Annotated in this window: 48 protein-coding genes and 2 pseudogenes (2 of these 50 only partly in view); 24 read left to right on the top strand and 26 right to left on the bottom strand. The window is 55.4% G+C overall.

Going from position 1 to position 57,671, the window contains the following annotated elements:
- Positions 1 to 46 carry the 3' portion of a helix-turn-helix domain-containing protein gene (locus AC27VU_RS01250; protein ID WP_488723206.1) on the top strand. Its footprint begins 422 nt before the window's first position, so 46 of the gene's 468 nt are visible here — the last part of the coding sequence; its start codon lies off the left edge, out of view; it ends in the stop codon at positions 44 to 46.
- An 85-nt stretch (positions 47 to 131) separates the two neighbouring features.
- On the opposite strand, the gene AC27VU_RS01245 is transcribed toward AC27VU_RS01250, so the two are convergent.
- Both AC27VU_RS01245 and AC27VU_RS01240 read right to left on the bottom strand, forming a co-directional pair.
- Positions 132 to 293: a hypothetical protein gene (locus AC27VU_RS01245; RefSeq protein WP_488723205.1), complete on the bottom strand. Its 162-nt coding sequence runs from the start codon at positions 291 to 293 to the stop codon at positions 132 to 134.
- 58 nt (positions 294 to 351) lie between these two features.
- Positions 352 to 585: a hypothetical protein gene (locus AC27VU_RS01240; RefSeq protein WP_488723204.1), complete on the bottom strand. Its 234-nt coding sequence runs from the start codon at positions 583 to 585 to the stop codon at positions 352 to 354.
- A gap of 3 nt (positions 586 to 588) precedes the next feature.
- On the opposite strand from AC27VU_RS01240, the gene AC27VU_RS01235 reads away from it, so the two are divergent.
- A complete protein-coding gene (locus AC27VU_RS01235) occupies positions 589 to 843 on the top strand; it encodes a hypothetical protein (RefSeq protein ID WP_488723203.1) in 255 nt (84 codons plus the stop codon).
- A 959-nt stretch (positions 844 to 1,802) separates the two neighbouring features.
- Here the strand turns inward: AC27VU_RS01235 and AC27VU_RS01230 are convergent.
- The 5 genes from AC27VU_RS01230 to AC27VU_RS01210 all read right to left on the bottom strand — a co-directional run bounded on the left by AC27VU_RS01230 (position 1,803) and on the right by AC27VU_RS01210 (position 7,770).
- Complete coding sequence (locus AC27VU_RS01230; RefSeq protein ID WP_488723202.1) at positions 1,803 to 2,810, bottom strand: hypothetical protein; 1,008 nt, start codon at positions 2,808 to 2,810, stop codon at positions 1,803 to 1,805.
- Positions 2,782 to 3,582, bottom strand: coding sequence for a hypothetical protein (locus tag AC27VU_RS01225; protein ID WP_488723201.1), 801 nt, complete (start codon positions 3,580 to 3,582; stop codon positions 2,782 to 2,784). Before AC27VU_RS01225 ends, AC27VU_RS01230 begins: the two co-directional genes overlap by 29 nt.
- Before the next feature lie 16 nt (positions 3,583 to 3,598).
- Positions 3,599 to 4,498: a TniB family NTP-binding protein gene (locus AC27VU_RS01220; RefSeq protein ID WP_488723200.1), complete on the bottom strand. Its 900-nt coding sequence runs from the start codon at positions 4,496 to 4,498 to the stop codon at positions 3,599 to 3,601.
- Between the two features lie 100 nt (positions 4,499 to 4,598).
- A complete protein-coding gene (locus tag AC27VU_RS01215) occupies positions 4,599 to 6,359 on the bottom strand; it encodes a Mu transposase C-terminal domain-containing protein (RefSeq protein ID WP_488723199.1) in 1,761 nt (586 codons plus the stop codon).
- Positions 6,360 to 7,227: 868 nt separating this feature from the next.
- Positions 7,228 to 7,770 carry a hypothetical protein gene (locus tag AC27VU_RS01210; RefSeq protein ID WP_488723198.1) on the bottom strand — a complete coding sequence of 181 codons (543 nt, stop codon included), beginning with the start codon at positions 7,768 to 7,770 and terminating at the stop codon, positions 7,228 to 7,230.
- A gap of 244 nt (positions 7,771 to 8,014) precedes the next feature.
- On the opposite strand from AC27VU_RS01210, the gene AC27VU_RS01205 reads away from it, so the two are divergent.
- Positions 8,015 to 8,287: a methyltransferase domain-containing protein gene (locus tag AC27VU_RS01205; RefSeq protein WP_262141212.1), complete on the top strand. Its 273-nt coding sequence runs from the start codon at positions 8,015 to 8,017 to the stop codon at positions 8,285 to 8,287.
- Between the two features lie 273 nt (positions 8,288 to 8,560).
- Here the strand turns inward: AC27VU_RS01205 and AC27VU_RS01200 are convergent, their stop codons facing one another.
- The 5 genes from AC27VU_RS01200 to AC27VU_RS01180 form a co-directional block, all read right to left on the bottom strand.
- Positions 8,561 to 10,930, bottom strand: a complete 2,370-nt coding sequence (locus AC27VU_RS01200) for an efflux RND transporter permease subunit (RefSeq protein ID WP_262133879.1) — start codon at positions 10,928 to 10,930, stop codon at positions 8,561 to 8,563.
- The gene (locus AC27VU_RS01195) at positions 10,927 to 12,048 is read right to left on the bottom strand and encodes a WD40/YVTN/BNR-like repeat-containing protein (RefSeq protein ID WP_488723197.1); all 1,122 of its coding nucleotides are present in this window, start codon (positions 12,046 to 12,048) and stop codon (positions 10,927 to 10,929) included. The genes AC27VU_RS01200 and AC27VU_RS01195 overlap by 4 nt, the downstream gene beginning before the upstream one ends.
- 79 nt (positions 12,049 to 12,127) lie before the next feature.
- Positions 12,128 to 13,480 carry a DUF1329 domain-containing protein gene (locus tag AC27VU_RS01190; RefSeq protein WP_488723196.1) on the bottom strand — a complete coding sequence of 451 codons (1,353 nt, stop codon included), beginning with the start codon at positions 13,478 to 13,480 and terminating at the stop codon, positions 12,128 to 12,130.
- Positions 13,481 to 13,506: 26 nt separating this feature from the next.
- The gene (locus AC27VU_RS01185; protein WP_262133883.1) at positions 13,507 to 15,405 is read right to left on the bottom strand and encodes a DUF1302 domain-containing protein; all 1,899 of its coding nucleotides are present in this window, start codon (positions 15,403 to 15,405) and stop codon (positions 13,507 to 13,509) included.
- 240 nt (positions 15,406 to 15,645) lie between these two features.
- Complete coding sequence (locus AC27VU_RS01180; protein WP_488723195.1) at positions 15,646 to 16,839, bottom strand: citrate/2-methylcitrate synthase; 1,194 nt, start codon at positions 16,837 to 16,839, stop codon at positions 15,646 to 15,648.
- 123 nt (positions 16,840 to 16,962) lie between these two features.
- Here AC27VU_RS01180 and AC27VU_RS01175 point away from each other — a divergent pair, with 123 nt between their 5' ends.
- The 5 genes from AC27VU_RS01175 to mdtD are packed head-to-tail and all read left to right on the top strand — an operon-like array spanning position 16,963 to position 22,640.
- Positions 16,963 to 18,327 (top strand): DUF1446 domain-containing protein, encoded by a 1,365-nt coding sequence (locus tag AC27VU_RS01175; protein WP_262141218.1) that lies wholly within the window; start codon positions 16,963 to 16,965, stop codon positions 18,325 to 18,327.
- 3 nt (positions 18,328 to 18,330) lie between these two features.
- Positions 18,331 to 18,642, top strand: a complete 312-nt coding sequence (locus tag AC27VU_RS01170) for a DUF4387 domain-containing protein (RefSeq protein WP_249674067.1) — start codon at positions 18,331 to 18,333, stop codon at positions 18,640 to 18,642.
- Positions 18,643 to 18,682: 40 nt separating this feature from the next.
- On the top strand, positions 18,683 to 20,104 hold the full coding sequence (locus AC27VU_RS01165) for an MFS transporter (RefSeq protein ID WP_262141219.1): 1,422 nt from the start codon (positions 18,683 to 18,685) through the stop codon (positions 20,102 to 20,104).
- Between the two features lie 39 nt (positions 20,105 to 20,143).
- A complete protein-coding gene (locus AC27VU_RS01160; RefSeq protein WP_262133891.1) occupies positions 20,144 to 21,214 on the top strand; it encodes an alpha/beta hydrolase in 1,071 nt (356 codons plus the stop codon).
- Positions 21,215 to 21,242: 28 nt separating this feature from the next.
- Positions 21,243 to 22,640, top strand: coding sequence for a multidrug transporter subunit MdtD (gene mdtD / locus AC27VU_RS01155; protein WP_488723194.1), 1,398 nt, complete (start codon positions 21,243 to 21,245; stop codon positions 22,638 to 22,640).
- Positions 22,641 to 22,718: 78 nt separating this feature from the next.
- On the opposite strand, the pseudogene AC27VU_RS01150 reads toward mdtD, so the two are convergent.
- The 4 genes and pseudogenes from AC27VU_RS01150 to AC27VU_RS01135 all read right to left on the bottom strand — a co-directional run.
- Positions 22,719 to 23,278, bottom strand: a pseudogene (locus tag AC27VU_RS01150) (DUF2252 family protein); the annotation flags it as partial.
- Positions 23,279 to 23,412: 134 nt separating this feature from the next.
- Positions 23,413 to 23,778: a histone-like nucleoid-structuring protein, MvaT/MvaU family gene (locus AC27VU_RS01145; RefSeq protein ID WP_488723193.1), complete on the bottom strand. Its 366-nt coding sequence runs from the start codon at positions 23,776 to 23,778 to the stop codon at positions 23,413 to 23,415.
- A 479-nt stretch (positions 23,779 to 24,257) separates the two neighbouring features.
- Positions 24,258 to 25,595, bottom strand: a complete 1,338-nt coding sequence (locus AC27VU_RS01140) for a hypothetical protein (RefSeq protein ID WP_488723192.1) — start codon at positions 25,593 to 25,595, stop codon at positions 24,258 to 24,260.
- A complete protein-coding gene (locus tag AC27VU_RS01135; RefSeq protein ID WP_488723191.1) occupies positions 25,529 to 27,118 on the bottom strand; it encodes an NACHT domain-containing protein in 1,590 nt (529 codons plus the stop codon). Before AC27VU_RS01135 ends, AC27VU_RS01140 begins: the two co-directional genes overlap by 67 nt.
- Positions 27,119 to 27,531: 413 nt before the next feature.
- Here AC27VU_RS01135 and AC27VU_RS01130 point away from each other — a divergent pair, with 413 nt between their 5' ends.
- Together AC27VU_RS01130 and AC27VU_RS01125 are read left to right on the top strand one after the other, a co-directional pair.
- Positions 27,532 to 28,401 carry a hypothetical protein gene (locus tag AC27VU_RS01130; protein ID WP_400505257.1) on the top strand — a complete coding sequence of 290 codons (870 nt, stop codon included), beginning with the start codon at positions 27,532 to 27,534 and terminating at the stop codon, positions 28,399 to 28,401.
- 259 nt (positions 28,402 to 28,660) lie between these two features.
- Positions 28,661 to 29,071 (top strand): annotated as a pseudogene (locus AC27VU_RS01125) (DDE-type integrase/transposase/recombinase); the annotation flags it as partial.
- On the opposite strand, the gene AC27VU_RS01120 reads toward AC27VU_RS01125, so the two are convergent.
- From AC27VU_RS01120 to AC27VU_RS01105, 4 genes are all read right to left on the bottom strand, one after another.
- A complete protein-coding gene (locus AC27VU_RS01120) occupies positions 29,046 to 29,249 on the bottom strand; it encodes a transposase (protein ID WP_400505258.1) in 204 nt (67 codons plus the stop codon). The pseudogene AC27VU_RS01125 and the gene AC27VU_RS01120 sit on opposite strands and share 26 nt — an antisense overlap.
- Positions 29,250 to 29,432: 183 nt before the next feature.
- Entirely contained in the window at positions 29,433 to 32,528 is a 3,096-nt protein-coding gene (locus AC27VU_RS01115; RefSeq protein ID WP_488723190.1) for an efflux RND transporter permease subunit, read from the bottom strand.
- A complete protein-coding gene (locus AC27VU_RS01110) occupies positions 32,515 to 33,618 on the bottom strand; it encodes an efflux RND transporter periplasmic adaptor subunit (RefSeq protein ID WP_400505260.1) in 1,104 nt (367 codons plus the stop codon). The genes AC27VU_RS01115 and AC27VU_RS01110 overlap by 14 nt, the downstream gene beginning before the upstream one ends.
- Before the next feature lie 66 nt (positions 33,619 to 33,684).
- Entirely contained in the window at positions 33,685 to 34,323 is a 639-nt protein-coding gene (locus AC27VU_RS01105; protein ID WP_488723189.1) for a TetR/AcrR family transcriptional regulator, read from the bottom strand.
- Between the two features lie 79 nt (positions 34,324 to 34,402).
- Between AC27VU_RS01105 and AC27VU_RS01100 the strand changes: the two genes are divergently transcribed.
- The 3 genes from AC27VU_RS01100 (at position 34,403) to AC27VU_RS01090 (ending at position 38,073) form a co-directional block, all read left to right on the top strand.
- On the top strand, positions 34,403 to 35,866 hold the full coding sequence (locus AC27VU_RS01100; protein WP_400505262.1) for an efflux transporter outer membrane subunit: 1,464 nt from the start codon (positions 34,403 to 34,405) through the stop codon (positions 35,864 to 35,866).
- A gap of 222 nt (positions 35,867 to 36,088) precedes the next feature.
- Positions 36,089 to 37,357: a beta-ketoacyl-ACP synthase II gene (fabF, locus tag AC27VU_RS01095; RefSeq protein ID WP_400505263.1), complete on the top strand. Its 1,269-nt coding sequence runs from the start codon at positions 36,089 to 36,091 to the stop codon at positions 37,355 to 37,357.
- A 134-nt stretch (positions 37,358 to 37,491) separates the two neighbouring features.
- A complete protein-coding gene (locus AC27VU_RS01090; protein WP_400505264.1) occupies positions 37,492 to 38,073 on the top strand; it encodes a TetR/AcrR family transcriptional regulator in 582 nt (193 codons plus the stop codon).
- 26 nt (positions 38,074 to 38,099) lie between these two features.
- On the opposite strand, the gene AC27VU_RS01085 is transcribed toward AC27VU_RS01090, so the two are convergent.
- Complete coding sequence (locus AC27VU_RS01085; protein ID WP_400505265.1) at positions 38,100 to 39,050, bottom strand: GlxA family transcriptional regulator; 951 nt, start codon at positions 39,048 to 39,050, stop codon at positions 38,100 to 38,102.
- A 108-nt stretch (positions 39,051 to 39,158) separates the two neighbouring features.
- On the opposite strand from AC27VU_RS01085, the gene AC27VU_RS01080 reads away from it, so the two are divergent.
- Positions 39,159 to 39,953, top strand: coding sequence for an SDR family NAD(P)-dependent oxidoreductase (locus AC27VU_RS01080; RefSeq protein WP_400505266.1), 795 nt, complete (start codon positions 39,159 to 39,161; stop codon positions 39,951 to 39,953).
- A gap of 52 nt (positions 39,954 to 40,005) precedes the next feature.
- Positions 40,006 to 40,440 carry an aldo/keto reductase gene (locus AC27VU_RS01075; RefSeq protein WP_400505267.1) on the top strand — a complete coding sequence of 145 codons (435 nt, stop codon included), beginning with the start codon at positions 40,006 to 40,008 and terminating at the stop codon, positions 40,438 to 40,440.
- Between the two features lie 318 nt (positions 40,441 to 40,758).
- On the opposite strand, the gene AC27VU_RS01070 is transcribed toward AC27VU_RS01075, so the two are convergent.
- Positions 40,759 to 42,345 (bottom strand): MAC/perforin domain-containing protein, encoded by a 1,587-nt coding sequence (locus AC27VU_RS01070; RefSeq protein WP_400505268.1) that lies wholly within the window; start codon positions 42,343 to 42,345, stop codon positions 40,759 to 40,761.
- Positions 42,346 to 42,761: 416 nt separating this feature from the next.
- On the opposite strand from AC27VU_RS01070, the gene AC27VU_RS01065 reads away from it, so the two are divergent.
- Both AC27VU_RS01065 and AC27VU_RS01060 read left to right on the top strand, forming a co-directional pair.
- Positions 42,762 to 43,079 (top strand): hypothetical protein, encoded by a 318-nt coding sequence (locus AC27VU_RS01065; protein WP_400505269.1) that lies wholly within the window; start codon positions 42,762 to 42,764, stop codon positions 43,077 to 43,079.
- 583 nt (positions 43,080 to 43,662) lie between these two features.
- Complete coding sequence (locus AC27VU_RS01060; protein WP_003224876.1) at positions 43,663 to 44,322, top strand: carbonic anhydrase; 660 nt, start codon at positions 43,663 to 43,665, stop codon at positions 44,320 to 44,322.
- 32 nt (positions 44,323 to 44,354) lie between these two features.
- Here AC27VU_RS01060 and AC27VU_RS01055 read toward each other — a convergent pair whose 3' ends face one another.
- The gene (locus AC27VU_RS01055; protein ID WP_488723277.1) at positions 44,355 to 45,482 is read right to left on the bottom strand and encodes a GGDEF domain-containing protein; all 1,128 of its coding nucleotides are present in this window, start codon (positions 45,480 to 45,482) and stop codon (positions 44,355 to 44,357) included.
- Between the two features lie 432 nt (positions 45,483 to 45,914).
- Here AC27VU_RS01055 and kdpF point away from each other — a divergent pair, with 432 nt between their 5' ends.
- The 6 genes from kdpF to AC27VU_RS01025 are packed head-to-tail and all read left to right on the top strand — an operon-like array spanning position 45,915 to position 53,861.
- The gene (gene kdpF, locus AC27VU_RS01050; RefSeq protein ID WP_003224886.1) at positions 45,915 to 46,007 is read left to right on the top strand and encodes a K(+)-transporting ATPase subunit F; all 93 of its coding nucleotides are present in this window, start codon (positions 45,915 to 45,917) and stop codon (positions 46,005 to 46,007) included.
- On the top strand, positions 46,004 to 47,776 hold the full coding sequence (kdpA, locus tag AC27VU_RS01045; RefSeq protein WP_103483403.1) for a potassium-transporting ATPase subunit KdpA: 1,773 nt from the start codon (positions 46,004 to 46,006) through the stop codon (positions 47,774 to 47,776). The genes kdpF and kdpA overlap by 4 nt, the downstream gene beginning before the upstream one ends.
- Before the next feature lie 10 nt (positions 47,777 to 47,786).
- Positions 47,787 to 49,865, top strand: a complete 2,079-nt coding sequence (kdpB, locus tag AC27VU_RS01040) for a potassium-transporting ATPase subunit KdpB (RefSeq protein WP_488723188.1) — start codon at positions 47,787 to 47,789, stop codon at positions 49,863 to 49,865.
- Positions 49,866 to 49,880: 15 nt separating this feature from the next.
- On the top strand, positions 49,881 to 50,453 hold the full coding sequence (gene kdpC, locus AC27VU_RS01035; protein WP_201137694.1) for a potassium-transporting ATPase subunit KdpC: 573 nt from the start codon (positions 49,881 to 49,883) through the stop codon (positions 50,451 to 50,453).
- A gap of 22 nt (positions 50,454 to 50,475) precedes the next feature.
- Positions 50,476 to 53,175 (top strand): two-component system sensor histidine kinase KdpD, encoded by a 2,700-nt coding sequence (gene kdpD / locus AC27VU_RS01030; RefSeq protein WP_488723187.1) that lies wholly within the window; start codon positions 50,476 to 50,478, stop codon positions 53,173 to 53,175.
- Positions 53,172 to 53,861 carry a response regulator gene (locus AC27VU_RS01025; protein WP_103519821.1) on the top strand — a complete coding sequence of 230 codons (690 nt, stop codon included), beginning with the start codon at positions 53,172 to 53,174 and terminating at the stop codon, positions 53,859 to 53,861. The genes kdpD and AC27VU_RS01025 overlap by 4 nt, the downstream gene beginning before the upstream one ends.
- Before the next feature lie 50 nt (positions 53,862 to 53,911).
- On the opposite strand, the gene AC27VU_RS01020 is transcribed toward AC27VU_RS01025, so the two are convergent.
- Together AC27VU_RS01020 and AC27VU_RS01015 are read right to left on the bottom strand one after the other, a co-directional pair.
- The gene (locus AC27VU_RS01020) at positions 53,912 to 55,057 is read right to left on the bottom strand and encodes a serine hydrolase domain-containing protein (RefSeq protein WP_338802839.1); all 1,146 of its coding nucleotides are present in this window, start codon (positions 55,055 to 55,057) and stop codon (positions 53,912 to 53,914) included.
- Between the two features lie 53 nt (positions 55,058 to 55,110).
- On the bottom strand, positions 55,111 to 56,178 hold the full coding sequence (locus tag AC27VU_RS01015; protein WP_488723186.1) for a fatty acid desaturase: 1,068 nt from the start codon (positions 56,176 to 56,178) through the stop codon (positions 55,111 to 55,113).
- Between the two features lie 318 nt (positions 56,179 to 56,496).
- On the opposite strand from AC27VU_RS01015, the gene AC27VU_RS01010 reads away from it, so the two are divergent.
- Positions 56,497 to 57,138: a recombinase family protein gene (locus tag AC27VU_RS01010; RefSeq protein WP_488723185.1), complete on the top strand. Its 642-nt coding sequence runs from the start codon at positions 56,497 to 56,499 to the stop codon at positions 57,136 to 57,138.
- Between the two features lie 47 nt (positions 57,139 to 57,185).
- Here AC27VU_RS01010 and AC27VU_RS01005 read toward each other — a convergent pair whose 3' ends face one another.
- Positions 57,186 to 57,671, bottom strand: the 3' portion of a protein-coding gene (locus tag AC27VU_RS01005) for a TetR/AcrR family transcriptional regulator (protein ID WP_103483554.1). It continues 99 nt past the right edge of the window; 486 of the gene's 585 nt are visible here — the last part of the coding sequence; its start codon lies beyond the right edge, outside the window — the gene reads right to left on this strand; it ends in the stop codon at positions 57,186 to 57,188.

Genomic DNA, 57,671 nt, shown 5'->3' with positions numbered 1-57,671 from the left:
GCTCGGCCTTTCCAGGTCTACGGTGTATGGACATTGGAAGTCATAGCGTAGGCAGCACATATTTGCCTTTTCGACACGCCAAAATGCAATGGCATTCATCGTCCACAGCCGCGAACTTATCGTGCTCTCTGCTAAGAAATTGCGGTTTTTTTCGTGTTGTTCTGTTCACCAACTGCTGAAGCAATCCCCCCAACATCAACTGAAGTGAGCAATTCATTCAGACGTTCATGGGCGTGCTTTAAGCTCGGTTGACCAGAATGTGAAATACGTCTAGCCGTGTCTGCATTTTTCATTAGACCTCCCTTTTAATGTTAGCTGTAGCTTGGGCCCGTTTCGGGCTGACGGTGGAAACTACGCACTGCCATGATGATTCATCTTCTGCCGTAACTGCGCGACCTCTACTGAGAACTCTGTAAGTTGCCTCTTAGCCCGAGCCACCTCCTCAGCTGCCAGCGCTAACTCCTCTTCAAGCCGTTGGGCTTCATCACCTGATTCATCGAGTTGCTCCTTCAACATGTCCTTTGCCCCGTCCGCCTTGGCAACAGCTGTTATCATTGACGTGATTTCGCCTGTCAGGCGCTGCATAGAATGCTGCTGCTCCGACATGACTATATTCTGCTGGAGGGCCTCGCTCAGCATCCGCTCGTTATCCCGATTCAACCGAGTAAAGTCATCCTGCTTGATGATGAGGGGCCGCTGAAGTTGACGCAGTTCAACCTGGGCTTACTGCAGTCGACGTTTGTAGCAGCGCTGCTATTAATTACGCTGTTCCTTTACCTCGTTGCGGTAAAGGAACAGCGCATCCAGCGGAGGACGCATCAAGCCTCTACACGAAGACAATGAAACCGATGTACTTGCGCTCAACGCAGATTTGCAATACACCAGCAGTTCCGGCGCGATTGGGCATGGCTATGTCATCAGAGTGGAAGCTGTACCGTGTGTAACCTAGGTCACGATGATACGTGAGAGCATTGGTCACCTGGGCGCTAAAAATCGGCAAAATCTTCAAAGAACCGTGTTCGCCCCTCACTAACCCCTTGCTAGAGACATTCAGCCAAAGGCCCAAGGTATTTGCTGGTAATAATGTACGCCGAGGGCACTTTGGGCTTCGTTGCGAACGCGCTTCAAAGCTTCTTGAGCAAGAGCGCTACGTCCGTAAAATGCGATTTCCGACCGCACAACGTGAAGCACAAAAAGAAGCCCGCGAAGCACTTGGTTTCTCCATAACACTGTTAGTAGAACATGGAATAAATATAACTAACTACGGCTGCACGAAGATTCTAACTGCAAGGAGTCAGCAACAATTCATACCCAAGACGGATCATAAAATTTTCTAAGACTCGCAAAAAAACATTGTAGGAAAGCCTGTAAGGGTCAACAATTGAAACTACATGACTTGGAGGCCAGTCATACAAGCAATCAAAAATCGAGACTTCAAACTCTGTCTTGTTTGAAATACTTGGGCGCCGAGTCATCCGATAGTCAAGAAAAAAATGCAATACATGAGGCTCTAAGCGCTTTTTGCAAGGCGCGTGCGCGGTAGACGCCTGTTTGAAACTCCCAGTCATGTTTAGTAAATTTGCACTTGTTTTTTTAGCACCCCTAACTATTTCATAAAGGGAAAGCGTAGCCCGCTGATAAATCTGCGAATGATAGCCCTCATACGAGAAAGAGCAAGTGAGGATTCGCCTACTCCCCGAGTCGAATAAAAAACAGATGACTATATTTCTGAGCGTGCCATCCCCAGGGCAGCGCACTTGAAAGTAGGGATTAATGAATACTGGAAAAATATATCTGTACAATTAGTCTCCTGCGATACTTGAAAAATCTATAGATATGTAATCATTTTGGTGAATGTTAAGCTTTTGACATAACAGCCTTGTAAGAGCTTTAGATTTTCTGAGGTGGTTGAAAATCTCATCAGAACACGTAGCAATAAAGTAATTATCACCTTGCGATTTTCTTGCTTGCTTCTCATCAATCCAACCGAGCAATATTCCCATCAAGTACAAGGCCCTGGCGCGAGCGGCAGATGTGACGCGGTATATTTCGTAATAATATTGAATGTAAAGGCTATGGCCATCGCGAGGAAAACAATCAGGCCCCAACACGCCATTTAAATCTATATCATCAAACGATGATCGCATGCACGGCATCAGCATACTCCGCACGATACTCAACACATACTCATCCAGATTTTTAGATACACCCTGTTTAGCAGCAAGCTTTCTCAGCTTCTCATAGCGAACTTGCACAAACCATGACAAATTAAAAATATCCGCGCTTTTGATGCACATTGCGTCATGTCGAGCTTGATGCCTCCCTCCTCCATGATGACTTTCAAATGCTCTTTGTCCAAAGCCATAAGAAAGGGCCGAATCTAACGGTGCCTCTCGCAACAGCGAATTATGCACCGAGCAAAAGGGATTCAATATGTATCTCCACTCTAGCTTCCAGGCAAAACTTTGCGTCAACTGAAGTGAACTTTCGAAACATTCATAGCAGTAAGACCGCCTATAGTGAAATGGCACCATTGGTCTTTCCTCTGGATCACCAACGGTACCAAGTGAGGTGACATCAACGCCATGACAAATAAGAAACTCGGGTAGAATGTCATTTGAATCTTTAAAATCTCGATCATTACTAATAACATGACTTCCCACTGCCATGAATTTTTTGTAACAACTCGAAGCTGAAGCGCTGATGTGAGCATCAGACCTTATTCTACTATTCCTGTCATGACGGTGCATCCACGATGACAGACTCTCACCTAACACTTCTTTATGAGTATATTTTCTTCTGGATTTCATAGGTAAGCACTTCAAGGTTTGCTTTTTCCCCATCAATAAGAGCCGACAAACCAAGCATCGTGGCGAGATAAGTCAACTCCACATGCCTTATCAGAAAATGAATCTCCAAAATATACGCACTTGAAATTTTATATACCATCTCAACGCCTCTATACCTTAAACCATATTTTTGGTTAAGATAACTCCAAAATTTATTGATTAGGTCATCAGCTTGAAAGCGAGTAAGTTCTCCATCCAGCCAGACCGCCATTAATCTTGGCACATATCTATCAAGAAGCCTCCTCAGTTTGTATGATCTAGTTGAGCATACAAGCGACATTCCCGAACTAGTCTCAGTGAGCTTTGCAACCTGTTTAGCAAGAGATTCAAGCTCACTATCATTGGAACAAAAAGCCTCGAGGTCATCTGCTACCAGCATTCGCTCACCGGTCAATTCAAAATACTTTTTTAGTGTCTCTGGCAAATTAGTGTGAGGCCTTGCAGACATCTCAAAACAGTATGCATCGCAGATTCTATCGATCAGACTGTATGCGGTCTTGAAAAAGTCAGCATGCAGAGTGACCCCTTTAAATTGAGGATGACTGGCTACATTGTTCAAGAACGTCGTAACTCCACTCCCAGACGGGCCTTCTAACAATATCAACTGCCCACTTCCTTTGGATACAGCATTACACACACCAGTGAATATGCTGTCTCGCTGATAATCGCTATACTGGAAACCATGGAATCCTTCCAGTATTGCCATTGCAATCCCTCTTTTTTTTGAGTTCATTTTTAGCTCTTAGACCCTACTCCGAGTCGTAACTATCGTCCTCATCAAGATCGCGAAGTGACAGATTGACGACTTCCATAAGCGCCTCGATATTGTCAATATGGAAATGAGTAATGCACTCACATCCATCAACAACTGCAGCCGCAGCAGAGGCTTGGAGAATTTTCACAATATTGTCAGTGATTCCAAGACTTTTTTCAAAAATTTTTATAAACAACGCCTGATCTTTGAAATTAGTCGGCTTTTTCAGGGGAAGGCGATTAATATAACTAGCTACAAAATTACGATATTCGTCCCCATTTTCCCAACGCGCTAGAGATCTTACTGCATAACGGCGACGCACTTGGGCGTCGTGTCTCAGCACACGGGCAGCTTTGGGAATTCCAAAAGCAAATACAGACAGACCATAAATTTGACTCGAGAGATTTTTCAAAAGCGAAAGATTTTGACTTTGTTGAGTCGATGTCAAATGAAGAGCATCATGTACCTCATCGATCACGATCCCTCTGATTTTCTGAAACTTAATCAGGTTTTGCATTTCGGGAGTGAGATTCTCTCCCTGACGAGCTCTACGCCCCACGCCTAGCCCCATCTCCACCAAAATCAAGTCCCGCAGACTATAGTTGTTTGGGTTAATATGCATGGTCACAAAAAGCATTTTGTATTCAGAAAAAATATTCCTAGTTTTTAGCTCTGTGATTACTGCTGTTTTCCCCGCCCCTCCTGGTGCAACGCAAAGCATACATGGTGAAGTAATCCGATTTGTCATTTTGAGCGAAAAGTGTATTGAGTTTATTAAACGCTCCGCATTTGGATGTTTGATCCAGATATCATGCAGGCATACATACATTCTATCATGATCGCTCAGTTCAAAATGCTTTCTTGACTCTTCATGCACATGAAAATAATTAGACATTTCCTTCTCGCCCCACGCCGGTTCCTGTAGGAATACCGACGTCTTTGATTGTTGAATAATTTAACTATAGGTAATCCAACGGTACCGCTGCTACGGAGCGCTACTTATTGTGCAGACTAGAGTCGTAGATTACCGGCTCTTGGTCATAATCGACATTTTTCTTATCATTAAAGAAGGCTGCTGCGTTTATGACATTGGAGATAGGCTTTGATTTAGACTTAGTGCCATTACTTGCTTGATGATGCTTCCCTGATGGTCGAGATTGCTGGGTTACACTTTCGTTATAATTACCTGAACTCGCATTACCAAGTTGCGACATCTTGTTTTCTGCCTTATAAGTTTTTTCACCTGCATCTCGCTTTCTTTGACGTTTTTCGCTAGGACTCAGTTTCGCATTAATTTCCTGATGAAATTTTCTAGCAGAGGCAGCCCCTTCAGCACTCATCGTTCCATCTCTTAGCCCTTTTTGTTGCCGCTCCCAACGATAGATTTCATAATCGTCGCTTCTTTTGAAATTATTCCGAACACAAGGAACTCGCACCCATGCATCTCTTAATTTAACCATAATATAGCTGATGTCGTAGGGATCATACTTAACATCGAACTTCTCTCTAGTATGATCTTCAATATCCTTACTAAAATAAAACCTACGAAATAGTTCAATACCCTCGGGTTGAACTAGCTTTCGTGGTTTTTCTGGATAAAATATGTACTTAAAGGTTTCATGGCGCTCGTCGGCGAGAACGCGATGATTCGGATGCTTTATGAAGTACTCATCCCATGCCTCTGCGGGTAACCGGCCGAGCTCAGAATGTTTAGTTTGATGGTAAGAATGTATGTTCCACACCAGCGCTCGTCTCAGTTTAGGCAAAGTTAAGCGAGCCGTTTTCTCGCTATTTCTCGACTTTCGCTGTACAACATTTGAACCCGTGCTGCCGGGGAGTTGGTGAATAGTATGGAGCATCTGCTTCCCTATGAGGCTCTCAATATGTCCACCCTGATGTTTCTCGGGTATATCTCGATGCTGGACTTTTATATCAAAGTCCTCCGCATTCAGTACAAATACATCCGAAATAAACTCCTTCGCATTATCGGTGTGTATCACAATTGGTAGCCCGGACATAGGCCATAGGTGCAATGGCAGCCCCCATCTAGTCAGCATCTCGTCCTTTGGAAGCACACAGATCTCGAGTAACATTGCTACCGTGACAGCACTGGGTCGGAGGAAAGAAATATAGAAACCTAGAATCACACGAGTATGAATACAGATCGCGTAACTTATCCATGGGCGGCCGATTATTATTTTTGGATCGCTTTCGTCCACCAACAAAATATCGCATTCCGTGTGATCAATTTGAACCCATTCCAAAGGCGAGTTGGTTTCCTTATATCCTGGGCGCGATTCAAAGTGCTGCTTTGCCGCGTCCTTTCCGAACTTCATCTCAAACAACAACCGTTCATCTTGTCGTTTTATCCATGAAGAGACGACATGATAACTTGGCCTCGGTAACAAGCGAACATCTGCCTCTGACTGACAGGCTTTCCATACTGCTGAATAAGTTCTAGCTGTTGGATAATGCTCCAGGAACAGCTCTCTAATTAGTTTTTCGACATCACTTCTAATTTGCGCTAATCCAGCCTTCCGGCCTACGCGACCTGGAACTAATGCTTGGTAGGTTACAGCACCTACCGCACGACTTCTTATTCTATAAAACTGAGATAATGAGACACCAAGTATTTCACATGCTTCGCTAACGCTAAGTTCATCTTTGGCAACGCTTTGAAGGATGGTAAAACGCTTCACACCTACCTTATAACGTTCTATTTCTTCTGCTTCGGCGTTTTCACTTAGGTAAGCCATAAAACTTCCTATTTGACATAAGAGCAAATTTCTGACGTGCCGCTATCGAGCGGAAGCTTTTTTCAGCTTGCTTTGTTAAAGAGAAATATTTTTCTGCAACGACCGCAAAGTCGTGCCAATTAAACTTCCGACAATCTTACCTGTCAATCGGCCAAACTCGACGAACAGCCATGCAATTAATAAGCATAAACCACCCGGCAATATTTAATATATATTAACTAAGATCACCGGGAACCTTGCGACAAAAGGCCCCTTTCAGAACTAACTCAGTGAAATCCGCACAAGCCATACAAAAAACATACCATCGAATATCCAGATCCTTGCAGGATGCACACCGAGGCGACTGATCGAAAACTTGACAAATAAACTTGGATTGCTGCAGTGCGCTTTCTTTTTTGCCATTAATTGCCTATTGAATCAGCTGTACAGCCAAGTGAAGTTACTAAAAAAGCTTTGAATATTAATGGACTGCGCATGACCCGATGGTTTTTTTGGAGCTGAGTGAACCGCTGGCAATATTGATCATTCATTTCCGATGTTTTGATGCGAAAACCTTGTAGTTCAGCTCAAAATAATGATGCGAAAACCCCTAAAATTTGAGTTTACTACGCGAAAAGCCTGCCAATTTTCGCAAAAATTTTGAAAGAATCTTGAAAACTGTTTTAAAATCAAAAGCTTGTGAGATTCGCAACATTTCGCGATTCTCGCAATAACTCGGACTTTGTCCTTAATTACCAGAATCCAACGAAATCAATGGCATCTACTCCTTAACTCACAAGCTTTCGAGCCCTCCCTGGGATCCGAGTGTCGATTGTACAGAGTTGAAAACCAGAAACCCTATCACCGCTGAGATCATCAGCTTCACCGTTTAAGACGCTGAAATTGGAAGGCGTGATCTTTGCTGTCGGTATTGCATCAGTCGTGGCTTCGATTGTCGCACGACGCGTCGAGGCGGGCTTAAGCCCGAAGGTGCGATAGGCGTAGTAGCTTTAGCTCTACAGCCTAACAAGTCACCTAGCAGAGCGTCATCCGCGATGGGTTCAAGCAGCGCCTCGGCAATCTCGCCAAGCTTGCCCAACGGGTGATCACAATTGCCCAGCAGTTCTGCTGTAGCAGTCTTGTCGGCATGTCCTCGCTCGAGGGTGATGATCAGCCAGCCCAGCGCCGAGGTATGTACCTCGTCATCGGCAAGACGGTTGTTCACGTACTCATCCACTGCCAGGACGAACTCTTCAGCAGTCACACCTTGCTGAGTATGCATGCGACGTTGGAACGACACGCTGTTGCCGCGCAGAAGTTCTTCCGCTGAGTTGTAGAGCCAGTCCGCTCGAGCGGCATCCTGCGGGCTTTCGCTCACTAGAGGGGGATGATGACGAACATGTTTTAACGGGAAAATATGTGTTGTGTTCATGATCGTATCCAGAGTGAACACGAAGGTCTGTCGCGCGTGGATGACTGCTGAAGAATTAAATACCTTATATCCATATTGACCGCAGACGTTGCGGCAGAGTCCATCGGCGATACGTCCTTACGTCAGGCCAATCGGGCTGCCAAAACGATGCATACACACTATCCAAACCGAGCCACTGTTCCAATAGTCGATACTTCGGGCCAGCAGGGCCCGGCTAAATTAGATTTTTCTGATGGAGGTACTGATGCTGCCAGCGACCCTAATGCCAGAAGTTTCTCCTTTGCATAAAAGAGCGCAATCTTGGGTTCAAGAAATGATTGCTCGTGAAGGGGCCGATCTACACATCAGCTTTAATCTGCACGGCATTTTTACCCAAGCAGGCTTGACCGTTGAAAGCGTGCGGGCAGAATGCCTGATACAAACATCTGATACTCCTTACGGTCTTGGTAACGTTGCTCAAGCCTGCTTGCCGCGAATCATCACATTAGGGGGGCAGTGCAGAAGAAGTCGAAATTAAAACGCTGCAAGAGCGTCTGGATCAGGAGCGTTCAGCCTCATCAGGCCTCTACATCGGCGATATGATGTTCGGAAGCTGGGCACGAAAGGTTTGACTCTTTCAAATGTCGATGCCGCCCACGCGCATTTACGAATGTCCGCCCTTGGGCCGATAGCAACCGAGTACCGTTTCAAAAAATGCATGCTTCTAAACCGCCCAGCAGCGGCTCATAGCCCAGGATTTTAGCGTTTCAAATTTTTATAAACGACCTACTTCCCAACGTATCACCCCCGCTTATCCATTCCCCCTTTTCCCAGCCTTGCCGAAAACCAACACCGAAGCCAACGCTGGCGTCAGCACCAACGTCCCTATCATGTTCCAGATAAACAGCAGCATCAGCAGCATGCCCATGTCCGCCTGAAACTTAAGCGCCGAGAACATCCACGTTGCGACACCCGCCGCCAGCGTCAGCGCGGTGAATACAATCGAAGTACCAGTCGTTTTCAGCGACTCCAGAAAAGCCTCCTGCGGCGCCAGCCCCTGACGCAGAAACCTTTCAATCTTGCTATACAGATAAATCCCGTAATCCACACCAATCCCCACGCCCAGCGCGATCACCGGCAGCGTTGCGATCTTTACCCCCAGCCCCATTTTCGCCATCACCGCTTCGCACAGGACTGTCGACAGATACAGCGGCGCCATCAACGCAAACGCCACTTTCAGCGAGCGGAATTCCCACCACACGACCGCAGTAATAATGATGAACACCAAGATCAGCATCAGCGTTTCCGCGCGCTCGATGACGATGTTGGTAGCAGCCTCGATGCCTGCGCTGCCAGCGGCTTGTAACAGTTTCAGCTCACCGGTGTTGTTCTCGGCGGCGAAAGCGTTGACGGCGTTGACCACGCCGGTCAGGGTTTTTGCCTTGTGATCGGCGAGGTACAGGCTGATCGGTGCGGCACTACAATCGCTGTTGATGAACTCGCTGGCGGCACCGGAGCGCGCGGTGTTCATCACGTAGGGATCACGCGACAGTTCGGCCCATTTCGGGTTGCCTTCGTTGGTCGCCATGATCTTGAAACGCATCGCGTCGTACAGCGATTGCACCGATTCCACTCCCGGCACTTGGCGCATGGTGCGAGCAAAGCGGTTGGCCAGATCGGCGGCGGCGAACCGTGCGCATTGTTCTTGCGGGGTTTTGAAAATCACCACGTACACGTCAGTGCTGGTGGTGTAGTGATCGAGCAGATAAGCGTTGTCGAGATTGTAGCGCGCTTGCGCGCGAAACTCCGGCGCGCCCTTGTCGAGGTCGCCGACCTGCAAGGTCTGACGCGCGTGGTAGCCGTAACCGAGCAACACTAGGCAGGCGAGAATCAGTGGCCAGGCGAAGCGTGGTTCGCACACGCGCGACAGTCGGGTGAACAGCGGCCAAGTGTAGTTCATCCGCCGTTGTTGTTTGCGCAACCCGGCCGGGCTGACACCGACGTACGACATCAACACCGGCAGCAGGAACATCTTGGTAAACAGCGCGACAAATACGCCGATGCTCGCGGTGATCGCCAATTGTTGGATCACGCCGATGTCGACCACCATCAAGGTAATGAAGCCCACGACGTCCGCCAACAACGCCGTCGAACCCGGCAGGAACAACGCTCTGAAAGTGCGGCGTGAAGCCTGCAACGAGGTCACGCCCTTATCCACTTCCACCACCATCAGATTGATGTTCTGCACGGCGTGGCTGATACCGATGGCGAACACCAGAAAAGGCACCAGAATCGAATACGGGTCGAGGCCGAGTCCAAACAGGCTGAGCAGGCCAAGCTGGCAAAGCACCGTCAGCAGACAGGTCAACACAGTGACAGCGGTGCTTCGCCAGCAGCGGCAATAGGCGTACAGCAACAGAGTGATGAGCCCGACGGTGATGGCGAAGAACAGCGCAATATCGCCGAACGCTGCCAACAGATCACCAATGATCTGCGCGAAACCGATGACCCGGATATGCACGCCCTGGGCGTCGAAGCGCTCGCGTACCTGCTGCTCCAGATTCTGTGCGAGTACGCCGTAGTCCAATGGCTTGCCGGTTTGCGGGTCGTTCTCCAGCAGCGGTACGCGGATCACCACCGACTTGAAGTCGTTGCCGACAAAGCTACCGAGCATGTTGGCCCTAACAATGTTTTGCCTGACTTGCGCGAGTGCCTGCGGCCCGCCGTCGTAATCATCTGGAATCACCCGCCCGGCACGGATGCCCTCGTTGGTGACTTCGGCCCACAACGCATTTGGCGTCCACAGTGACTTGAGGTTGCCGCGATCGACGCCAGGCACGTAGAAGATCGCATCATTGATTTCGCGCAGGGTTTCAAGGAACGCCTTATTGACGATATCGCCCTGCGGATTTTCCACCACGACGCGCAATACGTTACTTTGCGGGCGCAGCACGTCTTCGAATTTCAGGTAGTTGGCGACAAAGGGATGATGCATCGGAATCATCCGGTTGAAACTGGCATCCGGGCGCAACGACAGCGCGGCGAATCCGAGCAACAGCGACACCAGTGCAAACACAACGAGCACCGTTTTGCGGTAGCCGAACAACGCATGTTCAAGATGCCCAACCAGGCGCGAAGCGAGGCCTGCGTGATGCACATCGACATTCAGTTTGGCGTTCATTGCAGGTGCTCCTTGAGCTCTGCCAAGGATTGGACTTTTAGACCTCCACTGCCGATCAGCGCGACTTGCGAGGCGGACATCTGCCCCACGCCAAGCAACGGCAAGCGGCTAGACGAACGCCAGACTTTGAAGTGTTCGCCGTCGTCGCTGTACAACACCACGCCACCCTGCCCGGCCAGCAAAACACTGCCGTCCACAAGTTGCTGCCCGCCATACAACGCAGCTTTGACTGGGTTGACCAGCGCTTGCCAAGTGGCGCCGGTATCGTGACTGGTAAACAGCGCGCCGCCAAACCCCATGGCCAGTACGTTGCCGTTTTTCAACGCCAACAGTTTGTAGATCGATGCAGGCCCGAGCGTAATTGGTGTTTGCCAATGCGCACCGTTGTCCGCTGAGCGATACACGCGCCCGCCCTCACCCGCGATCAACAAGGTGCCATCGGCCAGGCCGAGAAGCGCATTCAGGTGCAAGCGATCCGGGTTGTCCACGCCGGACTGATATTGCCAACGACGGCCAGCATCGATCGTCGACAACAACACCCCGTAAGAACCCACCGCCCAACCTTGATTGGCGTCGCGAAACCACACGTCGAGCAAGGGCCGCGACGCGCCGCCGGCAGTCGCCGCCTTAGCGTCGTCGACCGCGAACTGCGCGTTTTCCAGAGCGAGGCCTAGCGCGCTGTCATCCGGATGGGCGGCTTTTTCCTCGAGCAGTCGCCTCACTTCACCTTCCGCAGACTCATTGAGCAGCGCGTTGATCTCGTTGCCGTCGAGCTGCTTTTGCCAGGTCTTGCCGCTGTCAGCGCTGTGCAGAATCACCCCGTCATGCCCCACCGCCCAGCCGTTTTGGCCGTCAACGAAATGCACGGCCGTCAGTAACAAATCCACGGGCACTTGGGCTTGTTCGACCCGGCCATCCGCGCCGAGCAACAGAATATGGCCGCTGTCACCGACCATCACCTGGAGGTCAGGTAATGTCTGAATCGACGTCAGCGCCGAGCGACTGGTTGCATCCGACATCGGCGACGGGCGTTGCAGACGATCCGGGGCCGCAACGGCCAGACTGGCGCTCAACAAAAACGCCAGGCCCAGCGCCGGCAGCGAAATCAAACTTTTCATCGCGAAGTTGTCTCTGGAATAAAGGGCGCAACACTCGACGTGGCCGTTTGCACGACCACGCTTATTCACTCGTCAGCAATCAGTTACCGGCGCGGCGCAGGGCCGCCGGGCTGAAGTCCTGCAACGTCGTGTGTACGCCGAAACGCTCGGCACGTTCCTGGTTGGCCAGGCCGTTGACCACGTAGCTGCGCGATTGCAGGTCATACGCCACGTCGCTGATGGCGATGCTCGACAGAACATCGAAACGCTGCAACGAATGCGCTTCCTGCATGCGCCACAATTCACCGCGACCATCGAACAAGTCAGTGGCCAGAATCGCCCAGCTGTCTTCGTCGATGTACAGCGTGCGTTTGCCATAGATGTGGCGCGCACCTGGCTTCAACGTCCCTTCCACCACCCACACACGGTGGGTTTCATAGCGAATCAGATCCTGGTTGAGATGCTCTGGCTTGACGATGTCACTGTACTGCAACGAACGGTCGGCCAGCTTGTAAGTGTTGTAGGCGACGAGCATTTCTTTCTTGCCGACCAGTTTCCAGTCGTAGCGGTCGGAAGCGCCGCTGTACATGTCGTACATGTCATAGGTGCGCAGCCCGTCGGACAAACCATCAAAACTGTCGTAACCCAACTCGGGCGCGCGAATAACGCGGCGTTGCCCTGGGTTGTACTGCCAGGCCAGACGCGGTTCCTTGACCTGATCCATCGGCTCGTGCAGCAGCGTTTGTTGACCAGCAACGCTGTCCGGCCCGGTCACTTTAAGTAGGTAGTAATACAGCCGATTCGGTTCAGGATTGCCCAGCGCTGAGGCCATGGCGAGTGTTGCGTCGCGATGGATCACGGTGAAGTTGCCGCCCGGTTTGACTACCATTTCCGTCGGAAAATATTGGTAGCCTCCCTGGCGATAGCGCGCCAAGTGGTTGTAGAGCAACTCCTGCGGCTTGGTCGGAATCGGGAACGGCACGCTGGTTTTCTCGTAGTTGGCCATGCCCGAGCCGCTGTCATTGAGGACGACCTTGCCGGCCTCCTGCTTGATTTGCGCGTACTCACTGGCCGGCAACGCGACTGATCGATGGGTCGGGTAAACGAGCATCTTGTAGCCGGGGAACTTCTGCAACATGGCTTTGTAGCCGGCGGTCAACTGGTCGGCGTATTGGCCCATGTTCGCGGCAGTGATGGTGTACAGCGGCTTGTCATTGGCGTACGGATCACCATAACTCTTGCCGGCGACGTAACCCTGCGGCGCCTGGGTCAGACCACCCGTCCAGGCCGGAATCGTGCCGCTGGCATTACCGGACATCTGTGCACCGAACGGTGTCAGATCCTGGCCCAGACGTGCCACATCGGCGGCACTTGCTTGAGCCAGCGCCATGGCGCTGATGACGGAGAGCATGCTGCCCATGACCGTCAGGCAAATCATTTTTGTTGTTTTCATTGGATGCCTCGTTGTCCGAATGCTGGTTAGAAACCCATGCTTACGCTGAGCGCGACGAAGTCTTTGTCGGTTGACGCCCACGGCGAGCTTCCACTGCCCGACCACGACAGGTCAGCAGAGTATTTCTGCAGGTAATCAGCCTTGACGCCCGCCGATCCGGCGATGCGCCCTTCAATGAAGTTGCTGTCGTACGAATAACCCTGCAAATCCTGACCAAAGGCCACGTAAGGCGAGACGTTGACGCCGGCTAGCAGCGAGTTGTAGGTCAGCTGTGCACGCAGGCGATACCCCGAAGAAAATTTCGTGGTGTAGCCGTCTTTCGAGCAGCCGAGCTTGGCGTATGTAGGGTTGGATCGTGTTCCCAGTGCGCAACCCAACGCACTCCCGTTGGATAGGTCGGAACCGTACTGGTCGGTACGATTGAAACGCGCGTCGTCCAGGCTCGGCAGGTTGTTCATGTACTTCATGCCGAACTCGCCGACCAGGTTCAACGCGTTGGCACCCAACACGTTCTGGAACGACTTGACCGCACCAATCGACATCTGGGTCACTTTGAGCCGTTCATAACCGTTGACCACCGTGCCCGGCGCGTAGTTTTGATACGCCTGATCCGCGAGGGTGATGCCCAGCGCCCGACCCTGATCTGGCGGCAGCGCGGCGAACCCGGCAATAAGGTCAGCACTAGCCAACTGCACCGGTTGGTTGGGGCGATAGCTCACTTCGCCGAATACCGACGTACTCAACAACGTGGTCGAAAAGCTCAGGCCGAAAATACGCACATCTTCCGGATAGCTCACGCTGTAAGCACCGTTGCCCGCCGCCAGCTCGGGGCTGCTGGTCGGGCTAACCCAACCGGGATAAGGCCCGGTGGCAATCGAACGCGTGCCGATCACCGAGTTGGAATACGGCGTGCGCGAGTGAATGTTCATCGCGTACGCGCCGAACTCAGTATCAAGCGTGTCTGAGAAATAGCGCAGGGCCGCACCAAACTGGCCCATGTCCCGCGGCTCTTTATCTGGCCCGCGCTGGATGATCTGGCCGTTGGCGAAGGATTCGCGATCATTGGCGCCGGCGCGTGGCACGCCGTAGCAACCGTCAGGAATGTAGTCGTTTGTCGAAAAGAACGTGCCGCAGCCTTCGAGCACGGTTTTGCGCCACTCCAACTGATAGAAGGATTCCACGCTCAGGCTGTCGGTCAAACCGAAGTTGCCGTACAGCATCGGCACCGGAAGCAAGCCTTCCTTCAGTTGCGAACCCGGACGGCGCAGGGCCGCGACGTCGATCGGGTTGACGGCATTGATACCGTTCTGGAAGAACAGGCCTTCACCCCAGTTCACCACTTGATTACCGAGGCGAACATTGAGCGGACGGCCGTCAATGTCGTAGTTGCCGTACACATAGGCATCCAGCAACTCGACACCCTGGAACTTGGCAAGCTTATCGTAGTGATCGTCGTTGAGCGTGTGATTGGGCTGGTAACCGTTGGCGGAGCTGCCGTAGTCGACTTCCTTGTGATTAAGGGTGTAGTCGTACCAAGCCTTGCCGCGCAGGAATAATCCGTAGTTCTGCCATTTGAGCTCGGTTTCCGCCAGCAAGGTCACCGGCGAAGAAACCACTTCGCCGGGTTTGTGGAAGTTCAGGCGACTGTCGTCCGACGTGCGCCCGCCGCCGTTGCTGAACTGACCGGCATGGCCATAACCGATGCTGTTGGCGCTGCCCTGGTTGATCGCTGAGGTCGTCGGGCTTTGTGTACTCCAGATCGCGCCGGCGGTGATGTTGCCGTTGTAGCGACCGGTGATGTCACCGAATTCGAAATCGTCGGCGTGGACGCTGAACGATATGGCGCAGGCTAACGGGGTCAAGGCCAGCAACGTGGTGCCGAGCCAAGGGGAGTCAGTAAATGACAGACGCGTGCGTGGTGACATGCAGCAGCTCCTATTATTTTTGTTTTGAGTTGTGGCGCGGCATTTCGTGATCGTCAGTCAGGCTTAAACATTGACGAATACAAAATACATTGATTTCAACTTGACGACGGCGAGCCTAATCAATCAAGTAATCAGTGTAAATCTGTACGAATTTTGTCAATGCTCAGGGCTGTGCGAAGCGGCGATGGCCACCGTGACTCAATAGGAGTGCAAAGCCCGCACGTGGCGGGCTGGGGAGGATCAGTCCGGCAGGATGCCGGTGTATTTAGCGCGGGGGCGGATCAGCGTTTGGTGGTGATATTGTTCGCTGGCATGGGCCAGCCAGCCGATTACCCGGCCGATTCCCGGCAACGCCAACTCGCGCCCTTCGAGCTTTAGTTTGCGCCCGACGAAGCTAAGTAGCAGGATGAAATCCGGTGGTTGCTGAAGCAATTCCTGGGCGATCTGCGCGGCTTTCAGCAAGCGTTGAAACTCAATATCGCCGGCGAACAAATCTTGCAGCGTCAGCCACAGGCTTTGCGCCCTGGGGTCTGCGACACCGTGCATGTTCGAGCCAAAACCGGGGATCGCCTCCCCTTCCCGGTAGCGCTGCAACACCGGATCCTGAGGATTGTGCGCTGTACAGATTTCTTCCAGCAGACGACCAACGGTTTCACCGCGACTGTAGGCAAGTCGCCGCCCACGCGAAGCGGCCAGCCCGATGATCGCCGCGTAGTACGGTGTAACGCCGGTATTGGCGGCTGCGCGCACGGTGTAGGTCGACGGGTCGAGTTCGTGATCCATCGACAGAATGACCACCTGGCGTACCAGGTCTTCGAACGCGCTGTCGACCCCCAACGCGTTCACGATAAACGTCGGCAACGGTTGCGTACTGGGCCCTTCGGCGCCGACCATCAGCGCCGCCAGCCAACGCACAACGTCGACACCGGTGCGGGCATAGCCTTCGGGCGACAGGTCGTAAGCCTTGGGGTTTTCCCGCTCGATCAATGGGAACAAGGCAATGGCTTTTTCGACCGGGTGCATCTCCGCGTACGCCTTCAGCAACGGGGTTGCAGCTTTCGGGCGCTTGGGCAACGTGTCACCGAACGCTCCCGGCGATTGCCACATCAGTTCGGCCACTTCTTCAACGCTGGCAGTCTCCGCCAATTGCGCGACATCTTGGCCCCGGTAGTACAAACCTTTGTCGGTCAACAGCGTGATCGCACTTGAAGCAGTGACGCGCGGAGGCTCGGTCACCGTGGTGATCACATCGTTTTTCGGCTTGGCCAAACGCTGAATATCCGCTGCCCAATATCGGCGACTGCGTGAACCATCAACCTTCAATGAACGAATGTTTTTGCGACTGACGTAGGCGTACAGCGTCGCCAGGCTGATGCCAAGAATCGCCGCAGCCTCGTCGGCGGACAGGTATAAACCGTCTTCAGGAGTTTCCATTTCAGGCTCTCGGGTTGATGAATTTTGTACAGATTTACAGCGTGCAGACTGCACTATATCTTCGCCCCAACAAAAATAAAGTACATATATTGATCTATATATGTAGGCGTAAAGGGGAGCATTGTGGAAATACGCGTTCTGGCACCTACCGGCGTAATCGGCGCCGGCTTCAAGGCAACTTCTCTGGAACGGGGCCTCGCCCTCGCCCCTCATGTCATCGCCTGCGATGCCGGCTCCACGGATTCCGGCCCTTCAGCCCTGGGCAGTGGCCGCGCCAAACTCTCACGCGACGCCTGCAAACGTGATTTGCGTCTGCTGTTACTGGGCCGAGACAAACTGCAAATCCCTTTGATCATCGGTTCCTGCGGCACCAGCGGACGCGACAGCGGCGTCGACTGGATGGCTGACATCGCCCTGGAAATTGCTGACGAAGAAGGCCTGCATTTCAAACTCGGCCTGATCTACGCCGACCAGCCCGCTGCCTATTTGCACCAGCGCCTTGAACAAGGCCGGATCAAACCGCTCAACCCTGCGCCAATACTGGACGCCGCCGTTATCGATAGCAGCCACATCGTCGGCATGATGGGCACCGAACCGTTGAGCGCAGCACTCGATCAAGGCGCGCAAGTCATTCTCGCCGGTCGCGCCAGTGATTCGGCGTTGTACGCCGTGGTGCCGGAGCGCATGGGCGCCGACCGTGGGCTGACCTGGCACGCCGCCAAGACCATCGAGTGCGGCGCGGCGTGCTGCGTCAACCCGGCAGCCGATGGCTTGATCGCCTATATCCGCGACGATCATTTCGAAATCGAGCCGCTGGATCTTGAAGCTAAAGTCACTCCACTATCGGTCGCGGCGCACACCCTTTATGAGAACGCCAACCCATACCTGCTGACTGAGCCGTCCGGCGTCGTCGACACCGAAGCCGCCGTCTATACGGCGCTCAGCGATCGCACGGTGAAAGTCAGTGGTTCGGCATTTCACCCGGCGGATGTCTATACGATCAAACTGGAAGGCGCGCAGCCCAACGGTTTTCAGACCGTGGTGGTCGGCGGGATTCGCGATCCCAACGTGTTTATGGCGCTGGATAAACTGCTGCCCAAAGCCCAGCAATACTTCAACGCGCGCATCGCCGATCTGTTCGGCGGCCGCTTGCAGCCGGGCGACTACGACATCAATTTCCGCCTGTATGGCATGGGCGTGGTGATGGGCCCGCTGGAAGTCGAGAAGGCGCCCTCGCCCAACGAAATCGGCGTACTGATCACCGTGACTGCGCCGACCCAGGAATACGCCAGCAAGATCGCCAGTTTCGTCGCCCACGTTAGCGCACACCTGCCGGTGCCGGGCTACGAAGGCTTGATCAGCACCATCGCTTACCCGTTCTCGCCACCGGAAATGGAGCGCGGCCAGGTCTATCGCTTCAGCGTCAACCACGTGCTGCTCCCCGACAATCCGCTGGAAATGTTCCGCACCAAGCTCTTGGAGGTTTGACCCATGACCACTGTTTCGCAACTCTGCAGCCTGGTGCGTTCGAAGAACGCCGGCCCGTTTGTATTGACCTTCGACCTGATGTTCACCAACGAAGACAACTACGCCCGGGTACGGCGTACGCAGCCAATCACTCGCGCCCTGCTGGCGGAGCTTTATCAGCAGAAAGAAGAAGACATCGTGCTGGTCTATCACGATGCTGCGCGCGCGATCAAAGCGTCGTTCCCGCGCCCGGTGTATCAAGGCGAACTCGCCGACAGCGACTGCTACGGCGGCCAACAGTACGTGCCGCTGTTGTCCATCGCCGTTCCGGAGTAAGTCGGTTTAGCCAGACTCACACGATAATAAGGATAAAAAAATGAGTGCTGCTTTAGGTTCTGTCGCGACCGCCACGCCCAGTGCGCTGAGTGGTGAAATGATCGCTGCGCGCCTTGACCGGTTGCCGGCCAGCAAAAGCCTCTGGCGTTTCGTCACGCTGTTGGCGCTCGGTGGTTTCTTTGAAACCTTCGAGATGTTTTCCACCTCGTTCGTCATCCCCGGGATGGTACGCAGTGGCGTGCTGTTGAGCACCACCGACAGCTTCTTTGCCCTCAACGGCGCGGCGGCTTACATTGCCGCAACCTTTATCGGGCTGTTCATCGGCACGCTGGGGTTCGGCATGATCGCCGACAAGTTTGGCCGTCGTGCGGTGTTCACTTACGCCCTGATCGGCTATGCCTTGTGTTCGCTGATCATGGCTTGCCAGACCGGCCCGCTGGGCTTGAACTTCTGGCGCCTGATGACCGCGATTGGCCTCGGAGTCGAGGTGATTGCCATCGACGCTTACCTGAGTGAACTGGTGCCGCCGACCTTGCGCGGACGCGCATTTGCCATCAACCGGATCATGTCCTATCTGGCCGTTCCAGCCTGCGGCATCACCGCCTACCTGTTTGTGCCGCATGAACCGCTGGGCATTGATGGCTGGCGTTGGGTGATCGCCATTGGCGCAGTCGGTTCGTTGCTGGTGTGGGTGCTGCGTCGCAAGCTGCCAGAAAGCGCGCGCTGGCTGGCAGACAAAGGTCGTTTGCAAGAAGCCGATGCCGAAGTCAGCCGCATGGAGCGTGCGGTTGAGCAGGAAACCGGCCGGCCGCTGCCTGCGGCGATCCCGACGACCAAGGTGCAGGTGGTACACAAAAGCAGTTTCCGCGAACTATGGAGCCCGCGTTACCGCACGCGCACGATCATGCTGGTGCTCTTTCACGTGTTCCAGGCCATGGGCATTTATGGCTTCCTGAATTGGGCACCAACATTTCTCATCGAACAGGGTGTGACGGTTAGCAAAAGCCTGGCGTATACGGTGGTGATGGGATGCAGCGCACCGCTCGGGCCGATTCTGGCGCTGTTCTTTGCGGATCGCATCGAGCGCAAATGGCAGATCGTTTTTGGTGCCATGCTGATCGCCGTCGCGGGCCTGTCGTTTGCCGAGTTCCGTGTGCCGCTGCTGATCATTGCCTGCGGCGGTCTGTTGACCATGGGCACAACGATTCTTTCGGTCGGCTATCACGCTTATCAGTCGGAACTGTATCCGACGCGGATTCGCGCGATGGCGGTAGGTTTTGTCTATTCCACCGGCCGCCTCGGTGGCAGTCTCAGCGGTTTCATGATTGCCTTCGCCATGGGCCACTTCGGCGTGCAGTCCGCGCTGATTGCGGTGGCTGGGTGCATGGTCATCTGTGCCCTGTCGGTGGCATTGTTAGGGCCGCTCACCCGTGACCAGACACTCGAACAGATCAACGACTGAAACCCGTGTGTTTTTTCACCCGTTGTTTGGATGTGAATGATGAATAACAACAAGACTGAAACCATTGCCCACGACTTTTTCTACATCGGCGGTGAATACATAGGCCCGCCCGGCAAAGAAGTCATGAGCGGGCAGATGTATGTCGAGGTACTCAGGCCCGCCACGGTGACGCGCCGCTATCCGCTGATGTTCGTGCATGGCACCGCGCAAACCGCGACCAACTGGCTGAAAACCCCGGACGGTCGCCCGGGCTGGGCGCGGATCTTCGTCGATCTCGGCTATGAGGTTTATCTGGTTGATCAGCCAGCGCGCGGCCGCTCGCCTTGGCACGCGCAACTGGACGGTGAGTTGAGTGTTGCCCCGGTGGTGGTTGTCGAGCGCTACTTCACCGCCACCACTCAAGGTGAATGGCCGCAAGCGAAGAAGCACACGCAGTGGCCCGGCACCGGTCGCAAAGGCGATCCAGTGTTCGATGCTTTTTACGCCACGCATGTGCCTTACATTGCCGATAGCGCAAAAAGTCAGCAATTGTTCCAGAACGCCGGGGCGGCGTTGCTGGATAAAATCGGTGAAGCGATTCTGATCACCCACTCGCAGTCGGGGCCTTATGGCTGGCTGCTGGCGGATGTCCGCCCGTCCTTGGTGAAAGCCGTGGTGTCCATCGAGCCACAAGGCCCGCCGGTGGTGAACATGTCGATGCAGCAGGCGCAGAAAGGCGAAAGCCAGACGCTGGACGACACACAGCGCCGTCGCTGGGGCATTGCCGACATTGAGTTGACCTACGCGCCGCCATTGCTCGCAGACCAGCAATTGGCGGTGGTTCGCAGCCCAGCCACTCGAGCCGATCGGCTGCCCGGCTGGTTGCAGCAGGAACCGGCGCGGCAATTGATCAATCTGCAAGCCATCCCGTTTCTGATCGTCACTGGCGAAGCGTCTTTCCATGCGCTTTACGACCACGCGACTGCCGCGTATCTGCAACAGGCCGGCGTGCCGGTGACTCACTGGCAGCTCGAAGAGTTTGGCATCACCGGCAACGGTCACATGCTGATGCTGGAGCATAACAGCGCGGAAATTGCCGAGCGCCTGAACCTCTGGATCGCTGATATTTGAGCCGTGTTGCCTCACAGGAACCTCGTGGATGTTGACCACAGAAGTAACACCGCAAATCAGCCGTTCGTTGTTGTGGTTGGTGGCGGGCGGCCTTTTCATGCTCACCCTCGATGCCACGATCGTCACTACCGCGCTGCCGGCGATGGCGCTAAACCTCGGTGAAAGTCCGCTGAGCATGCAGTCGGTCATCGTCGCCTACGTGATGACCATGGCCTTGCTGATTCCGGCCTCGGGTTGGCTGGCGGATCGTTTCGGCACACGGCGCACTTACATCACGGCGATTGCTTTGTTCACCGTGGGTTCGCTGTGCTGCGGGCTAGCGCAATCGCTTGATCAATTGCTGATTGCTCGCGTCCTCCAGGGCATGGGCAGTGCGCTGATGTTGCCGGTCGGCCGGCTGGCGGTGATCCGTATGTTTACCGGCAGCCGCCTGTTGCCGGCGATCAGCTTTGTCACTATTCCCAGCCTCATCGGCCCTTTGATCGGCCCGGCACTGGGCGGCTGGATGGTACAGTTCGCCAGCTGGCAGTGGATTTTTCTGATCAACGTACCGGTGGGATTTCTTGGCGTACTCGGCGCCTGGAAATACATGCCCGGGCAACCGTTGGCCGGGCTCGGGCGTTTCGATTTCGTTGGCTACGGCTTGCTGGGCGCGGGTATGTTTTGCCTCACCCTCGCACTGGATGGCATTGCCAGTTTCGGTTTTGACTGGCGCGTGGCATCGACGCTGGCTTTAGCCGGTCTGGCTGCCCTTGCGGGCTATTGGCAACATGCTCGTCGCCATCAATCGCCGCTGTACCCGCTGAACTTATTAACTGTCGACAGTTTGCGCATTGGCTTGGTCGGCAATTTCGTCGCACGCTTAGGCTGCTCGTCGACGCCGTTTTTGCTGCCACTGTTCCTGCAAGTCGCGCAAGGCTACTCTCCGCTCAACGCCGGGTTACTGATGCTCCCCGTCGCATTGACCGGCATCGCCGTGAAGTCGTTGACCAACCGGCTGGTGACGCGCATGGGATACCGGTGCTTTCTGGTCACCAACACTTTGCTCATCGGCTTGACCATCAGCAGCTTCGCGATCGGGCACGAGCCACGGGGTGTCGCGTTGCAAGTGTTGGCGCTGTGCATTTTCGGCGCGCTGAATTCCCTGCAACTCACCGCCATGAGCACGCTGACGCTCAAGGATCTTGGCACCCATCAGACCAGCAGTGGCAACAGCGCGCTGACCATGGTGCAAATGTTATCCATGGGCATGGGCGTGTCATGTGCAGGGGGACTGCTAGTGTTTTTCAGCCACTGGTTTGCGGGGCAGCCTGAAGTGATAGGCATGGCGTTTCGCGCTACATTCGCTTTCATGGGCGCTCTAACACTGTTTTCGACAGGGATATTCTGGCGATTGAAGACCAACCCGGTAATGGGAAACAGCTAAACATTCGCTGGAGGGTTTCGCTCCTATCGACAGATGAAGCAACTTCGACAGATCGAAACAGTTGAAATGATGATCTCCGCTAGCCATGTCCATCTGCCTTGCATGAGCGATGCCCACCACTCTCGCCAGATACCCGGCAGCGAGCATCGCATCACGTTGGCTTAGCTGATCCAATTCGAGCTTCATGTCCTGGGGGAGCAGCTCGCGAATGAAGAATCCATGATCGAGTACACGTGTTGCTAGCATTCGATTACCAAGACCTGGAGACAGTGAGCGCGCACCTTCAACTACACGCTTACCGTTATCCCTCGGCATCGCTGCTCTTGCTGCGCGAGGAGCAGCGGCACTGACCGCCTCCTTGATATCAAGCAGGCAATACTCCTGGTCTGATCAAGATCACGAATATGGATATCAATCTGGCCCTTCAGATCACCCGTTGGGCCAAGGTTTCCTGCGTGGCAGTCCCCGCAAATCCAAACAGGTGGCCCGCTAGGTAGACGACGCCCAGACTGCGAATGCAGCCACTCATAAAACTGCACCGTGCGGCCTCGAACATAGGCATGTGCAGATCTGGCCATCTTCAGATTTCTGAGCTGAGAAAGGTGTTCTAGGCGTGCGGAAGGTCGAGGGATTTTCATGGGCAATTCTTTGATAGGTTAAACCTGTTGACCTCGCCCCCGTGCCGAATGTTTCAAAATGTTACAGAAACGTATCCGCCAAATCTCGTGCAATAAAAAAGGCCCGCGCGGGGCCTTTTGTACTCAAACCAAAATCACTTGTTCAGCCATGACTCCACGGTGTCAGAGCCGTATTTCGCTTTCCACTCTTTCAGCGTTTTGTGGTTGCCGCCTTTAGTTTCGACGACTTCGCCGGTGTGCGGGTTTTTGTAGACCTTCACCTGACGAGGCTTGCGGGTGCCCGATTGGGACTGAGCTGCTGGAGCGCGGCGACCTGCTTGTGGATCAAGCAGGTTGATGATGTCTTTCAAGCTGTAGCCATACTTGGCTAGCAGGGCGCGAAGTTTCGTTTCGAATTCGATTTCTTGCTTCAGGCCAGCATCACCCTTTAAAGCTTCGAGAGCCTGGAATTGCTCGGCTAGATGTTTTTCGAGTTGACGGAATTCTGCGAGCTTGGACATGGTCGTTCTCTAGGTAGTTAGTCACCAACTCGGCAGCGACTTCCTCAAGGCTCAACAGCACCAAGGCCTTCAGGTCCTGCGCATTGATAGGGCCTCTGCCGCTCAGCACCTTTGCCAGATCTGTCGGAGAGAGTAGCTTCTGTGTTTGCGACCGGACATCTCGCCTGTAAAGCTCGAGCTCGTGCCTGATGGTATCAACCCAGCGTGCACCCTCAGAGTCCGTGAGCAATTCCAAAAGGATCGTCTCGACGCTTGGTTCATCCGACAACGAAACGGCTTTCAATACTTTCACTGTGTCCGGCCAAACGCGCTCAAAGTGCCCCTGCATCAATCGAGTGCGCTGGAACAGGAACTGCAACAGGAGGCGGCTGACGGCCAGCGTGGACGTCGGCGTCTGCCAATAGCTACAGTTGGGGTATCCGTCGAAGATCACCCGGTGAATGACAGCGTCCTCTGCCTCGTCAAGGGCATGTACGAAGTCATTGCTGAACACATCCGACTGCAGGCAGACGGCAAAGTATGCCCAGCGCAGCGCAGATCGCTCCCCGTGACCAAAGCATCAGTACCGTCGCCCTGGCTCGACCAATGGGACAGCACAGTTCAGCCAGCCGAAGCACGCTGTCTAGAAGACGTCCACTCAGCGTATCAGGCTGCTCCCATGCCACCTGCACGGCCCACGCATGTAACGCGGACCGCGCTGGATGCTCTCGCAGCTTGTACAAAAGCGCGTTCCAATTGGCGTCCCGCTGATGGGCGAGCTGATAAAAGTAAGCAGGATCGTCTATGAACGATCGAATGAGTTGATCAATGCAGCAGCTCTCTAAGCGTTCCTTGAGATAGGCATCTCGCATTGTCACTGTGGCGAAAAGGACCTTGAGAATTCGTCCCGCAGATTCCGCGGAGAAATCCTGTCCGTCCGCCAGGTGAATGGAAGCAGACGCGGCTGTGATGGCTCCGCTAGCCCCGCGTTCATCTTCATACTCACCCTTCGACCACACACGGGCGAGCCCCTCAAGGATTGACTGAGCCAGCGGTTCACCGAACACTTCCTGCAGCGCCTCTATCCCGCTTCCGTGACGACCCGTGATCGGGCGACTACCGCAATAGACTTCTGCCCCCCAGTACAAGGCCCCGTCGACCTTACCTGCGACCACTGAGGGTAACTGCAACTGCCATTCGGTTATTTGACGGACTAGCCACTGCTCGATGCTATCCCGTTGGTGCGCTTGTCGCTCCGATTCTTCTTCAACGTGTAGCCGTACGTATTGCAGGGCGGCGTCAGCGGCAGCACCCGGGCTCTCGTGGAGTACCGGAATCAGCCAGGCCGGTACGGGCTCTCCTCGTTCCAGTGCCCAGTTACCCACCTGTCTGCCGACGTATGCTGAACCGACGCTGGATATCAGTGGGCCGGAGTTCAGCATCAGGCGCACCAGCGTCTCGCTAGGCTTCAAGCCAAGCGCTCGCAGTCCGAGGGCAAGCGACCCGCTATCGGCTACGTCCTGGTCCGCAATCAAAAGCAACGCGTGCAATACCTCCTCGGAGGCGGATCGAGCGATCAACCATTCTCCGGCAGCCTTCTTGAAGGTTGACTCGGCCCCAGTGATCACACCGGTAGCGACCATCATGTGCGCGAATTCTTTCGCGGTTACGCCCTCGTGCGACAAGGCCGCGATGCACAGCACCGAGGCGAATTTGTGCTCCAAGGCACCCATACCAGCCTGTAGCCGCCAGCGCTTCGGTGTATCCAAAATCAGGGGGCGCCACAAATCTGCTGCCACATGCCAGGCGATATCCCTGATCTCGTAGGTGCTCTCCATGCGTCCATCTTCCGGCGCAGCTCGCGGAAGAAGTGCATTATTGGCAATTTGCAGGCTAGCCAGAACCCGCTCCACGTCGCCGACCACCAACTGTTGCGCAGGGATCGCGCAAAAAAGTTGTGCAATGCTGCGCAAGTGACCACGCGACGTCTCCCCGGAGGAACAGAGCTCGCCGATCCGCCCCAAATGTCATCCGCTGAGGTCACAGCATTATGTAGCCAAGCATCAATAGCCTGCTCTCGGCACCATTGCACGTCACTCTGGCGTAACGCGACGCTCCAGCAGGCGTCAGCGGTGGAGGCCAGCGCCGGCCCGGTCGACAACGCCTCCAGCAACATGCTGAGTCGGTGCGTGGACGCCTCTGTTTGCAGCAGCTCAATCACCAGCGGCGCAAGGTCCGGGGTAACAAGTCCCACGGAACAGATCCGCGCCGGGCCCCACTGCTCCGGAGTCCAGCGAAAAAACGGATCGCGTGCCCCAACCTCCTGCAGCACGGTGACGCGGGACGCAACGGGAAGTGTGGCCGCATCGCCATGCAGTAACAGCGTTTCCGGGTCGCGCTGGACCAGCCGTTGGGCGTGGTGTAGTGCGCCCTCGTTGACCAGATGACAGGTGAACCAGGCATACAGCGCCTTCAGACCTTCGGATGGCAATCCATCGACCGACACCAACAGTGCAACCGCGCGTTCGATATGTAGTCTTGCGATCCCGAGGGCGCCTGTCACCAAGCGAGCCAGGTAGCGCGCGGCCAGAAACTCTTGGATGCTGCGATGAAAGGGCAGGAAGTCTTCGCCCTTCTTCATGAACAGCGCGGTGTACAGGACGGTCTCGCGAGCGATCGGGTCAAGCCCCGCGTCATGCACCGACAGCATGGTGTCTGCGACAGGAGCAGATCGCTGCAAGCCATGCTTTCCGGTCAGGAGCAGAGTCAGAAAGACGCGCCCGGCATGGTCTAGGACGACGTCGGGCGCAGGTTCGCCGTATTGCCGGTCTTCTGCCTTGGAGGGGTTGTGCTCGGTAGCGAAATGGCGTGCACCGGACTCGTACAGTTCGAAACGGGTAAGCGACGGCAACCGTTCGGGCTTCACGCTCATCAGAAACTTCAGCCCCAGCGGGGATGGCACGAAGGGCGTCGATCGCAGCGTCTGCAGCGTGGAGAGGAGCGTGATGGGCTCTGAGCAGCCAAACGCTGTGAGCACTGCGACTGCTTCCTCCTCACTGAGAGGTTGCAACTGAGCCACGACGGGGGCCTCGTCAAGGGCTGCCAGCCCCTGACCGAAAGCTTTGCTGAGCTTTCCACCCTCGTTCCAGTCCTCCGCTCGACAACTCACTCGCCATCGCATCGACGGTAGCTCTTCTAAGCACTTTGCAATCTCAATGGCGTTCTGTATGGGGACTTCATCGAGAGCATCGATAAACACCGTCGTGACATCGGAAAGATCTTTGCGTCGAAACCAAAAGGCAGAAATGCACGACGCACCCGCTCGCTCCGCAAAATGCTCGAACGCCACAGTCTTGCCCATGCCAGGCGCGCCCAACAAACAACATAGGGGGCCTCGGCTAGATCACTTAGGCGCTGGGCGTCTTTGTACTCGTCAGGGCCTGATGATATAGATATGAGCCTATCAAGCGGAGCGATTGACATTGCGAAGCGGCACCGAGCGACAAAGGTGTCGCCATCATACGGTATGCCCAGATGACTCCACTACTCTTACCGTGCGGGGCTGCATTCTCGATCTGCGGCAGGAGTCGGTACAGTAAGTGTTCCAGGCCGATCACCCGAGTGTCCTTTAATTGCAGCTCCGACATTGCATTCACGGAAATACACCGCACTGGAGATTGCTGGCCGACTCCCAGCAGTTTAAAAACTCCGCGCAGATTGGATTGGCCAAGTACCCATGGCTACAATGCGGCCCCTTCCAAATACCGGTGTATCATGTCCTCCAAAGTAACGAGAGACCTGAAATTTTCTTTTGACAATCAACGTCTCGCTTATGATGTTGGGGAGTTTTGGGATTGGGCATTTTCGAACATCACGACTCCCGTCATTCGCGGTGTCATGATCGAATTCATTCTGGCTCGACACCTGATAGATCACGTCGACGACATAGTGTTGGGCCGGGTGCTGGACTTGACGCACCAAGTTCCGCTTCCAGGACAGCTGGCTAAAAGCTTGGCACCTTTTTACAGCAACCAACCCCATGGTGATGTCTTTGACTTGCAGCTGACATGGGGTGTGACGATTGAAATTAAAAGTACGAGCAATCGCGAAAACTGGAGGCTCAATAAAACGTGTAGATGGAATATGGCTAAAGACAAGAACAAGGTCGAAAAAGTCTTTCCCGCCCAATACTACATCCTCGCGGTTGTTGAAAAAGATCCTGAAGTGAGCGTGACGCACCTGAACCTTTCCGAGGCTGAATTCTACTTGTGCAGCGGCAGAACATTGGACATCAATGTGGAGGCGCCCCAGAAATCGGTGGGTTTCAAGAAGTTCTCAGAGATCTCAGTACGATGTGGCTTCAGCGAGCTGGTCCCTGTGCTCCATGAGCTCCAACGCCAAGAGCACGAGCGGGTCAGAAATCTGTTGGTTCCTAGATGGAAACAATCACGCCCTCCTTCATTTCATTCAAACTTTATGCCCTTGGCCGTCGAAGCAAATGGGAAAGTAACCGGAGCCTGGTATCAGGGAGGGAGTGGAGCATTGAGCAACCCGACCGCCATAGACGTTCGATGGGTTGACGGCGCGAATCCTGACTGGCGGGATTGGGAAGCCGTAGGCTTCAAGTATGAACCTGAAATTTAGCTGGCCATCATGCTCTCCCCAAGTGCCTTTGCGGTGAGCAATGGGCTTCACGTGATCTCGCGAAATTAGGTGGTTGCGGTGACGACTCAGAAAGACGAAAAGCACCGGGTCGAACACGGCCACCCTGATATCCAGTTAGACCAGATCGGCAAAGTCCTCGATGGTTTTCCGAAGTCCTCGGCCTTGGGGTAGAAGTAAACTTTTTTCCACTTTCGCATCAGCTCGCATCATAGCGACGGATTCAGAAAGAACTCGGGAGCGCAGCAAAGGCGTAGCGTTATCAGAAAAGCCGAACGCAAACCTAGTGGTCAAAGCGCTGGACGTGGCTTACGAACAACGCGGAAAGCCTCAAGGGCTACTGTTTCACTCCGACCAGGGATCGCAATATGGCAGTCGTCAGTTCCGCCAGAGACTGTGGCGCTACCGCATGCGCCAGAGCATGAGCCGCCGAGGCAACTGCTGGGATAGTGCGCCGATGGAGCGAGTATTTCGCAGCTTGATATCAGAGAAGATACCGACCACGGGCTACCTGACCGGGCAGCAAGCTCAACGAGACATTAGCCAGTACCTGATGGGCCACTACAACTGGATCCGATCCCATCAGTTCAACGATGGACTGGCTCCGGCGAAAGCTGAAGAAAAACTCAAAACCGTGTCCGGGATGAGTTGACCACTACAGGTTGCAGCTCCACGGCTTTGTTCGTTTGTACCCGAATCCATTTATGGACGAGGTTCGCGTTAAGGTTGTGGTGCTGCGCGACGCTGGCAATCGACGCGCCGGGCTGAGCGCACTCTTGGACTACCTGGGCCTTGAAGGATTTGGAATAGGATCGGCGTTGTGGCTGCATGAAAAGACCCGCTTAAAAGGCTAGAAAATGGTGTCCACCTAATTAGGTGGACACCATCGCCTTTGGCGTCGGTGTCAGGAAGGTGAGTTGGCCGGACGGTTATCGTTGGCAAGCCGGTCAATACGCTGTTCGTCGCTTCGAGGGTGCCATTGGGCCCACACTGCCAGGCCCAATGACAGTCGATCATCGATGCACTTCTGAAAGACCTCTTTCAGCAGGCTTTTCCTGCGGCTGTGGCTTGATCTTGAACCAGATCGCATACAGCGCCGGCAAGAACACCAAGGTCATGATAGTGCCGCCGAACGTACCGCCGATCAGGGTGTAGGCCAACGTACCCCAGAACACGGATTGGGTCAGCGGGATGAAAGCCAGTACGGCGGCCATCGCCGTCAACAACACCGGCCGTGAGCGCTGGATGGTGGCCTCCACCACTGCATCGTATGGCCTCAGCCCTTGCTCTTCATTGGTGTGAATTTGGCCAATAAGAATCAGCGTGTTGCGCATCAGGATGCCTGCCAGGCCAATAAGACCAATCAGGGCGTTGAAGCCAAAAGGCTGATGGAAGAGCAGCAACGTCGGAACCACTCCGACCAGCCCAAGGGGCGCGGTGGCCAACACCATAGCCATGGCCGCCAGCGACCTCACCTGGAAGATGATTACGATCATTGTCAGCAGCAACATGATCGGGAACAGTGGTGCCAGAGCATCGTTCGCTTTGCCGGCTTCTTCAATGGCACCCGCCATCTCGATCCGATAGCCGGACGGCAGCTTGGCAACCAATGGCTGGAGCTCGTTCCACACAATCAGGGAAACATCCGGTGGCTGAGTGTCATCGGCAATATCGCCCCTTACGGTGATGGTGGGTGTCCGATCTCGACGTCGCAGGATCGGATCTTCCTGCCTGACCTGAATTTCGGCGACCTGCGAAAGCGGTACACGCTTGCCACCTTTGGCAACGAGGGTGAAGTCATCGATTTTTGCCGGATCCAAGCGGGTATCGCCAGAAGACCGCGCCATGACATCGACGGTTCGAATGTCCTCACGTACCTGGGTGACTGCTGTGCCTTTAAGCAGGAACTGCAGTTGCTCTCCAGCATCTTCGGAACTGAGACCAAACGCCTGGAGGCGATCCTGATCAAGCACTAGGTGTACGGTCGGCGCTCGCTCACTCCAGTCGGTGTTGACCGTCCGCATGTTCGGGTCGGCCTGCATGATCCCGCGCACACTTTCGGCGATTTCACGAACCTTGTCAGGGTCTGGGCCCATCACCCGGAAGGCCACAGGATACGGCGAGTAGGGGCCGAAAACCAACTGGGTCACTCGCACTCGAGCCTGCGGAGCAAGACCATTGGCAACGGCGTCGCGTATCTTCACTTTGAGCGAATCACGCGCGGCTTCATTTGCCGTAAGCACCACGATTTTTGCAAACGACGGATCGGGCAGTTCGGGGTTCATTGCCAGGTAGAACCGAGGCGCGCCCTGGCCGATGTAGGACGTCACAATCTTGGTTTCTGACTGGGTTTTCAGCCATTTTTCGATATCGGCTACGGCTACACTCGTCTGGTTGATCGAGGTGCCCTCGGGCATCTGAACTTCGATCAGCACTTCAGGCCTGTCAGAGGATGGGAAAAACTGCTTACGCACCGATCCCATGCCGATGATTGCGAGCATGAAAATCGCGATCACGACCGTCGCCACGAACCATTTACGGCGAATGACAAAGCCCAGCACGCCGCGAAAGCGATTGTAATTTTTGGTGTCGTAGATTGCGGTGTAACCGCCTTCAACTTTCTTGATGTCGGGAAGCATTTTTACGCCGATGTAAGGCGTAAAGAACACGGCCACCAGCCAGGAAGTGATCAGCGCAAAGCCGACGATCCAAAAAATGTTCCCGGCATATTCGCCAGCGGTACTGCGAGCAAATCCCACCGGCAAGAAGCCGATGATGGTCACCAGGGTGCCCGACAACATCGGGGCTGCCGTGTGGCTCCAGGCGTAGGCAGACGCATGAATTCTGTCATACCCCTCCTCCATCCTGACCACCATGGTTTCGATGGCGATGATTGCATCGTCCACCAAAAGCCCAAGTGCCAGAATGAGTGAGCCTAGGGTGATCCGGTCAAAATCACGACCCGTCGCCAGCATGATCACGAATACTGCAGCCAAGGTCAGTGGCACAGCGGCGGCGACTACCAACCCCACCCGCCAGCCCAGACTGACAAGACTCACAATCATCACCACGGTCAGCGCGACGAAGAACTTGAGCATGAACTCGCCCACCGCTTCATCGATGTTCACCGACTGGTCAGTGATTTTTGTCAGGCTCATCCCGACCGGCATTTCCTGGTTGATGGCACCAGCTTCCTGCTCAAGTGCTTTACCCAGGCTCAAACCGTTCCAGCCATCGCGCATCACCACGCCCAGTACCAAAGCATCTTCACCGTTGTTGCGAATGAGGAACGTCGATGGATCTTCATAGCCACGTTTGACTTCAGCGACATCCGAAAGCTTGAGCGTATTCCCGTTCACCAGAATCGGCGTGTTGCGGATTTTTTCCAAGTCGTTGAGTGCCCCGTCCAGACGAACCTGTATCTGAGGCCCCTTTGCCTCGATAGAGCCCGCCGGCGTCAGGGCGTTCTGGCCATGCAGCGCGATGAAGATATCGTTGGGTGAAAGCCCGAGCGTCGCCAACCGGTCGTAGGAAATATCGACGAAGATGCGCTCAGGTTGCTCACCGATGATATTGACCTTTTTCACCCCCGCCACATGAAGCAGGCGTTGCCGCAGGGTCTCGGCCTCGCGAGTGAGCAGACGTTGCGGCTGGCCCGGCGCTTTCAAAGCGTACAAGGCAAAGGTCACGTCTGCGTATTCGTCGTTCACCAGCGTCGGGGAGACACCCTCAGGTCGACTGGATTCTGCGTCGTGAATCTTTTTCCTCGCCTGGTAGAACTGCTCGGGCACCTCGCCCGGTGGTGTGCTGTCAAGCAGGTACAGTGTGGTAAGCGCCAGGCCCGGACGGGTGAATGTCTCCGTGCGGTCGTACCAACGCAGTTCCTGCATACGCTTTTCCAGTGGCTCGGCCACCAGATCCTGCATTTCCTGGGCAGTAGCCCCGGGCCACGCGGTCACCAGCGTCATTTGCTTCACTGTGAACGCAGGGTCTTCAGCCCGACCCAGCTTCGTGAAGGCAAGCGCACCGGCGGTGAAAATCGCAACGAGGAGAAACAGCGTGATCGCTCGCTCTCGGACTGCAAACTCGGAAAGGTTAAAGCTTTTCATAGCTTTGCCCCTCAACAGCAACCCGCACTTCTTCGCCTTCATGCAGTCGGTGGACGCCCAGTGCCACCACACTCTGCCCATCGGTCAAGCCAGGGCCGACGATGGCCGTCTCTTCGGTGATCCGTACGACATTGACGTGTTTGTAGTGGACTTTCTTATCTTCACCGACGATCCAGACGCCGGGGCCCTGACCAGCATCGTAGAGGGCGCTGAGTGGCAGTTCACGCTCGTCGGTCGAGCCTGGCTTATCAAGCGAGATCACGACAGTTGACCCCAAAGGAATGTCCTTGGAGTTGCCATCCAGCACGTAGCGGGCTCGGAACGTCCGAGTTACCGGGTCAGCAGAACCCGACAGCTCCCTCAAGCGCGCGCCGTACTTCTGACTCTCATTACCGTAAAGCCGTGCGGTGACCTGAGAACCCAGAGCCGGGCGGATAGTCTCGGGCAATTCGATCCGCGCCTCGCGAGGTCCATCCTGGGCAACCACCACGACGGGTTGACCGGCGGAAACCACTTGACCCGTGTCAGCAAACCGATCAACGACCACGCCGTCTACATCCGCCTTTAGGATGGCGTAGCCGTAGGCGTTATGGGAAAGATCCAGCTTCGCTTTGGCGGCATCCAGGCCGGCATGCGCCGAATTCTTCAACTGCTGCGCCTCGTCGAACGCCTTCGCAGACACCGCTCCCATGGAGACCAGTCCCTGAAGCCGTCCGAAGTCTGCGTCGGCTTTGAACATGGCCGCTTGAGCTGCAGCCACGACAGCTTCCTGATCCTTGACGTCGAGCCCGAAATCGGTGATGTCGAGCTTCATCAATGGGTCGCCGCGTTTGACTTGCTGGCCGACATCCACCAAGCGCTGCGAAATTTTTCCCGAAACACGAAAACCGATCGAACTCTCGACTCTCGCGGCGATGATGCCTGTGAATCGCCGCTCTCGTAATTCCTGCGTGGCTTTGACAGGCGCAGTGCTCACCAGAGGTGGGCGGTCAATACGAGGATCGGGTGCAGTGTGCTCACCACACGCCGAAAGCAGCACGCAGAGAGCGATAGGGGTCAGGGTAAGGCGCAAGCGGGCGTGAGTGAACATAGAAGCCTCCGTCAGATGGAGGCATTCTGTTTACAGGTTACGAATCTGTCAATATGAAAACTATAATTATGGTGCAAGACTTCTCAAAATCATGCCGGTGGTCGCCAGCATTCCCGCCTCAAGCTCAGACATTTGCCGGCGATCCATCGCTGAAGGACGAGTATAGGGGATCAGCGCCTCTTGGATACCCAGCACGACCTCGTCCAGCGGTGTCTTTCGCTCGAACTCACCATCATTGCGGCCCTGATCGATGATCGAGCGGATGATTTCGTTGAGTGCCTCCTGGTGACCGGCAGCGGTACACCAGCTCTCCTCTTCTGAAACCCGAACCAGCTCGAACAGCTTGCTCTCGTTCATGAACAGCGCATGACTTAAGTACAGTGCATTCTTCGTGAATGCCCTGAGTTTGCGGGTCGGCGTCGGCTCAAGGTCACTCAGTCGGCGTAGCTCGGTGTCGAGATTGCCCAACACCATGGCGCAGATCGACTCACCAATGGCCTGCTTGGATTCGAAAAAACGGTAGATGTACGCGGTCGTGATGCCGATGGCCTTGGACAAATCAGCCACCGTGGTCTTGCGGTATCCATAGAGCCGAAAGTGATCATTGGCGACCTCAAGAATCTGCAGCCGCCGGTCATGTTCGGCGGGCCCGCGCTGGCCAGACGCGGGCAGTTCGATGCTGTCTTGCGTGGGGAGGTGTTTCATAACGGTCTAAACGTCCATTGACAGATTGGTTACGGTATTAGGATACTGTAAACACTTATTGGTGTTCGGGGAAACGAAAATGAATCGACATCTGGTTAAGAGTGCGCAGAGTTTACTCGCGTTGGTGATGTTGGGAAGCATTGACGGCTGCATGGTCGGCCCCGACTACAACCGCCCACAACCTGAGGTTGCGACGCAGTTCAACGGTACCAAGGTTCTCTCGCAACGAGCAGCGCAAGCGACTTCTGTCCCCATGGATGCTTGGTGGCAAGGATTCAGTGATCCTGTTCTCAATCGTGTGGTCGATATCGCTCTTCGTCAGAATATGACACTGGAGCAGGCGCTGGCACGCACGACACAGGCCGCTGCTTACGCGCAAAGCGCACATGCTCAGTTACTGCCTAACGGTCAGGCTTCAGCGAGCGCCAGTCGTGCCAGACAGTCGCTGGAAGACCCGGTCGTCGCTGCCGAAAACGCCTCGCTCCCAGGTTTTGATCGTACGGCCAATCTGTACAGCGCAGGTGTTTCAAGCGTCTGGGAAATCGACCTTTCCGGAGGCCTGAGACGCAGCTCCCATGCCGCTCTTGCCGAGTACGAAGCGGCCCAGGCAGACGTAGCGGCGGCAAGGCTGCAGGTCACTTCCAATGTGGTTGATAACTACCTGCTCGTCCGCCTGCTGCAAGCTCGACTGGATGTTGCACGGGAGCAGGTCAAAACCCAGGGCGATATCAAGCGCCTAGTAGACGTACTCAGGTCGAGAGGCCTGGCACCTGATCAGGAAGCGAAACAGGCCAGTTCGGAGCTTTCGGTGGTGCGTGCCAATGTACCGCTGCTTGAATCACGCCTGACTGCCGCGCGCAACGGCCTCGACGTGCTGTTGGGCAGAACGCCGGGCACTGCCGATCCTGATCTGGACAAGACTGCCCCCATCCCCACCGCGCCTTCAATTGCAGCGGCCGGTGGCAGTGCCGAGTTGCTGCGCAGAAGACCCGACCTGATCGTGGCCGAGCGGCGGCTGGCGGCCTCGAACGAGCGAATCGGTCAGGCTATTGCGGAGTACTACCCGAAGGTATCGCTATCAGCGTTGCTCGGCAGCGCATCAACCCAGGGCGGCAACCTGTTTGACGGTGCCTCCAACGAGGCACTGGGTACCCTTGGCATCCGCTGGCGCTTGTTTGATTTTGGCCGCGTCGATGCGCAGGTAAAAGCCGCCAAGGGTGACTATGCCTTAAAGCTCGCGGGATACCGTGAGAGTGTCCTGCAAGCCACCGCAGAGGTTGAAAACTCCATTTCCGCATTGGTTAACGGCGACGCCAGAATCCAGATGCTGTCCGAAGGCGAACACGCGCGCACCCAAGCCCGCGACCTCGTCTTGGCCAGCTATCAAAAGGGCAATAGCAGCTACATCGACTTGCTCGAAACACAGTCAAGACTCGAATTGATTCAAGCAGATCGACTGGACGCCTCCTATGCGTCCTCGTCTTCTGCCGTAGCACTTTATAAAGCGCTGGGTGGCGGCTGGAACCAGCAAACCAATCAGTAAGCAGCAACCCAGATTCGTTACGCAGGTCATTCTAGGTAAGGCCGAAAAAGGTGAAAGCAGGCAACCAATAGTCGGGTTGCGCTCGACTTGACGGTTTGTCAAAGAGCATCGCGAACTTGTTTTCAATGCTGCACGGCCTCGCTGGGATGCCTTTCGTTCAGAGTCTGATCACTAGAGAGAATGTCGCCGTGGGCATCCTACGAACGACGGGAGGAGTTTAAAATGTCAATGCGTTTAGTTATCACAGGGACCGGTATCGTCTGTCCATTGGGTTCAGGCACTGAGAACGTCTGGAAGCGCATGCTTGATGGACAATCCGGTATCACTTCCCTGCCCCCAGAATTTTCCGAAGGTCTTAGCTGCGCAGTGGGCGGTCGAGTCCCGACTCTAGTCGAAGACCCTGAAGCAGGATTTGATGCCACCCAAGTGGTGCCCATCAAAGACTTGAAAAAGATGGATCGATTCATTGTGTTTGCGTTGGGCGCCGCGAAAGAAGCGCTGGCTCAGGCAAACTGGGTTCCTGCCACGGATCGAGAGCGTGAGAGAACCGGTACGATCATCGCCTCCGGTATCGGGGGATTCGGTGCGATCGCGAACTCGGTCAGAGTCACCGACAGCCAAGGCCCAAAGCGTCTTTCACCCTTCACCATCCCGTCGTTCCTCGCAAATATGGCAGCCGGACACGTATCCATTACTCATGGTTTACGTGGGCCTTTGGGCGCGCCTGTCACGGCGTGTGCGGCAGGTGTCCAAGCAATTGGTGATGCTGCCAGGATGATCCGCAACGGCGAAATCGATATCGCTGTTTGTGGTGGCGCGGAAGCTGCAATTGACCGCGTCAGCCTCGCAGGATTTGCTGCTGCACGCGCGCTCTCCTCGTCGTTCAACGACAACCCGGCCACCGCTTCAAGGCCTTTCGATGTCGAACGGGACGGCTTCGTGATGGGCGAAGGTGCCGGCCTGTTCGTGATCGAATCACTTGACCATGCGTTGGCACGTGGAGCGACTCCACTGGCCGAAATTGTCGGGTACGGCACCAGTGCCGATGCCTACCACCTGACTGCTGGCCCGGAAGATGGGAGTGGTGCAGCCAGGGCAATGAAAACCGCCATTGAACAAGCTGGTATCCAAGTGAGTGACATCGGTCACATCAATGCGCATGCAACCTCGACCCCTGTGGGTGATAAGGGGGAGCTCGCAGCGATCAACAGCGTGTTCGGTGAGGCCAAACCCGCGATAAGTGCCACCAAGTCCTCGACAGGGCATTTGTTGGGGGCAGCGGGCGGCATCGAGGCAATCTTTACCTTGTTGGCGCTACGCGACCAGATGGCTCCACCGACGTTGAATCTGGAAAATCCGGATCGCGCGGCCGATTACATGAATCTAGTCAGAACAACGCCGCAGCCGTTTTCTTCGGACTATGCCCTATCCAATGGCTTCGGGTTTGGTGGAGTCAATGCCAGCATCATCCTTAAACGCTGGGCGCAATAACCCGAGAGAGTTGATGTTGTAGAGGTTGGGATGTGAATGCATGAGAAGACCAAGGTCTTCATCAGGCGGCTGTGCTGACTTAGGCCTGGTCTTCTCACCCAAGCTGAACCTGATTGATTCTTGAGAGGTGACTGATGCGCCGCAGAGGAACGCGCGGAGAAAGCCGTCAGAGAGTCCTGAACGCCGCCGCTACGCTTTACCGCCAGCGAGGGTTCTCGGGCGTAGGTATCATTGAGATTGCAAATGCTGCAGGCATGACCCACGGAGGGTTCTATGCCCAGTTTCCTCAGGGCAAGGAAGAGTTAATCACGGCCTCCGTCGAGCAGGCATTCCGAGAAGGGTTGCAAGACTGGGATGAGTGGATCGAAATCTTTACTGATGGCCGCGCGCTGATGCAGATAACCGAAGACTACCTGTCTAGCCGACACTACTCCAATCCCGAGGTCGGCTGCCCTGTAGCCGCTCTAGCGGCCGATGTTTCGCGTCAGGGCCCAATGATCAAATCCATGTTCACCAGACGCGTCAAAGCTCAGTTAAGCGCGTTAGGCAAACTCTATCCCGACAGTACTCCTCAGGAGCGCAGAAGCAACGCAATAAAGCTGTTGACCCGGCTGGCTGGCACGATACTCATTGCCCGGGCAATTGACGATCCAGCGTTGACCCATGAGCTTCTGGCAACTGCCCGTCAACCCGAACTCCCACTAGAAACCCGCTGAGCCGATGTTATAGGGTCATGGCACAATTACGCCGTGGCGGCTCGCGCATCCCGTCGAATGGCCAATGGCGTGACACCAAAACCGCGCAGGAACGCCTCACGCAAGTGGGTGCGATCCCGAAAGCCGGTTTCCCGGGCTACGGCATCGAGTGTGTGGCGGCTTTGTTCAATCATCAGCCTTGCAGCCTCCAGACGCAGACGCTCAATGGCTTTAGCTGGAGACTGTCCGGTTTCAGCAGTAAATACCCGCGTGAATTGGCGAGGACTCAAATTCGCCTTGGCCGCCAAATCTTCCACACTCAACGATGCCGCCAGGTTGCGCCGGGCATGGTCTAGGGCAACCTGAATACGATCGGACTTTGGCGCGATCCCAAGGAGTTCTGAGTGCTGCGACTGGCCTCCAGAACGGTGTTGATGCATTACCAGACGATGGGCCACCGCCCGTGCCACCTCTCCTCCAAGATCCTTCTCGACCATACCCAAAGCCAGATCCAGCGCTGCTGTCATGCCGGCCGAAGTCCAGATAGGGCCGTCGATCACGTAGATACGGTCATCTTCAACACTGACGTCCGGATGCAAAATTTGCAGATCCTTGGCAAAAGCCCAGTGAGTGGTCGCTCGACGATTGTCCAGCAACCCAGCTTCGGCCAAGACAAATCCGCCTGTGCAAACGCCTGCAGTCCGGCGCGATTGGACGCCGGCTACCTTGGCAAAATTCAAAACATCTATGGATGGATGAACTGAGAGTGGATCGTTGACACCGGCAAACATCCACGTATCAGCAAGACCTGGAGCACCAAGCTTTCGGGTGTCGATGTTCACGCCGAGTGACGATCGAATCGGGCCGCCATTAGCCGAGAAATTCTCTATCTCGTAAAAAGGATTACCCGAAACCACATTGGCGAACTCAAACACCGTTTGCGAAGAGAGGGCCATCAACTGAAAGCCATCTGACCATACGTAGCCCACTCGATGCATTTTAGCTCTACCCGCTATGTCCTGAAAAACCACTATAAACGTCATTTAAGCCGACCGCAATCTACCGCATGATCTCTCCACCAAAACGACAAACCCTGGAGAACCAACATGACTCATCAAGGTACAGCTCTCATCACCGGCGCCTCGTCCGGTATCGGCGCCATCTACGCAGACCGCCTGGCTCGTCGCGGATACGATCTGATTCTGGTTGCTCGTAGCCGTGAACGTCTGAACGACCTTGCTGGTCGAATCTCCGATGATACGGGTCGTCAGGTTGAAGTGTTTGTCGCAGACTTGAACGATCGTCCTTCGTTGGCCACGGTAGAAGCCAAGCTTCGTGAAGACGCCAGCATTACCCTGTTGGTCAATAACGCAGGTATCGGCACGCACAAAAAACTGGTAGACAGTGACGTTGAACAAATGACTCGTATGATCGATCTCAACGTCAACGCTCCTACCCGGTTGACCTATGCCGCCGTCCCCGGCTTCATTACACGAGGTAAAGGCGCGATCATAAATATCTCTTCGATCGTGAGCTTTGCACCCGAGGTTCTCAACGGTGTATACGGCGGTAGCAAAGCGTTCGTGACAGCATTCAGCCAATCGCTTCATCATGAATTGGCCGATAAGGGGCTGCAGATTCAAGCGGTAGTACCCGGCGCAACCAAAACCAAGTTCTGGTCAAATGGTGGTTTGCCTGTCGAGCACCTTGATCCTTCGATCGTTATGTTGGCTACAGACCTCGTAGACGCAGCACTTATGGATTTCGATAACAGCGTGCTGATTTCGATTCCTTCGCTGCAAAATCTGGAGCCGTGGGAAGCTTTTGAAAAAGCGCGTCAGACATTGGCAAGCCAGGTATCGAATAACACCTCGGCTCCGCGGTACCATGGGTCACGTTAATCCTTCAGCAGCCAGGCGCCAGTCACTTGTCTGTTGTTAGGCAACGCTAGCCTTGGATGAGGTAATTGAAATACCAATTACCTCACCTTTTTTATCTCGATGCTTCTTTCGCAAGTTGGTCGGCAAAGCCCTCAAACCGTTTCGTGACCAGGTAGTGATCGCCAGCAAATTCGGTTTTGCCATCGACGGTACCATTGCTCTCAATAGCCGTCCGGAGCACATCAAAAAAGTCGTAGAGGAATCACTGAAACGATTGCAGACAGATCGCATCGATCTCTACTACCAACATCGCGTCGATCCCAATGTACCCATCGAAGAAGTGGCGGGTGCTATTAAGGATCTGATCGCGCAAGGCAAAATCCTGCATTTTGGTTTGTCCGAAGCAAGCGCAAAAACCATCGGGCGTGCTCACGCAGTGCAACCCGTTTCTGCCATACTCTTTCTTTTGTCGAGACACAGAGCACAACGGTGTACTCACTGCTTGTGAGGAGTTAGGTACGCCCGCATCTCTATTCATATACTCGACAGAGACTGAGTGAAATTGTAAACACTCGCCTATCTAACGTCGGGGGCGCCCATTCCTCAAAAAGAGCTCTCGCCAGCAGCGCGACGTACTAACAGATGAATGCTACGACCTAGAGTATGAAGCCTGAATGGATATGCAACGGTATCCAAACGTTACAACACCATCAGGCCTCATAGTCACAACGACTTTCGTCCACATCACTACGCGGAAACTGGCCGTCTAATCCATAAAACCACCTAGGATTACTTGACGCGCCCGACAGTTATATTTTGAAACGCATTACGATTTCACATAGTTAGAGAGCAACACGCCTATTACGCCTTTCATCTTGTCGATATCACTTTGTTTGATATTATCGTAATGACCGACACCAACAAAGTTTCCGGCCTGAACAGCGCCTACGGGTACTACTCCCCATACAGTGATATCTTGGCGAGCACCCGTCCCTGAATCGTTCCAAATAGCTTCTGACTTGATGTCCCGCAGGGTGATATCGCGACACAGGCTTTCGTGCACGCATATCAAGTCTTTCTGGATGCTCTCGGGGATGGAGTAGTCGCGGGTTCCTAACACCATGATGTCACCAAGGGCGCGATAGCCTGCAGGCGGAACTGGACGCCAGCAGGAATAGTAGAGGGACTTTCCTGAGCCTGCATCTGTCCACACCTGTATGTAGTCCTGAGGTGCTCGCAGATACCCCAAGTCGAAAATATCACGCAGCAATGCGCTCCGACCATCGGCACTACTTGAGTGGTTACGCTGCGCGAACTGGCCGCTGTATTTGTTGTGCTCATCCGTGGAAGGAGCCCATACCGAAAGATCCTGTTTTGCTTCCGATCCCGCATCGGTTCCAACGCAACGCATGGCCGGATAAAGATTAACATCCAGAGCTTTCTGGTCTTTGGGAACGGGCTTAACTTTACTTTCCAGCCATGATGGGAAGGCGGCTTGCAGCGCATCGCGGCGTTTCTCATCAGTGACCAGCGACCAGATCGGCACCAAGCTTTCACTGGTGAAGTCCATGAAAACCGCATAGTCCAGCAAGCTATCGCTCCACTCTGAGAACGCGCTGTGTTTTTCATCGTCATGGAAAATTTTCGAAGCTAGACCAGGTTTGCCGCCAACGGTTTGAAGGCTGATGTCCGACAAGCTACGGAAGTTCTCAATGGCCTTACCCAGTTCAGACTTGCTATCGACGGAAATTTCGCCGACCAGTGCCTGGTAGGAGGCTTGGGCGGTAATCGAAATATCGTATTTGTTGTTTGTACGCAGTGTCTTGGTAGCCGAGCTGTAATCAAGCCTTCCGCCGATTACAGCCTCGCCAACGTAGTAAGCACCAAAGCGGTCAAAGACATCGCTCGGAGCTATTTCCGCGTTTTCGATGGCCGACCTCACATCCTGCTTGAGGTACTCACGCAGCTTTTCTGGGTACGGGAGATTGATTTGCCATAGCCGATGAATCTCGCGTACAGAGGTGTAGAAGGTCTCCTCATGCGACAAAGACGTTTTGGTGAACGCGGTATTTAAAGACGCCGAAAAGAGTTTGTAACTGCCGCTCACCCCGACGGACTGACCGAGCTCTTCGCGATAGCTCTCGATGGTCTCGCCTTTCACTAAGTCGAAGTTTGAGCGAAACGTCGCTTGAACGCCTATCAGCTTATTGTAGCGATAGACCTTGTCCCCGATTTTCAGCGTCTTGTAATCAGTCTCCGGCAATTCGAACAAGCTTTGCCCGAGAGTGCTCTCAGTTCGTGCGAACTCGCCATTGACGTCATACCCAAGCCCAATGATATCGCTTCCGGGCAGAAGCGGTTCATCGGTGCCAACAGTCGAAAGAAAGTGAACAGCCAACGTATTGTTTAACATTTTCAGCTCCCTGCTTTTGATGCTTGGTCGGTTTGGAAAAAGGAGCTTAGGACAGTTATTTTTATAATTTCAATGCCATTTTATTAAAAAATGGCACTTTGCCATATGCCTTTGAATTGCGAGGATTTATATTTTTCACAAAAAAGTTATGTACCTACCTATAAGCAAGCTAATGTTTTGGATTTGTCATATTTACTTACATCTTCCCCATGAATCGCGCAGGATGCTCAAGTCTTCTAAATAGCCAATCTCAAGTGGCTCATTAGGAAGGTTTTCCAAATCATTGTTCTGACGTAAGTAGCTGAGAAAAAATTATAAGCTACTGATACTTATCGTGATTATTTGCATATTTTTGACTCTGTGCTTGGCTTAAATATGGTTCAAATGTCGACTCAAATCTGAGGGAGCTGCATCTGATGAAAAAACCACCACTGCGTCAAGGCATGGTCAATGGACTGGTATTCGAGGTGGTTCAAAGCTTGGAGGCCGTGAAGGTACACGCCGAAATCATTGCCGACGTTACGCAAAGCGATCGTGCAAAGGCATACGAAGCAGCTTTCCAAATTGCTATTCAAGGCGGCGGAGCAGAAGACCATATCCGCAGCCGCTATGAGGGCATGAACTGCGCGAAAATTGCAGAAACATTGGCCAACCAACCTCCTCGGCCAGCAACACCCGCCCCCGCAGCTCCGCCTTGCGCGCCTAAATTGACTGAGGCAGGGGAAAAGGCTTAGGAATCCAATGTGCTGTCCTTATTGCTTTACTCCTATCCCGTTGTACAAGCCAGCTGCTCGATTGAAATCGGGCAGTCTGTTTTTAGATTACCCCATTAGGGTAAGTGTATGGCGATACGTCTTGTGCGGGTCATGCAGGTATCCACTTATGCGCTCAGCACCTACCGCAAGTGGAGCGCGCAGGCCGGTACGGCCGAAGGCGTGAAGGATGGAAGCCTGGTAGGGCCGAGACGCGTAGTGGCTCGGTTCACGACAGCCTGCCCGCGTACAGCGGCTCGCCTCCAGAAGGAAAGTTAGTCACACCTCCTGACTACACCAAACAGTGACGTCGTATAAGTTACATAACACTTGCTTAAAGCAGGTGCAGCGGACAGCTTCAGCGCGGGGTCATACACATGCAACGCGCCGATCTTCAGGGTACCTTTTTGCGAGCGAATGAGCGCTTTACCGGTGGCCAAGCAACATTGTTGGAAACATCCAGTACTGCCAACATGTGCGACGTCTGCGATAATGCCGACCACAGCGGCGCGAAGGCATATCGAGTGCTCGTGCCCACATCCGCTACTTGGGTTTGGAGGACTTCATGCGTGACATTATTGACGGCTTTCTGCGCTTTCAGCGCGAGGTTTATCCGCAACGCGTCGAGCTGTTCAAGCAGCTCGCGACGGCACAAAATCCGAAGGCGTTGTTCGTCACCTGTTCAGACAGTCGTGTTGTGCCGGAACTCCTTACGCAGCGTGAACCCGGTGAACTGTTCGTGATTCGCAACGCCGGCAACATTGTGCCGTCTTACGGCCCTGAACCGGGCGGTGTGTCGGCTACCGTCGAATATGCGGTCGCCGTGCTTGGCGTACAGGACATTGTGATCTGCGGCCATTCGGACTGCGGGGCGATGGGCGCGATTTCACGCTGCACGTGCCTGGATCACCTTCCGGCAGTTGCTAATTGGTTACGTCACGCGGACGCCGCGAAAGCGATTAACGCGGCGCACGAGTTCGACACGCCCCGCGCAAAGCTCGACGGCCTCGTGCGCGAAAACGTGATCGCGCAACTGGCGAACCTGCGCACACATCCATCCGTGGCCCTCGCGCTCGAGCAAGGGCGCATGAATCTGCACGGCTGGGTTTACGACATCGAGGCGGGATGCATCGATGCACTTGATGGCGCGACACGACAATTCGTTCCACTTGCTGATTCGCCGACCACCGTTGCGATTGCAGCGCGTAACGGCAGACAGATGTGATAGTGGGCGTCTCCCAAGGTCGCAACAGCCCATCAATCCGCGACAGCAACTTGATTTCGTCCATACGACTTGGCTTTGTACAGCGCTCTGTCTGCATTGTTCATCAAGCTAGAAAGACTTTCTTCGTTAAAGTCCGATGACGCTACGCCAAGGCTGGCGGTTATGCGATCAGCTGGCTCAGCCTTGAGTCTGGAGATGGCCTGGATCAGTTCCTGGGCAATGCTCATGGCGACGTCCAGTGTGGTGTCAGGAAGCAAAATAGCGAACTCCTCGCCTCCCAGTCGGCCATGAACATCGGTTTCACGGATAGATGCAGTGATCACCGCCCCCACCTGACGCAGCACCTGATCCCCCACCTGGTGGCCGTAAGAGTCGTTGATGTGCTTGAAGTGATCCATATCGAGCATGACTGCGCACAGCACGGAACCCTTGCTTTTGCATTCACGGTAAAGCTGATCAGCATCATCGAAAAACGCACGGCGATTCTTCAGGCCGGTCAGCTCATCGGTTCTGGCGGCTCTGACAGAAAGCCGGTTTTCCCGCTCCAACTCTCGGGTCAAGCGAAATGCAGTTTCCAGCGCATCGGACATCTTGCGTGTAGCGCTGGCTACAAACGATGCGAACACAAAAACCGCGAGCGCCATGCCGACCTGCAACGTTGACGGTTGAAACAGCAGCCATATTGAGCACGGCAACAAAACCAGTCCGATGGAGACCATCGTCATGTTCCTGTAAGCCGAGTAACACGACACCGCACTGACAGACATGCCGACAGTGAAGAGCATGACCACCGCCTGAGCCAACAGGTCGTCGACCGGTATGACCGCGAGTGCGCCCGCCCCCCATATCCCTGCAGACAACATAAGCGTGCACCAGTATCTGCGTTCCCAACGCTGTGGCGTGCGTTCACTGACGTGGCTATGAAAATAGCCGATGAACATTGAGATACGCAGCAACGTCGACAGCGTTAATACCGCTATCCAACCGATAACCACACCGTGATCAAACCGCTCCCAACACAGCCAGCAAAGGAGGATTGCCGCCATGTAACTGCCGAAAACGGCAGCGCCGGATTGCCGAAATAACTGCTGCAAGCGATCGGTTCGAACTTGTTCGGCTATTTCCGAGCCCTGATCACTTCTTAGCTCAAGATCATCCATTGAGTCCGCCTGAACATGAGGAATCGACAGGACAAATTGTGGCACCTCGCCACCAGCGCAAACAATCGAGAACCTGAAAATCCTGCGATCTTTACCTGAAGCATCGGTAGCGGCCAAGGTCCGGCGTCAGAGATTCAGTATAGGGAGAGAACCAAGGGCCGCCCTCCTCGCCAGTTGACTGGCGTCACCACTGCCATGAACTCGATCGCGATGGCGACCGGACTTCTAACCGAGCAAGGCGAATAACGCTTTTTATAAGATCTTTATACCCCTGCCTCCAATCCTTTTAACAACTTTCCGGGCTCACGCTTAGGCTTTCCTCAACACGGGAGGAAACACCATGGACTTCGTCTATTTGATACTCGGTGCAGTGTTTTTCATCAGCTTGATCGGGCTGGCACGCGGTTGCGCGGCGCTCAACAGGAGGCGGTCATGACAGGGTTCTATGTGTTTGGCGGCATCATCGCCGCCGGTTTGCTGGTGTATCTGGTTGCCGCGCTTCTGCTCCCGGAGGACTTCCTATGACCACTCAAGCCTGGACTCTGCTCGGAGTCTTTCTGCTGGTACTGGCGGTTCTGGCCTGGCCACTCGGGCGCTGGTTGACCGCAGTGATGGAGGGCCGGTTTCGCCTCGGCTCACGCATCGAGTCGCCGCTGTATCGACTGGCCGGCGTCAGTGCTGAAGCACAAATGAGCTGGCTGCAATACGCCCTCGCGCTGATCGTCTTCAACGCGCTGGGCATGCTCGCGGTTTATGCGCTGCAACGACTGCAGGGTGTGCTGCCGTTCAATCCCCAGGGATTTGGCGCGGTGACGCCCGACTCTTCGTTCAACACCGCCGCCAGTTTCGTCACCAACACCGACTGGCAAGGCTATAGCGGCGAGGCGACGCTGAGTTACCTGACGCAAATGCTCGGCTTGACCGTGCAAAACTTCTTGTCGGCGGCCACCGGCATCGTGGTGGCGGTCGCGCTGATTCGCGGATTCGCCCGTCACAGCGCCGCCAGCATCGGCAACGCCTGGGTCGACTTGACCCGTGTCACCTTGTGGGTGTTGCTGCCGCTGTCGCTGATTTTCGCGCTGTTCTTCGTCAGCCAGGGCGCGATCCAGAATCTTCAACCTTACAAACAAGTCACGACGATGGAGGTCATGCAATACCAGGCGCCGGTGCTCAATGATGCCGGGCAGCCAAGCCTCGACGCCAAAGGCAATCCTCTGACTACAGCGGCCAGCACCGACAAGCAGACCATCGCGATGGGCCCTGTCGCTTCGCAGGAAGCCATCAAGATGCTCGGCACCAACGGCGGCGGGTTCTTCAATGCCAACTCGGCCCACCCTTTCGAGAACCCGACAGCCCTGAGCAACTTCTTTCAGATGCTCGCCATCTTCCTGATCCCGACGGCGCTGTGCTTTGTCTTCGGCCACATCGTCGGTGACATCCGGCAAGGCTGGGCGTTGCTTGCAACGATGACGATCATCTTCGTGATCGCGGTGGTGGCGGTCACGCATTACGAGCAACTGGGCAACCCACAATTCTCGGGCCTGGGAATCGATACGGCGGCGGGCAACATGGAAGGCAAGGAACTGCGCTTCGGCATCAGCGCCTCGAGCCTGTTCACCGCGATCACCACCGCAGCATCCTGTGGCGCCGTGGTCACCATGCACGACTCGTTGACGCCACTGGGCGGCGCAGTGCCGCTGATTTTGATGCAACTGGGTGAGGTGGTGTTTGGCGGTACCGGATCGGGCCTCTACGGCATGCTGGTGTTCGCCATTCTCGCGGTGTTCATCGCCGGGCTGATGATTGGCCGGACGCCCGAGTACCTGGGCAAAAAGATCGAAGCCTACGAAATGAAGATGGTCGCCATCGCGATCCTCGCAACACCGTTGCTGGTGTTGTTCGGCACCGCGATTGCGGTCATGGCCGAGGCCGGGCAACTGGGAGTAGCCAACCCCGGCGCCCATGGCTTCTCGGAAATCCTCTACGCCTTCACTTCGGCGGCCAACAACAACGGCAGCGCCTTCGCCGGCCTGTCGGCCAACACCCCGTTCTACAACGTGATGCTGGCGATCGCCGTCTGGTTCGGGCGCTTTGGGGTGATCGTACCGGTACTGGCGGTGGCTGGCAGCCTGGCGGCGAAGAAACGTCTGGCCGTGACCGGCGGCACCATGCCCACGCATGGACTGCTGTTCGTGGTACTGCTGATCGGCACGGTGCTGCTGGTCGGTTTGTTGAACTACGTGCCGGCCCTGGCGTTGGGGCCAGTCGTCGAACACTTCATGATGATCAAGTGAGACCACGGCCATGACTCGCAAATCGTTCTCCTTGTTCGACCCGACCCTGCTGGCCCCGGCCATGGTCGAGTCCCTGCGTAAACTCAGTCCGAAAATCCAGTGGCGCAACCCGGTGATGTTCGTCGTCTACATCGGCGCGATTATCACCACTGCCCTGTGGGTTCAGGCTCTGCGCGGCCACGGTGAGGCCGGTAGCGGTTTCATCCTCGCCATCGCCCTGTGGCTGTGGTTCACCGTATTGTTCGCCAACTTCGCCGAAGCCCTGGCCGAAGGCCGCAGCAAGGCGCAAGCGGCGTCCCTGCGCAACCTGAAAAAGGAAACCTGGGCGAAGAAACTGCGCGAACCGCACTACGGTTCCGAATGGCAATTGGCGCAATCGAGTGATCTGCGCAAAGGCGATATGGTGCTGGTGGAAGCCGGCGATCTGGCCGACTCGATGATCCCCGCCGACGGTGAGGTGATCGAAGGCGCGGCCTCGGTGGATGAGTCAGCCATTACGGGTGAATCGGCCCCGGTGATCCGCGAATGTGGCGGCGACTTCTCCGCCGTCACCGGCGGCACACGGGTGCTCTCGGACTGGATCGTCGTACGCGTGACCGCCGACCCCGGCGAAACTTTTGTTGATCGCATGATCGCCATGGTCGAAAACGCCAAGCGGCAAAAGACCCCCAATGAAATCGCCCTGTCGATCCTGCTGGTGGCGCTGACCATCGTGTTCCTCGGCGTGACGGTAACGCTGCTGCCCTTCTCGCTGTACAGCGTTGCGGTGGCGAAGTCCGGCGTGCCGGTGTCGATAACGGTGCTGATCTCGCTGCTGGTCTGCCTGATTCCCACCACCATTGCCGGACTGCTGTCGGCCGTGGGCGTCGCGGGCATGAGTCGCATGATGGAGGCCAACGTGATTGCCACCTCCGGGCGCGCCGTGGAAGCCGCCGGTGACGTCGATGTGTTGATGCTCGACAAAACCGGCACCATCACCCTGGGCAACCGCCATGCCTCGGCGTTCCTGCCGGCGCCGGGCGTCAAGGAAGCGGATCTGGTCGACGTCGCCCAGTTGGCTTCGCTGGCCGATGAAACCCCCGAAGGACGCAGCATCGTGGTGCTGGCCAAACAGCGCTTCAACCTGCGTGAACGGGACATCGCCGCCCTCGACGCGCACTTCGTACACTTTTCCGCGCAGACCCGTATGAGCGGCGTCGACCTCGGCGAGCGGCAACTGCGCAAAGGCGCCGGCGAAGCAGTCCTGCGCCATGTGCAGAGCCTGGGTGGACACTTTCCCGAAGCGGTGCAATCGATCGTTGAAGAAGTATCCCGTCGCGGCAGCACACCCTTGGTGGTGGCCGACGGCGCGAAAGTGATGGGCGTGATCGAGCTCAAGGACATCGTCAAGGGCGGCATCAAGGAGCGCTTTGTCGAACTGCGGCGCATGGGCATCAAGACCGTGATGGTCACCGGCGACAACCGCGTTACCGCAGCAGCCATTGCCGCCGAAGCCGGGGTCGATGACTTTCTTGCCGAAGCCACGCCCGAGCAGAAACTCGAACTGATCCGCCGCTATCAGGCTGAAGGCCGGTTGGTGGCCATGACCGGCGACGGCACCAACGACGCGCCGGCGCTGGCGCAGGCCGACGTTGCGGTGGCAATGAACTCCGGAACACAAGCGGCGAAGGAAGCCGGGAACATGGTCGATCTGGACAGCAACCCGACCAAGTTGATCGAGGTGGTGGAAACCGGCAAGCAGATGCTGATGACCCGGGGTTCGCTGACGACCTTCTCGATTGCCAACGACATCGCCAAGTATTTCGCTATCGTCCCCGCCGCGTTTGTCACCACCTACCCGCAGCTCGCCGCGCTGAACATCATGGGGCTGACCAGCCCGAATTCAGCGGTGCTGTCGGCGGTGATCTTCAACGCGCTGATCATCATTTTCCTGATTCCGCTGGCCCTCAAAGGCGTGAAGTACCGCCCGGTCGGTGCGGCCCTGTTGTTGCGCCGCAACCTGCTGATCTATGGGCTGGGCGGCGTGATCGTGCCCTTCATTGGCATCAAGATCATCGACATGGCACTGGCCGCCGTCGGCCTGGTTTAAGCGAGGATTACTGTCATGACATCTCTACTGCGTCCGGCGTTGACTCTGTTGATTGCGCTGTCACTGATCACCGGCCTGGCTTATCCGCTGCTGACCACAGGCATCGCGCAACTGGTTTTTCCAGCGCAAGCCTCTGGCAGCCTGATCGTAAAAGACGGTAAACCCGTGGGTTCGCTGTTGATCGGTCAAGGCTTCAGTGACCCGAAATACTTCTGGAGCAGACCGTCTGCCACCAGCCCCATGCCGTATAACGCGCAGGCCTCGAGCGGCTCCAATCTGGGGCCACTGAATCCGGCATTGATGGACGCGGTGAAAGGCCGGATCGACGCCCTGCACGCCGCCGATCCGGGCAATACCGCGACGATCCCCGCCGACCTGGTCTACAGTTCCGCCAGTGGGCTGGATCCGCACATCAGCATTGCCGCCGCAAAGTATCAGGCGAACCGGATTGCACGGGTGCGCAACCTGCCCATTGCACGGGTTGATCAGTTGATCGCTGAACAGTCGGAAACCCCGCTCCTCGGATTTCTCGGCGAACCACGGGTCAATGTCCTCGCTCTGAACCTGGCACTCGACGCCGCTCATTGAACGCTGACACACGGTGAGCCTGATGGCCGACCAACGCCCTGACCCCGACCTGCTGCTGGCGCGGATTCGCGAAGAAGCCGCGCAAGCCGAACGCGGCCGCTTGAAGATCTTCTTCGGTGCCAGCGCCGGGGTGGGCAAGACTTACGCCATGCTCGCTGCTGCGCATGCGGTCAAACTGCAGGACAGCAAGGTGCTGATTGGCGTGATCGAAACCCACGGTCGCGCCGACACTGAGGCGCTGACCGAAGGGCTTGATCGGCTGCCGCTCAAACAGGTTGTCGACAAGCAGCGTACCGTCACCGAGTTCGACCTGGATGCTGCACTTGAGCGTCATCCCCGGTTGATCCTGATTGACGAACTGGCTCACTCCAACGTGGTCGGTTCCCGTCATCCAAAACGCTGGCAGGACGTTGAGGAGTTGCTGAGCGCCGGGATCGATGTCTGGTCAACCATGAACGTCCAGCACCTGGAAAGCCTCAACGACATTGTTGGCGGCATCACTGGCATTCGTGTCTGGGAGACCGTGCCCGACCATGTCTTCGACAACGCCGACGAAGTGGTCATCGTCGACTTGCCGCCCGATGATCTGTTGCAGCGCTTGAAAGAAGGCAAGGTGTACCTGCCGCAACAGGCCGAGCGCGCGGTGCAGAACTTTTTTCGCAAAGGCAACCTGATTGCCCTGCGTGAACTGGCGCTGCGTCGCACGGCCGACCGCGTCGACAGCGACATGCTGCAGTACCGCCAAAGCAGTTCGGTGAAACCGGTCTGGGGCACGCGCGACTCATTGCTCGCTTGCGTGAGCCCGCATGAACAGGCCGAGAAAATCGTTCGTTCAACAGCCCGTCTGGCGGCTCAGTTGAATGTGCCGTGGCACGCCGTGACCGTCGAAACGCCTGCCTTGCAGCGCCTGCCCGAGACCAAGCGGCGGCGGATGCTGGCAACGCTGAAGCTGGCGCAGGAGATGGGCGCGCAGATCGCCACGCTGGCCGGTCAGGACATCGCCGAAACACTGGTCAAATATGCCCGGCAGTACAACCTCTCGAAAGTCGTGGTGGGCCGCGACGAACATCCTCGGCGGCGACTCTGGCGCAAAGCGCTGGCCGAGCGCATCGGTGAGCTGGGCGCTGACTTTGATGTGATTCAAATCTCGCTTCCGGCCAACCGACATGCACCAACCGAGACTCGCACCCAGACCGGCAGCGGCCCTGTCGTCTGGCGCGACTATGCCTGGAGTGTGCTGATCTGCGCGGCGACGACTGTGATTGCGTTGCCCATGCTGCATGTGTTCGAGCAAGCCAATATCGTCATGGTCTTCCTGCTCGCGGTGGTCGCGGTAGCGGTTCGCCTGGGGCGCGGCCCGGCGATTCTGGCGGCGTTTGTCTCGGTGGCTTCGTTCGACTTTTTCTTTGTCGCGCCGCGCTTTTCGTTCGCCTTCGCTGACGCTCAATATCTGGTGACCTTCAGCGTCATGCTCGTCGTAGCCCTGGTCATCGGCCAGATGACTGCGGGCCTGACGTATCAGGCGCGGGTTGCGCAGCGACGCGAAGACCGGATGCGTGCGCTGTATGACATGTCGCGCTTGTTGTCTGCGGCACTGATGACCGAACAAGTTGCCGAGATCGGCGCGCGATTTCTCTCCGCCGAATTCGGCGCCCGCTCGGCACTGCTGGTCGCCGATGACCACGACAAGCTGGCGGCACCGCTGATCACCGGGGAGGCGCCGCTGGTGGACGTTGCGATCGCCCAGTGGTCATTCGACAAATCCGAACCGGCCGGGTACGGCACCGACACCCTGCCCTCCAGCCCGACCCTGTACCTGCCGCTCTCGGCGCCCATGCGCGTACGCGGGGTGCTGGCGGTGCAACCGCGTGACACTACGCGATTGGTGGTACCGGAGCAGCGACGACTGCTCGACACCTGCGCCTCCCTGCTGGCGATTTCGCTGGAGCGCATTCACTACATTCACGTCGCCCAGGACACCACTGTGCAAATGGAGTCCGAACGGCTGCGCAATTCGTTGCTGTCAGCTATCTCTCACGATCTGCGAACCCCGCTTTCGGTGATGGTCGGGTTGGCCGAAGCGCTCAAGCTGACTCATCCTCCGCTGCCCGCCGAAGCAGCCGAGATCGCCAGCGCCGTGGGCGAATCGGCGCTGCGCATGAACACGCTGGTCAACAACCTGCTGGACATGGCCCGCCTCGAGTCTGGCAAGGTCCAGTTGAATCGCCAGTGGCAGCTGATTGAAGACGTGGTCGGTAGCGCGCTGCGAGCCATTGCGCCGACGCTTGGCGAACGGTCGGTGCACGTCGCACTGGACGACGATCTGCCCCCCGTTTTCATCGATGCGGTGCTGATCGAGCGCATCCTGATCAACCTGATCGAGAACGCCATCAAATACACTCCGAGCAACACCCCAATCGATCTGGGGGCCAGGGCCACGTCAGATCACTTCGAGCTTTGGGTTGCCGACAAGGGGCCGGGCTTGCCCTACGGCCACGAAGAGGACATTTTCAACAAATTCATGCGCGGCAAAAAAGAAAGTGCGATCCCCGGTGTCGGTTTGGGCCTGGCCATCTGCAGGGCCGTTGCGCACGCCCATGGCGGGACGATCGAAGGGGTGACGCGGCCTGAAGGCGGAGCCTGTTTTACCTTGCGCCTGCCCCTTGAAACGCCGCCGGATATCGAAACCCTTGCGCAACGCAGTGACGAGGAGCAGCCATGAGCGAATCATTGCCCCGTGTTCTGATCATTGAAGACGAGAAGGAAATACGCCGATTCGTGCGTATGGCCCTGCAAGCCGAAGGTCTGGAAGTGCATGAGGCCGACACCTTTCACCGAGGTCTCGTCGACGCGGGAACGCGCCGCCCCGATCTGATCGTGCTCGACCTTGGCTTGCCCGACGGTGACGGTATCGATCTGATTCGCGATGTGCGCAACTGGTCGCCGGTGCCCATCATCGTGCTGTCGGCGCGCGGAGCGGAATCCGACAAGATCCTGGCCCTGGACACCGGTGCCGACGATTATCTGGTCAAGCCGTTTGGCACCGGAGAGCTTCTGGCCCGAGTCCGGGCCTTGCTGCGCAGACAAGCCAAGGATGCCGAAAACAACTCGGTGTTCAGTTTCGGCGAAGTGCGCATCGATGTTGAACGACGTGTCGTCGAACGCAACGGCGCGCCATTGCATCTGACCCCGCTCGAATACCGCTTGCTGGTGCATCTGTGCTCACACCCTGATCGGGTCCTGACCCACCTGCAATTACTGAAGGCGGTATGGGGCCCCTCGCATACCACCGACACCCCTTACTTGCGTGTATTCATGGGCGGTTTGCGCAAAAAAGTCGAGGTGGATCCGTCCCAGCCACGGCATCTGGTGACGGAAACAGGGGTGGGTTATCGCTTTATTCCTTGAGATGGGCCAGTTGCTGTTCAGCGGTCATTGTGGGGCGTCTGCTTTCTCGCTCAGAGCGCCGCATACACGAGGGATGACAACCGGCCAGGGCGCGGATCAATCATCGAATGACTGCCCGACGTCGTGGTGACAAAACCGAAGCTCACTTGCGTTTCGGGATCGGCGAAACTGATCGGGCCGCCAAGGCCGATATGACCAAAGGTGCCCGGGCCCATTGCGTGGGAAGCTGCGGGGTCGCGTTGCTGCTCCAGCATGCAGCCCAATCCGTAACGCATTGGGCGCATCCATACCCGATCCATGCCATGACTGTGCTCTCGAGTGAACTCACTGAGCAGTTCGCGACCGATAAAGTTTCCCGCCAGTAATGCACTATAAAAACCGGCCAGGCCGTGAGCCGTCCCATGTGCGCATACAGCCGGTTGCCGATAGGCCCACCAGCGCGGGTCACTGGTTCGTCTAGGTACCATTCCGGGGTTGGTGAAGGCGAATGTCGCGATGTGCGATGGCTCGCTTTTCAGCACCGTGCGCAACGCTTGCGAGTAAGGGTCCCCGACTCGCCCCGTGGCACTGTCGAATCGCGCGATACGGTGAAAGTGTTTTTCATCCACGCCAAGGTGAACGTCGAGGTCATGGGGATCCAGAATCTCCTCATGAATAAAGACGCATGGATCTCGTCCGTCCACCCGACGAATCAACTCACCGAGAATCCAGCCGAAGGTGGTGGTGCCGTACCCCAGGTCTGTTCCCGGTTCCCACCAAAGCGGCTCGGCCGCCAAGACCTGCACCATATGCTCCCAGTCATACATTCTGGCGTTATGGTCGGGTGCTCGCAACGCCGGCAGGCCTGCGGTGTGGTTCATTACCTGACGCAAGGTGACCTTTGCTTTCCCGCTTTGGGCGAACTCAGGCCAGTAACGGGCCACGGGCGCATCCAGCTCCAGCTTGCCCTCCTCGACCAACATCAGAACCGCCACGGCGACATAGGGTTTTATGACGCAAAAGGTATTGGCGAGCGTATCGCGGGCCCAAGGCTTCGTGCCCTCCAGATCCGCCATGCCGGCCCAGAGGTCGACAACCATTTCTCCGCCTACCTGCACGCAGAGTCCGGCCCCACGCTCCTGCGGATCATCAAACATGTCCTCGAAAGCTTGCTTGACCGCTTCGAACGGCTTCGCACACATCCCTTGCGCTCTCATATCAGGAATCCTCGTCTTGAAATGCTTCAAACAAATGATGTTTGTGAAGGAACTCAACCACGCGACCGGGTTTGAGAGTGCTCCATGGAAAAACGATTCGCCCGTTTGTAAGTGCCAAAGTCATTGAATCTGACCCCCGCCTCTGCCATGACCTTATGCGAATAAGGTGCCGTCATCTGACGCAGATAGAACGGGTCTCGCACAACGAAATGGTGAATGCTGTGAGTGCTGCCGAAGTTGAAGCAGAACATCTGAAACGGCCACAACCACCAAGGGTTCATTACCTGTGTTTGCTGTAACGCATTGCGCGGAGCAACGTCACCATAATAGTGCATATTTGAACTAATAAAGAACAGGCAGAACTGCCGTATCATATTTGGCGCAATAAGGATGACCACTGCACTATTGACGACATCCATTAATTCCAGCGTCGCGGCAGAACTGTATACTTCCGCCCCCATGATTGACCCAAGTCCGATATACAGATGGTAGCCGAGGAATACATACCAGCATCCCCAATACAACAGACCGAACGGTGTATTGAGTCGAATAATCTTGCCTAACAATCTTACCTTTTGCCGCCATCCCGGCGCTAAAACCGCATTTAGAAAACCAAACAAAAATCCATCGATCAGTTTCAATAACCGCAGTATTCCCCACGGGTTGCCACTGGTGGTGATCCACGCCTCGACATCCGAAGCAGTTCCAGACTCCTTATGGTGATGAAAATGCAGATCGCGTCTTAACCAGGGGCTGGGCATTCCCGGCCGGGCCAGCCAGCACAAAAACATCATGGCATTATGAGCCAGCGGTTGTTTTCTGAAATAAAGCCGATGGATCAAATCATGTTCGATTTCATGAATGAACGAAGTCAGCAGCGCATTGATTAAAATACACGTCCATCCTGGGATGAAACCCTTCAGGTAAAGGCCTCCCGTAACGGCCATCCCCACCAGGGAAAACGCCATGACACTCGCCCCCAGAGCATTCTGATACTGCAGGAGCGGATAGCGCTTGCGCAGGTAATTTCCGTGTTCGGTAATTCGCCGGGTTACTTCATCAATTTTTTCCTGATCGGTATTCAGGCGATCAATTTCGATGGCTTTCTTCAAGACATTCATCAATTCATCCTCTGCTTGCGTCGGGGTATTGCCAGCCTCGTCAAGCCGGACAAATCAGTGGTTTGAACGCTAAAAACCAGGCATTCAAGTTAGGTGCGCGAGTTCACGCACTTCATTCAAGAGATGCGAAGCCGACTGTTTTCAAAAAAATTGCTAGAATCATTCCAGGCTTCAAAATAATAAGGTAAGTTCAGGTCTTTGCAACTGTGTATTTTGGGCGGGTTCAGCGTTACAGTTATTTGTGTAAGGAATTAATAATTTAGTTACAGCTTGTACAAGTTCAGAAGGACTGCGTACAAGTATTGCCAAGGAGGCACCATGAGACTGCACCGCATCAGATATTTCCGGCTTTCTCTAGCAAATTCCAAGGACACGTTAGAGAAACTAACGAGCCAAGATGTATTTGACGCAGCGTTTTGCGATAACGCAGCAGACAATGGCGTGAATCGCGCAGGCCTTGAAAGGCTGATTCGCTACATACAATGCGGGGACACTGTGGTAGTGGACAGCATGGCATCGCTCACTACCAGTACCGAGCAACTGTGCACCATCATTCGCCGGTTGATTGAAAAGCAGGTAACGCTGGAGTTTCTTCAAGAAAACCTGATTTTCCGGCACGACTGCCTTGAAGTTGTGGAACCCATCATTACGGTAATGGAGCGGCTCGCAGAGTTTGAGCGCAATGCGACGAGGGAAAAGCAGGCAGCAGGAATTGCCACCGCAAAGATTCGCGGATCCTACAGAGGTCGCAAGAAAAAACTGTCTGACAATCAGGTTGTCAGCTTAATTCACCGAGCCCGCGCCGGAGAAAGTAAATCCAAATTGGCGCGTGACTTTGATATCAGCCGGCAGACGCTTTATCGGTACTTGAATTCCATTCACAACGGTTCAGACGGTCGTCAGCGTATTGCAACTGAGGACAAAGATCATGGCGAAGCCGACCACTCGGCCTGCTCGTAACGATGCAGGCGTGCGCGTGGCTAAATCGCTATAAACCTTTGTTGTCCTCAGTTTTGCAGAAGCCGTTTCGTCATCACCATCGACGTCTGCAACGATTGCCCCGTGCGCTGCAGCTTGTTCAACAAACTGGCGCCCAACCAGAGTTGATAAAGGGTTTCTGCCAGTTGGCGAGCGTCGGTATCCGGCAGACTTTTATCCAGTTGCCCTTCTTCCAGGCACGTCGTGATACGCGCAACGATGCGCTCGGCGCCGTCACGCAGCGTGAGGCGCATCGACTCGGACAGGTCGGCGACCTCTGCGCTGAGCTTCACCACCAGGCATTCATCGCCATGGCCTTCAAGGGTGCAACGATTCTGCCAGCCCTGCCAGTAATCCATCAGCCGCTCGTAAGCGCTTAGCCCAGGCAGTGTCAGGCGTCGTTCCATGTCTGCGAGGTAGCCGACAAAGTAATCCTCGAGCAGCGCCTGCCCGTAGAGCTCTTTGGATTTGAAATAGTGATAGAACGAGCCCTTGGGCACACCGGCGGTCTGCAG

Source organism: Pseudomonas sp. 14P5.3.2, from assembly GCF_057799175.1.
The sequence above is the reverse complement of the archived record's forward strand: the minus strand, read 5'-3'. Positions and strand labels throughout refer to the sequence as shown.

Excerpts from the sequence above, each read along its gene's own strand:
- AC27VU_RS01245 (WP_488723205.1), bottom strand. The coding sequence starts at position 293 with ATGAAAAATGCAGACACGGCTAGACGTATTTCACATTCTGGTCAACCG.
- AC27VU_RS01240 (WP_488723204.1), bottom strand. The coding sequence starts at position 585 with ATGCAGCGCCTGACAGGCGAAATCACGTCAATGATAACAGCTGTTGCC.
- AC27VU_RS01235 (WP_488723203.1), top strand. The coding sequence starts at position 589 with ATGCTGCTGCTCCGACATGACTATATTCTGCTGGAGGGCCTCGCTCAG.
- AC27VU_RS01230 (WP_488723202.1), bottom strand. The coding sequence starts at position 2,810 with ATGAAATCCAGAAGAAAATATACTCATAAAGAAGTGTTAGGTGAGAGT.
- AC27VU_RS01225 (WP_488723201.1), bottom strand. The coding sequence starts at position 3,582 with ATGAACTCAAAAAAAAGAGGGATTGCAATGGCAATACTGGAAGGATTC.
- AC27VU_RS01220 (WP_488723200.1), bottom strand. The coding sequence starts at position 4,498 with ATGTCTAATTATTTTCATGTGCATGAAGAGTCAAGAAAGCATTTTGAA.
- AC27VU_RS01215 (WP_488723199.1), bottom strand. The coding sequence starts at position 6,359 with ATGGCTTACCTAAGTGAAAACGCCGAAGCAGAAGAAATAGAACGTTAT.
- AC27VU_RS01210 (WP_488723198.1), bottom strand. The coding sequence starts at position 7,770 with ATGAACACAACACATATTTTCCCGTTAAAACATGTTCGTCATCATCCC.
- AC27VU_RS01205 (WP_262141212.1), top strand. The coding sequence starts at position 8,015 with ATGCTGCCAGCGACCCTAATGCCAGAAGTTTCTCCTTTGCATAAAAGA.
- AC27VU_RS01200 (WP_262133879.1), bottom strand. The coding sequence starts at position 10,930 with ATGAACGCCAAACTGAATGTCGATGTGCATCACGCAGGCCTCGCTTCG.
- AC27VU_RS01195 (WP_488723197.1), bottom strand. The coding sequence starts at position 12,048 with ATGAAAAGTTTGATTTCGCTGCCGGCGCTGGGCCTGGCGTTTTTGTTG.
- AC27VU_RS01190 (WP_488723196.1), bottom strand. The coding sequence starts at position 13,480 with ATGAAAACAACAAAAATGATTTGCCTGACGGTCATGGGCAGCATGCTC.
- AC27VU_RS01185 (WP_262133883.1), bottom strand. The coding sequence starts at position 15,405 with ATGTCACCACGCACGCGTCTGTCATTTACTGACTCCCCTTGGCTCGGC.
- AC27VU_RS01180 (WP_488723195.1), bottom strand. The coding sequence starts at position 16,839 with ATGGAAACTCCTGAAGACGGTTTATACCTGTCCGCCGACGAGGCTGCG.
- AC27VU_RS01170 (WP_249674067.1), top strand. The coding sequence starts at position 18,331 with ATGACCACTGTTTCGCAACTCTGCAGCCTGGTGCGTTCGAAGAACGCC.
- AC27VU_RS01165 (WP_262141219.1), top strand. The coding sequence starts at position 18,683 with ATGAGTGCTGCTTTAGGTTCTGTCGCGACCGCCACGCCCAGTGCGCTG.
- AC27VU_RS01160 (WP_262133891.1), top strand. The coding sequence starts at position 20,144 with ATGAATAACAACAAGACTGAAACCATTGCCCACGACTTTTTCTACATC.
- mdtD (WP_488723194.1), top strand. The coding sequence starts at position 21,243 with ATGTTGACCACAGAAGTAACACCGCAAATCAGCCGTTCGTTGTTGTGG.
- AC27VU_RS01145 (WP_488723193.1), bottom strand. The coding sequence starts at position 23,778 with ATGTCCAAGCTCGCAGAATTCCGTCAACTCGAAAAACATCTAGCCGAG.
- AC27VU_RS01140 (WP_488723192.1), bottom strand. The coding sequence starts at position 25,595 with ATGGAGAGCACCTACGAGATCAGGGATATCGCCTGGCATGTGGCAGCA.
- AC27VU_RS01135 (WP_488723191.1), bottom strand. The coding sequence starts at position 27,118 with ATGGGCAAGACTGTGGCGTTCGAGCATTTTGCGGAGCGAGCGGGTGCG.
- AC27VU_RS01130 (WP_400505257.1), top strand. The coding sequence starts at position 27,532 with ATGTCCTCCAAAGTAACGAGAGACCTGAAATTTTCTTTTGACAATCAA.
- AC27VU_RS01120 (WP_400505258.1), bottom strand. The coding sequence starts at position 29,249 with ATGCAGCCACAACGCCGATCCTATTCCAAATCCTTCAAGGCCCAGGTA.
- AC27VU_RS01115 (WP_488723190.1), bottom strand. The coding sequence starts at position 32,528 with ATGAAAAGCTTTAACCTTTCCGAGTTTGCAGTCCGAGAGCGAGCGATC.
- AC27VU_RS01110 (WP_400505260.1), bottom strand. The coding sequence starts at position 33,618 with ATGTTCACTCACGCCCGCTTGCGCCTTACCCTGACCCCTATCGCTCTC.
- AC27VU_RS01105 (WP_488723189.1), bottom strand. The coding sequence starts at position 34,323 with ATGAAACACCTCCCCACGCAAGACAGCATCGAACTGCCCGCGTCTGGC.
- AC27VU_RS01100 (WP_400505262.1), top strand. The coding sequence starts at position 34,403 with ATGAATCGACATCTGGTTAAGAGTGCGCAGAGTTTACTCGCGTTGGTG.
- fabF (WP_400505263.1), top strand. The coding sequence starts at position 36,089 with ATGTCAATGCGTTTAGTTATCACAGGGACCGGTATCGTCTGTCCATTG.
- AC27VU_RS01090 (WP_400505264.1), top strand. The coding sequence starts at position 37,492 with ATGCGCCGCAGAGGAACGCGCGGAGAAAGCCGTCAGAGAGTCCTGAAC.
- AC27VU_RS01085 (WP_400505265.1), bottom strand. The coding sequence starts at position 39,050 with ATGCATCGAGTGGGCTACGTATGGTCAGATGGCTTTCAGTTGATGGCC.
- AC27VU_RS01080 (WP_400505266.1), top strand. The coding sequence starts at position 39,159 with ATGACTCATCAAGGTACAGCTCTCATCACCGGCGCCTCGTCCGGTATC.
- AC27VU_RS01070 (WP_400505268.1), bottom strand. The coding sequence starts at position 42,345 with ATGTTAAACAATACGTTGGCTGTTCACTTTCTTTCGACTGTTGGCACC.
- AC27VU_RS01065 (WP_400505269.1), top strand. The coding sequence starts at position 42,762 with ATGAAAAAACCACCACTGCGTCAAGGCATGGTCAATGGACTGGTATTC.
- AC27VU_RS01060 (WP_003224876.1), top strand. The coding sequence starts at position 43,663 with ATGCGTGACATTATTGACGGCTTTCTGCGCTTTCAGCGCGAGGTTTAT.
- AC27VU_RS01055 (WP_488723277.1), bottom strand. The coding sequence starts at position 45,482 with ATGGATGATCTTGAGCTAAGAAGTGATCAGGGCTCGGAAATAGCCGAA.
- kdpF (WP_003224886.1), top strand. The coding sequence starts at position 45,915 with ATGACAGGGTTCTATGTGTTTGGCGGCATCATCGCCGCCGGTTTGCTG.
- kdpA (WP_103483403.1), top strand. The coding sequence starts at position 46,004 with ATGACCACTCAAGCCTGGACTCTGCTCGGAGTCTTTCTGCTGGTACTG.
- kdpB (WP_488723188.1), top strand. The coding sequence starts at position 47,787 with ATGACTCGCAAATCGTTCTCCTTGTTCGACCCGACCCTGCTGGCCCCG.
- kdpC (WP_201137694.1), top strand. The coding sequence starts at position 49,881 with ATGACATCTCTACTGCGTCCGGCGTTGACTCTGTTGATTGCGCTGTCA.
- kdpD (WP_488723187.1), top strand. The coding sequence starts at position 50,476 with ATGGCCGACCAACGCCCTGACCCCGACCTGCTGCTGGCGCGGATTCGC.
- AC27VU_RS01025 (WP_103519821.1), top strand. The coding sequence starts at position 53,172 with ATGAGCGAATCATTGCCCCGTGTTCTGATCATTGAAGACGAGAAGGAA.
- AC27VU_RS01020 (WP_338802839.1), bottom strand. The coding sequence starts at position 55,057 with ATGAGAGCGCAAGGGATGTGTGCGAAGCCGTTCGAAGCGGTCAAGCAA.
- AC27VU_RS01015 (WP_488723186.1), bottom strand. The coding sequence starts at position 56,178 with ATGAATGTCTTGAAGAAAGCCATCGAAATTGATCGCCTGAATACCGAT.
- AC27VU_RS01010 (WP_488723185.1), top strand. The coding sequence starts at position 56,497 with ATGAGACTGCACCGCATCAGATATTTCCGGCTTTCTCTAGCAAATTCC.